This window comes from Rhodococcus sp. NPDC019647, assembly GCF_044389235.1.
Taxonomy (GTDB): domain Bacteria; phylum Actinomycetota; class Actinomycetes; order Mycobacteriales; family Mycobacteriaceae; genus Rhodococcus_F; species Rhodococcus_F oxybenzonivorans.
The window spans coordinates 1-57,671 of sequence record NZ_JBIRXS010000034.1; the positions used below are offsets into that span (position 1 = coordinate 1).

Genomic DNA, 57,671 nt, shown 5'->3' on the forward strand with positions numbered 1-57,671 from the left:
GGGCCGCCGAATGTCAGTCGCACACATGTATGACACAGCGCTTCAGACTTCTGACGTGGCATTGTGCCCCAGAATCTTTCGGGCTGAGCAGTGAACTCGACGAATCGTGGCAATGCACCTACGCCGATCTGGGCGCACTCGGCGCCATGGCCAGGCAGGTGGTCTGTGTGGGCGATCCCGGTCAGATCGATCCGGTGGTGACCGGCGACGTGTCTCGATGGGACGGCAGCGATATGAACCGTCCTGGACGAGGTGGAGGCTCCTGATCTAACAAGGAGAATGCTGGTATGCCTGCACCGAGGAAGTACGACGCGGAGACCCAGGAACGGGCGGTCCGGATGTATCGGGACCGGATCGCCGAGCACGGAGGCTCGAAGGTCGCCGCCCGTCGCCACGTCGGCGAACTGCTCGACATCGCGCCGGCGACGTTGCGGAACTGGATCGAAGCCGCGGAGCGGAACGACGCCCCGACCACCTCGGAAGCGGGGGAACCAATCGACCTCGACGAGGTACGTCGCCTGCGTAAAGAGAACGACGAATTACGCAGGGCCAACGAAATACTGAAGACCGCGAGTGCGTTTTTCGCGGCGGCGGAGGTCGACCGCCGACTGCGGTGATCGTCGACTACATCGACGCCCACCGGGAACGATTCGGGGTCGACCCGATCTGTGCCGTGCTCACCGAGCACGGCATCAGCATCGCCCCGTCCACCTACTACAAGGCGAAGACTCGCGGACGGATCTCCGCCGCCGAACTGGCCGACGCCTACGCCGCGAACGCCGTCCATGCGGTGTATGTGGCCAATCGGCGGGTCTACGGTGTCCGCAAGATGTGGCACGCGATGAAACGCGCTGGTCACCAGATAGGCAGAGACCAGGTGGCCCGGCTGATGTCGATCACCGGCATCACCGGCGCGGTCCGGGGCAGACGACGCACGGTCACCACCGAACGCGATGAGCGAGCGCCCCGGCATCCGGACCTGATCGAGCGGAACTGGGCCGCACCGCAAAGCCCGGATCAATGGTGGGTAGCCGATTTCACCTACTGTTGGACGCTGGCCGGGTTCGTCTATACCGCGTTCTGTGTCGACGTGTTCTCGCGTCGAATATTGGGTTGGCGGGTGATGACGACGAAGTCCACACCGTTGGTCAGCGGTGTTCTCGAGCAAGCTCTCTTCACGAGACGAAGAACTGACTTCCTTTTCACATCAACAGGTTTGGTTCATCATTCCGATGCCGGAAGTCAAGGCGGATTCAACCGGTCGTCGCAACACCGTGCCGTGAGGACGAGTGTACCTGTTCGGCAAACACTTCCGCTGGAGTTCTCCAACCGTGCACTTTTCGGGGGCGGTTGTTGAGCGCATCGGCGACCGCCTGAAGTTCACGGAAGTTGTATCGCGACAGATCAGTTCCCTTCGGAAAATACTGCCGGAGGAGCCCATTCGTGTTCTCGTTCGTTCCGCGCTGCCATGGACTGTACGGATCACAGAAGTAGACACGGATACCCGTAGATGCCGTCAGCTCGGCATGACGCGCGAGTTCCTTTCCGCGATCCCACGTCACGGATCTGCGTAGATGCTCGGGCAGCGGTGACAGCGTCGCGGCCAGAGCATCACGAACGGACTCCGAACCATATCCGGACAGCGCCGGCCCGTTCTTCACCATCGCCGCTGTTCCATAGCCCTTCAGTCGCGGCAGGTGTAGTAGAGTCGTGAATCTACTGGTGCGCTCGACGAGCGTGCCGATCGCGGACCGGGTCAGACCGATGATGAGGTCGCCCTCCCAATGCCCCGGCGTCTTCCGGCTCTCGACCTCCTCCGGACGGGCGCTGATGGTCACCTTCTCGGTGATAAATCCGGTGCGCTGCTTCCGTGCTCGCGCACGAGGCTTTCGCAGCGCCCGGCCGGTGCGCAAGCACGCGACGAGCTCCCGCTCCAGGCCGCCGCGACCCTCGATGTAGAGCGATTGGTAGATCGCCTCAGGTGAAATGCGCATCGTCGGGTCCTCCGGATAGTCGATCGGTAGGCGATTCGAGATCTGCTCCGGACTCCACGCCGTCGCCCACCGACGATCACCGCGCCGAGGCTTGTTTCGGCCAATCCAAGCCGCATCCGGACCGGACACCACGGTTCCATCGTCGGCACGAATCACACCAGACAGTTTGTCCTGCACATATTCTCGTAGCCGATCGTGTTCGGCGAGCTTCGCTGGTTTTGGGCGCCTCGCGGCGAGGTCGGCCTTCCACTGTGCGGTCGACGCTCGGTATGTGAGCTTGCCATTGCGGGTGGCGGCGTTCCGCCGCAACTCCCGCGAGATCGTCGACGGTGACCGTCCGATCCGGTCAGCGATGTCGCGCATACTCATACCCTTGGCTCGCAGCAGCGCGATATCCTCACGCTCGGTGAACGACAGGTACCTCCCCGAGACCGGGGTCAACTCGATCGGTGGCATCCCACCAGCCTGGCGGAACCACCGTGTCCCCACCGGCCCCGACACGCCGCATGTGGTCGCTGCGTCGTCGCTCGTGAGACCCTCGGCGATCCGCGTCCAGAATGCCCGCTCTAGATCTCGGCGTATCGGAGGCCGTCCCGGTGACCGCATCACCGCACGCCCCGTCAACGCTGCTGCCCACCCGGGTGGTCGTCCCATTCCCACACCTCCGTTATCGAGGTGTTGCTTCCACCGGTTGAGCCTGGTCAATACACGTCCCTTGCCTTCACCGAGTCTCTGGTCGAGTCCGGGATCGCCGGTTCCATCGGCAGTGTCGGGGACGCCCTCGATAACGCTCTGATGGAGTCGACGATCGGGCTCTACAAGACCGAGCTGATCGACCGGGCACAGTCCTGGTCCGGTCGGGCCGAGGTCGAGCGGGAGACCGCCGACTGGGTCCGCTGGTTCAACGCGGACCGGTTGCATTCGTCGATCGACTATCTCTCGCCGATCGAGTACGAGACGCGCTACCGTGAGCAGCGCCCCACCGCTACCTCCATCCCCGAGGTGGCCTGAACGAAGTCTCCACTCGATCCAGGGCGGTTCAATACCGCCCCGAACCTGCCGGGACCGATCGCGCTGCAAGCCGCACACGGCGACGCGGTGGGCGTGGTCCGGCTGCGCCACACCTGGCGGCTCGGACCCGGCACCACCGCCCTGATTCAACCGTTGTTCTACCCCGACCTGCCGTTTACCTCCCGACGACCACCGGAGCACCTGACCGACTCGGGCGGAGTCGTGCTGCCCGAATTGGCGCACCACCCCGTCACGGTCTGCGGTGGCCCGTCAGACCCGACGCTGGTGACCGCGTGCGCACAGCGGGCACGGGAGCTACTCGACGCGGAGCTCGTCACCGCCGAGGACCAACGACCTATGAACGCCACCGATATCGCGGTGGTGGTTCCCCACGTGACGCAGGCGGCGGCGATCCGTGCCCTCCTGTCCGAGCACCCAGACGTGCTGGTCGGCACCGCGAACTCACTGCAAGGGCTCGAGCGTGCCGCTGTGGTGGTGCTGCATCCACTGGCCGGATACCGCACCGCCGAACCATTCAGCCTCGATCCGGGCCGCGCCTGCGTGATGCTCTCCCGCCACCGCGCCCACATGAGCGTCGTCATCGATGACGCGAGCGCCGACGTACTCGCCTACACCGAACCCTCGACCGCGCACGCCACCAATACCGCCCTGTTGGCCGCGCTGCACTGCACTCCCGCTGTGTAGCAACACATCACAACGAAAGAAAATTTGGACAATGTCCGATGAAATCATGACCGAGTTCCGCGCAGAACGGCTGCCGGACGTCGACTCGCCAGCCCAGCTGGCGGCCGCATTCGCGGGGCGGACCCGACCGAACTTCACCTACGAGTACGACGAGGGTTCTCAGGTCCACGACAACGGTGTCCGCGCGGTGCGGGCAAGCGATGGGCTGATCACCTACGCCCGCACATGCAATACCGATCAGGAGGAGGCCATCACGGTCTTCGGGGACTTCCTCGGTGATCTGCACCATCTGGCCGACGTGATGGGCGTCGACTGGGACGAAGCACAGCGAAGGGGAGCGGTCCACTACACCGCCGAACTGTACGGCGCGGACTAACGGAACTGACGGCTGGACGGGTCCGGACGGCCCCGTCCAGCCGGCGGTCCCCGGCACCGGGTGCGCCGGGGACCGGGTACTTCCCGATTCCCATGCGGTCACCACGCGTATCCCTGACCGCGAGATTAATGCGGGTCGATGTACGTGAAATGACCCGTGTTGATGTGCGTGACGCGCTGCGTGTTGATATGCGTGAAGCGGTGCGTGTTGGCAGGCGAGTCGAAATGCGTGCTGACGCACGAGTGAAGATGCGTGTGGTTCAGCGAGTACGTCTCTGGCTGGAGGCCGAAAGTCCCGGAACTACGCGACCGAAGCAGGGTTGGCCGGTGGCCGTCTTGGAGTGCGGCAGAGAAGTTCTGATCTATTTCGTCCACATCGACTCCGTCCACATCGACTGGAATCTGACAGTCCTTCACCTCGCCGAGCGCCGGAGCATGTGCACGGCTATCAGTCCGGACGCCGTGTCCTTCGCCTCGTCGTGGCTGTGGCCGACTGGGATGGGCGCTACCCCTGTCCGCCTCATAGAGCGCGAGTGTCGATCTGTCTGAGGGACAGGTGGTGGTGGCTATCCCATCGGGTGCGCTGAGAGTCGTGGTCCCCGTGGGCGCGGCCCGGGGGACACCCCGAGGACTGCGAGGGGGCGCCGCTCGTTGTCCGGCAGTGCGTTGGCTCGCCACTTTTTCACTGCCCGGTAGAGCCACTGGCCCACCTGTTCACCGTCGGCGGTGACATAGTTTGCGGGGACGAGTGCGTCGCCGTGTTCTTCGCGGTAGGCTGCGATTTCGGTGAGCATCCGTCGCCGCTTGCCCTCGGCCGGTGGCACGGCAGGGAGCGGCGCGCTGTCATCGGTCCACACGAAGCCGATCGCATCGAGTTGCGTAATGCGTTGCGGCGGCAGGGTGCCGAGCATGCGGGCAACCCGCTGACGGTCCTGCCAACGTCCCAGTCGGAAGCCGCACTCGGTGACGTAGTCGGCGGGCATCACGAGTGCGGGGTGACGGTGGCGAAACTCGGCGCAGAGCTGCAGAGGTGAGGCCGCCGGCGGCCGTGCTCGCATCGAGATCACATCCTCAGAAAAGCCGTCACGTGTTGCCTGGTAGTCACTAATAGGACTTTGTTAGGTCGGGAAGGTGTGGTGACAGAGCGGGCAGGTACCGATCCAACGGGCAAGTGCACGTTGGAGTTCACGGAGGATTCCGTAGAGGGTCAGTCCTGCCCAGTCGCTTTTGGGTCGGTCAACCGCAAGGTGGTGAGGAACAGATGTTCGTTCACCCTTCGACTGATACTCGGCACCGTTGTTCTTGTACGGTCCGACCAATGAGGTAGGCCGTCGGGCGTGGTGCCAGCGCAGCTGGACCCGACCCGACGACCCCCTCCCGAACCGGACGTGCTCGCTTTCCGAGCATCACGGCTCTCCAGTGACTACTGCGTGGGTGGCGCGGTTGACTACCCGTTGTGGATCGTGGTGTGGCAGTCGGCGCAGACCACGAGGGTTTTCCTGCGCCGTTTGGCCATGAGTTGGTTCCACACGGGTTGCGGTTGTCCCGGTCTGTGGAGCTCGGCCAGCGCGCGGACGTGGTGGACATCCACCGTGCCGGTTTGCGTGCACAGCTCGCAGCGTCCTGCCTGGAGCCGGGTAACCAGCTCTTTTCGGCGGACGGTGACCGGGCGCGGGATGCGATCGGTCAGGACCGCGTGTTTCTTGCGCCGCAGGGGAATCCCACCGAACCGTGCGATCAGTGGTTGACGGCCTTCGCGCTCTACGCGTGCTTCGAAGCACCTGCGTGGCCCCGACGGTGTGGAGATGGTGGTCTTGTAACGGTCCGCCATCGTGGTCACCGTCGAGTTGTGTTTGCAGGCCAGCGTTTTGAGCATGGAGGTCTTCATCACCCATTCCAACCGGTTCAGTCGATAGACATCACCGGCCAGCAGGTAGTACTCCACCAATCCCCGGTACTGCGCACCATAGGTCCTGACGATCGTGTGGTCGTCCTCGTTGACCATCCGGTTGCGTCGCTCGGGTTTGCCGAGCTTCAGGAACGGGGCGCATTTGGCTTTGATCACATCACGGGCCGGTTGTGAGGGTCGGAGGGTATGCCAGGTGTCGAGGGCCTGGCCGAGGATCGGGTCGACCGGCTTGGTGAACGCGGTGCCGGTCTTGTGCGCGGGGACATCGAGCAGGCAGACCGCGTCACGCGCCAGCACCTGATCGGAGTCACCGACGATGGGGGTGTCGTCGTGCTGCCAGCGGATGCAGCCGACCCGCAGGCGGGTGATCTCGTCGCTGCGCAGTCCGGAGAACAACCAGGACAGTGTGATCGCGTGGACGAGTTCGAACGGGTAGAAGTTCCCGGATTGTGTCTCGGGGAGATCGGCGTGCGACAGATTCAGTCCCGCCCAGAGCAGCTTCGCCCAGATGTCGTCGGCGATTACCCGGGGGTTCGGACCGAGCAGCGCGGTGATGCTGCGTGGAGTGGCCAGTGCGCGCCCAGGATCGAAGCGTCGCGGCAGCCATTCCCATTCCTGACAGTCGGTGAAGAACCTCCGGATCGCCGAGAGGTGACCGTCCTTGGTCGAGGCCTGAAGCGGCTTGCCGATGCGCTTATCGAGTCCGGTGGTGCGGTGCACGTAGTCGCCGACGTTCATCCGGTCCAGCGCGGCGACCCAGGTCGCGCAGGTCTGCCGGGTCCACGCCGTCGGATCGGCGGCCTCGGGATGCTCGGCTGCGATCCAGCGGCCGACCTTGAGCAGGCGGGACCGGACGTTGCCGCGTGCCCGCGGCGTCAATGTCGAGGTCGCGTACCAGCGCACAACCCACCGCTGCCAGATCTGCGCACCGCCGGCCGCCCGAGCAGTGCCACGACCGGTCGTCGCGGGCGGCGGGTCACAGAATCCGAGAGCATTCACCGCCCGCTGCACGGCATGCACAGCGTTCAGCCGGGCGCCGCCGAGCAGTCCGTCACGGCGGACCCGATCGAACAGCTCGGTGCCGAGGTCCTCGAGGTGCGGGCTGCGGCTGAGCAGGAACAGCTGGCAGGCCACCATCGGCAGCAGCGTGTCGTCGCCGCGTCCGAGCCGATAACCCCACTCGGCGAGCACCTGACGAAGCCGGGCGATCTCGCCGTCGACTCGGTCGCGCCCGAAGATCCGCCACGACAGGGTCAGGCGTTGGAAGCTGCCGAGCCGGTGGAACTCGGTGAAGGAGCCCAGCAGGTAGGCGTGCGCCGCGAGATAGGGGCGGACCTCGTCGCCGGCCCAGGCGGGTGCGTTCCGGCGGAACTCGGCCTGATCACCGCCGAGCAGATGCAACCATTCCTGCGTGCTCCAGCCCCAGAAGGTCCGCTCCACCTCGGCGCAGCGCACCAGCAGGACCGCGACGGCGTCGGCCATGGCGCGCCGCCGATGCGCGGTGGCCGGCGAATCCAGTCCTGCGTTGAACGTCTCCAGCGGTCGCAGCAGTCGTCCGATCACCTGCCAGCCCGGCGCGTGCGGATCGTGATACTGCAGCCGCCGCAGGTTGCGCACGCCGAGTTCACCGATGGCCCGGACCTCGTCGCCTCGGAGGTCGACAGTCGTGTCGAATTGATGCGCGACGAGCGGTGAGCACCAACGTGATTCGAGGTCCGGTTCGAGGGTCCCCGACAGCGGCGCGGTCAATGTGGTGTTCCTGCGGTCGCGGCATCAACGCCGGTGAGCATTCCGATGCGCCAGGCGTGGATGTGGTCCATGCCGCGGCCGAGCTTGTCGGCCAGATCCCGCCCGGACAGGTGGATATAGCGCAGCGTCGAGTCCGTGTGGCGATGCCCGGCGAAGGTCGCGATCGCATGCAGCTCCCAGCCCATCCGGGCCAGATCCGTCAAACACAGATGCCGGGTGGTGTGCGTGGAGAACCGCGGAACATCGGCGGCCAGCGCGATCCGTCGCACCACCTTCGACCACGTCCACAGGCTCAACGGCTGCGCGTGATTGCGGCGGGACTCCGACAGAAACAGCGATCCGCGTGCCCTGCTGAGTCTCGCCCGATGCGCGAGATAGTCCGACAGCAGCACCCCGGTCGGAGCCGAGTAGGGCACGACCCGCTCGAGCCGGTTCTTCGTCGTCTCCGCCCGAATCCGCAGGGTGCGGTGGGCCGGGTCGAGATCGTCGGTACGCAGCGCGCACAGCTCCTCACGACGCAGCGCGGCATCGTAGGCCAGCGCCAGCATCACCCGGTTGCGGACCGGTTCCTCGGCGGCGACGGTCAGTATGTCCGCCCACTGCCGCTCGGTCGGGACCCAGGGCAGCTTCGTCAACCGGGGCACCAACCCCCGCTGATGCCCGCCACCGCGTCGGCCGGGTGTGAAACGTCCCCGGCCAACGGGATTGGACTCGCGCAGGCCCTCTTCCATGAGGTGGTCGTAGAACAGCCGCACCGGCACCAGCCGCTGCTGAATGGTGGCATTCGCCAGCCCGGATCCGGAATCGAGCGACACCACATTCGCGCCACGGCGGCTGGGCCGGTCGGTCAACTCCCGCACATAGACGCCGACATGCGCCCGGCTCGCCGTGAGCGGGTCGACGCCCTCCCGCTCGCACATCTCCAGGTACTCGGCAAGCCCCCGGGCGTAGGCGTCGATCGTCCGAGGCGCCCTCCCGAGATCGGTCCACACCCGCAACCACCCGGCCGCCTGCACATGCCGGCCCAGCACCGGCCACTTCTCCTCCAACACCACCGTGCCGCTCAAACCATCTCCTCAGTTCGTGGTCAACACCGAGGAGACATGATCGTCCCCACGGCCAGATTCCACGTAACTTTTAAAAAGCTTAAACGTCAGATGTACGGACGCGCGAACCTGGACCTGCTCCGCAAGCGCGTCATCCATACCGTATAGCTAAGGCCGACAACAGAATCACGAAAAGTGCGCCAGATCCATTTTCAGCGAGCGCCGTCACCATCCGGAGTCTCCACGGAACCGCACGGCCACTTCGGATCCCGGCACAACTCCCGCCAAACCCGCCCACATCAGGCTGCCCTCATCAGGCATGGCGGACACCCAACCGACCAAGCCCAGGATCAGGCCGCAGACACGCCGAGAACGATTCTCACTAAAATGTCGGAAGCGACATCGGGGCGACAGATCAATGAGAAAAGCGACATCAATCACGAGAACCTACAAAAACAACAGGATCACTGTGCGCATCAGAACACCCGGCGCGCCTTCATGTCGTCGAACACCGGGCCCACACGGACGACGTCGCCGGTCGTGGGTGCATGGATCATCTGCCCGTTTCCGATGTAGATCGCGACGTGTCCCGGCCCGTTCGGTCCCCAGTTCCCGAACAACAGGTCACCGGGTACAGCCTCCGGCATCGGCCGTTCGACCCCTACATTCCATTGGGTTTCGGAGGTGCGGGGGAGCGTCACCTTGCCGGCGGTCGCGGTGTATACCGCGTACGAGGTCAGGCCGGAGCAGTCGAATCCGCCTTGGGAGGGGCCGTGGATGTTGCCGCCACCCCACACGTAGGGAAGGCCGAGGAAGTTCATGGCGCTCTCGACGGCCCGTGCGCCCAGCTCGGACAGGGCAGGTCCGCCGAAGGGGGAGAGCAGTCGCGCGAAGTAGTCCTGGGTTGCGCGGATCTTCGCGACGTAGGGTTTGGTCTGGTTCTCGTAGTCGGGGCTACCGGAGGGCATGCCTCCGGAGGCGAGGACGGCGCCAACCCCGGCGTTGTATCCGGCGATCGCGAGATCGAGCGTGTCCCCGCGAACTCGTCCTTGGTGCTTCCACTTGTCGATCTGGGTGTACATGTCGCAGAGGAGATGTCCCGACGCCATGACTGAGTCCGCGACACCGAGGATATCGGCGGTGCCGTCGCCGTCGGCGTCCTTGCCGTAGCTGCGCCAGGTGCCTTCCATGAATTGGCCGGGCCCCTTGGCTCCGACGGGTGAGACCGGTGCGGAGGGGCCGTAGCGGAACCCGTTTTCCGCTGAATAGAGTGCCGCCAGTGTCGGTGCCGTGATCCCGTCGCACAGTGTGCCGGCCTTGGTCAACCAGGGCGCAAAGGTGGCGAATGCATTACCGGGGGCGAAGGTGAGGCGGGGCAGCACGCTACTGGTCGGTGCGGCAAACGCGGTGTCGGTGGCGCTTGTGTCTGCCCAGCTCGAGTCGCCGGAACTGTCGGTATTGCCAGGCTCGGGTACGACATCGCTGTCGGCCGGGGGTTCGGGTGCCGCAGGGGAAGATTCCGGGCGTGGCGGCGTGTCCGCCGGAGGGAGCGGGAGCGGCGGCGCGGGAGGGGATTGAGGAGGAATCACCCCGGACAACGCCTGCGCGGCATTGTCGATCCCCTGCTGCGCGAATTGCTGTACGGGGGCGGGAAGCGTCGCCATCACGTCCCCGACCTGCTGATCGAGGGCCGGTGCTGCCTGTTCGACGGCGGCCAGGGTGTCGGTGACCTGCGTTTTCACCTCTGGCGGCAGGTCAGTGTTGTTCGCGGCGCCACCGGCGGCGATCACGATCGCCGCGATGATGGCGGAGGGGTCGGACATCGTTTGCTCGTTTCTCTACATCGGACAGTCGTCTTCGAGGTCCGGTGCCGGGCTAGCTCGTGCCATGAGTTCGGTCACGGGGCGCTCCAATCATGAACGTCGACGACGCCGAGTTCCTCGGTGGCGGAATCGAAGTCGCTGTAGAGCTGGTGTTCCTCGAAACTTTCCTGAATTGCGATCTGGGCGCTCTCGGGCAGGGTGTGCATGATGTGCCGGACGCGTTCCTGGCGGCGGACGACGGCTTGCCGGAACGGCATCCCTGGGGTGGCTTTCATCTGCGGGACGATGCCCTCGACGTCGTCGACACCGCCGGCGTGGTGGCCGGCGTCGACCATCGCCTGTTCGGCGGCCATGGTGGCTTCGTCCTTCTCCTCGGACATTCCGATCGGGCCGATCATGGTGCCGTTGAGGAACTGTTTGACCACCGGCTGGTCCGAGGTGAGCAGCACCTCGCGGGGGCCGAACATCACGAGTTTGCGGCGGAAGAGCATGCCGATGTTGTCGGGCACCGTGCGGGCGAGGTTGATGTTGTGCGAGACGATCAGGATCGTCGCGTCGATCTCGGCGTTGATGTCGATCAGCGTCTGGGAGATGTAGGTGGTGCGCACCGGATCCAGACCGGAGTCCGGCTCGTCGACGAGGATGATCTGCGGGTCCAGCACCAGGGCGCGGGCCAGGCCGGCGCGCTTGCGCATACCGCCGGAGATTTCGCCGGGCAGTTTGTCTTCGGCGCCGAGGAGGCCGACGAGTTCCATCTTCTCCATGACGACCTTGCGGACGTCGGACTCCGATTTCTTGGTGTGCTCGCGTAGTGGGAACGCGACGTTGTCGTAGAGGTTCATCGACCCGAACAGGGCGCCGTCCTGGAACAGCACCCCGAACAGCTTGCGGATTTCGTAGAGCTCCTTTGAGGAGCATTCGAGGATGTTGGTGCCGTCGATCACGATCGAGCCCTGCTCCGGGCGGAGCAGACCGATCAACGACTTCAGGAACACCGACTTACCCGTACCCGATGGGCCGAGCAACGCGCTGACCTCACCGGTGGGAAGGGTCAGCGAGACGTCCTGCCAAATCCTCTGCGAGCCGAACGACTTGGTCAGGTCGCTGACTGAAACTTCGACACCCATCGAGTTTTCCTTACGTCGGTCCGTGAATTTGCGGATAGGGATACATCACACAGGCGGTGCCGTGGTTCACACCGGAGTCATCTCGGTGATCTGCCAGGAATCGCCGTCGCGGTGCAACGACACCTGGACGCGGCTGCCGTCCAGCTTGGGCGCAGGATTGTCGGTGCTGGTGGTGGACTGATTGAGGAACATCAGCACGGTGGCGGCGTCGGTGTCGACCGAGACGACGGAGGACTCCACGACGGTGGCGGAGGTGACCACCTGCCGCTCCTTCGCGGACGGAATGATGACGTCCTTGCTCACACTCTCGAACTGGCTGCGGAACTCGCCCCCGAGGTGCTCGAGCGAACTGGTGAAGTGGTCGTCGACCGTGTTGAAGTCGTAGGACAGGATGTCGGGCACCAGTTGCGCCGCCTGTGTGAGGGCCTGCTGCCGGGTGTCCTCCTGGCTACGCCCTTCGTGGGCGCGGATCGTCAGTGTCGCGCTGCCGACTGTCGCCGCGACGGCCAGCACGCCGAGGCCGGCGACCAACAGTGTGCGTTTACGGCTGCTCCACGTGCCGAAGAACGAGGTGATGCGAGCGATGTAGGTAATCATGCGACGAACTCCACGTTGGATACGAGCCAGCGACCGTCGACGAGGTCGAGGGTCATTTTCATGCGGTAGACCCGCATTTCACCGTCGGGGGCTTCGGTGTTCTTGACCGTCGACGTCACTGCCGCGAGGACGGTGGCGTGATCGTCCGTCGAGTCGACGATGCCGGCGGACTTCACGGCGCCGGTTGACTCGACCTGACCCTGGTTCAGCACATCCCCGAAACCACCCGAGGACGTGGCGAATTGCTCGTGAAAGGGTCCGGTCGTGCCGTCGGCGACCTTCTTGATGTCCTCGTCGATGCTTTGGTGACGGAGGGTGACCAAGTTGGTCGCCATCGCGGTGGCGGTATCGAGGACGGCGACATCACGGGCCGCGGCGGCTTCGGTGGTCCGCCAATCGCTCCACGATCTCAACCCCAACACCGAACCGGCCAGCACGATCGCACCGAGGAACACGACCGCAGCGAGGGTGGCACGGCCTCCCCGCCGGGCGGGGCCACCGGAGTCCTCGGCGGCGTCCGTCGATGTTTCGGGCGGCCGTTCGGGTCGATCGAGGACGTTGTCGTCGTCGATCGTGTCCGGTGCTAGCGCAGCAGCAGACTCTGCCATGTCAGTTCCTCCTCGGACTGGGTTGGGGATGTGGCGTCGATGGAGTACAGGGCGCCGTCCGGGGCGCGGAACGTACCGGTGATCGGGTCGTAGGGTGCGGTGGCGACCGTCGGGGCCTGCCGGCTGGACCAGGTCGCCGGGGCCGCGGAGACCGGAGCCTGCTCAGCGATGTCCGACTGTTCCGGCTCCGGCACCGTGGGCAGTGCGGGTGGTGCGCTCGGTGCCGGGGCGTAGGGCTGCCCGGGCCGGGCCAGCATCTGCGGCCAGGTGGACGGCAGACCGCCGGGGCATTCGCCGACCTCCGCGGTCCGCACGGAGGGGTCGGTGGCGCACGGAAGGTTCCGGGCACCGCGCACCACACGCGGCTCGTTCGGGGGCAACTTGCAGTACGGGTCGGCGGCGGGTTCGGCCGGCGATAGGTCGCCGGGATCGCGGCGCTGTGTCTGCTCGTAGCCCTCGGTGCAGGGCAGCGGGTTGGCGGTGTTGCCGAGTTTAATATCGAGTGGGCCCTGACCGTAGGTGCGGTCCGCGCCTTGTACACCCTGGTGCATGTGATTGATCGCGGCGGACATTGCCGGGTAGATCACCAGGATCTGGCGGATACCGGGAACGTTGACTCGCAATACCTCTCCGACGCTCTGCAGATTCGCCAGCAGCAGCGGCAGCGACGGCTGCAGGTCGGCGAGTGTGCCGCCGAACGCATCGAAGAAGGCGGGACCGTTGTCGAGGGTTCCTCGGATCTGAGCGTCGTTCATGGTCAGCTGCTCGGTGAACGAGGTCAGGTCGGTGGAGAAGCTGGCGATATCGGGACCCGCTGTGTTCACCGCCGTCAGAACCGGTTCCGCGTCGTTGATCAGGGTGGTGGTCGGGCCCAGGTTGGCCTGGGCGAGGGCGATGAGCGGGCGGGACGAGTCGATCAGACGCGAGAGGGTGGGACCGGCACCGTCGAAGGCGGTGTAGGCCTCGTCGACCGTGGCCTTCAAGTCGTCCTTCGGCAGTCCGTCGAGGAGGGTGCTGACCTCGTCGACGACCTGCGCTGCCGGCACCGGCAACGTTGTCCGGGATCGATCGATGACGTCGCCGTCGGCCAGGAACGGACCCTGGGATGTGGTCGGCACCAGATCGACGTACTGTTCGCCGATCGCCGAGACGCTGCGCACGTAGGCGTCGGTCGATGTCGGGATCGGGTGGTCCGAGTCCAGTTGTAGGTGCACGGTCACGTGATCGGGGGTCACGTCGAGCGACCTGACCACACCGACATCGACACCGCGGTAGGTGACGAGGGCGTTCGCGTACAGGCCGCCGGCGCGTTCGAGTTCGACATCGACCGAGTACATTCCGATACCCGAGAGCCGGTTGAAGCCCATGTAGCTGTAGACGGAATTGGCGACGGCGACGACCGCGACGATGGTGAAGATCACGAGTTGGGTGCGGACCAGTTTCGTGCGCATCAGCGCTGACCTCCCTGCGGTTGGAGCGTACCGGCGGCCGGGGTCGCGGCCGGTGGTGCGCTCGCGGGCCGCTGGGTGGGAACGAGTAGCGGGTTCGCCGCCTGCCGCGCCGGGTTCAGTCCCGCCAGTTCGGACACCGGGATGCTTCCGAGGACCTTGCCGCCCACCGTCTCGGCAGTCAGATCGAGGGTGAGGAACAAATTCACGTAGTCGCCTCGGATCGCCCGATCCGTGGTTTCGACCGGGAACGGAATCGTGGCAGCGATCTTGAGGGCCTCGGGGATGGAATCGCCTACCGAGGCGAGTTGGCTCAGGGTCGGCTGCAGGGCAGTGAGATTGGCGTGCAGATCCTCGCGGCTACCATTGAGGACCTTGGTCGCGACGTCGCCGAACTGGCCGACACTGGTCAGCATCGTCGTCAGCTGCTGCTGCTGATCGTTGAGTACCTGTGCCGCTGGGGTGATCGTCTCGATGCCGCGATCGAGGGTGGCGTTCTGCGCCGCGACCTCGGCGCCGAGGCGGTCGAGTCCATCGATCGCCCGGACGATATCCGCGCGTTGTCGGTCGAGGTTTCCCATGACGGTCTCGAGGTTGCCGAACAGCTCGTGCAGGTTCTGTTCCCTACCGTCGAGCACCCGAACGAGTTCGGAGGTGACCGTGCGGATTTGCTGCAGTCCGCTGCCATTCAGCACCAACGACAGTGCCGACAAAACCTCTTCGGTCGACGCGTACTGGCTGGTGCGGGCGATGGGAATGACGGCGCCGTCCGTCAGCGTCCCGACCGGTTGTTCACCGGAGGGAACCGACAGCTCCAGGTACTGGGAACCGAGAACACTGGTTTGCGCCAATTTCGCGCCGACGTTCGCCGGGATCTGTGCGTCCGCGCGCAGTTCGAGTGTCAGGCGCGCGATCCAGTTCTCCCCACCGATGCGGGCGATGTTTCCGACGATCACGTTGTCGGCCTTCACGGGGGAGTTGCCCACCAGATTCTGAATGTCGGCCAGTTCGACCGTGACTTCGTAGGTGTCACCGCTGATGGCGTTGCCGGGCAATGGGATCGAGTTGATTCCGTCGAAGCGGCAGCCGGTAACGGTCACCGCCACACCGAGTGTCAGGGCGGTGCAGGCACTCAGTCGTCTGAGCGAGATCATCGTGTTCCCCCGCTCGGTGCCGGTGCCGGTGCCGGTGCCGGTGCCACCGCCTTCTGGACCAATCCGTTGGCGAGCGCACCGGTGGCTTTGGAACATTCGTCGGCCGGCGCATTGGCGGTGGTGAGCAACGCGCAAATCAGCGATCGGGGGTCGGGGGGAAGGTCGGATACTGCGATCGCGGCCGTCAGCGAGTTCGAGTCGGGATCGTAGATGTTGTAGAAGTTCGACAGTGAGGTCGGCGCGGTGTGCAGGATCGAGGCGAGGGTGTCTTCCCGGTCGACGAGCTGGCGGGTGAGGTCGGTGAGCTTGCCGACGTCGGTGGTCAGTGCCCCACGGTTGTTCTGAAGGAACGCGGTGACCTCGTTGAACGTCGCGAGCATGCTGTTGAGCAGGGCGTCGAGTTCGGTGCGGTTGTCGTTGAGCATCGACGACGTCGTGGCCAGTTCATGGCTGAACGCGGTGATCTGTTGTTCGTTGGCGGCCAGGGCGGAGGTGAAGGTCTGCAGGTTTCGGACCGAGCCAAACAGATCTTCGCCGCCTTTGCTGAGGGTGCTGGTGGCGTCGGAGAGCTGTACCAGCGAGTCGTGCAGGGTTTGCCCGTTACCGCGGAGAGCATCCGCGGTGTTTGTCACGAAGCGGTTGAGCGAACCGTCGGGGTTCTCGGGTGTGCGTCCCACGTCCTGTGTGAGCTTGACGACCTGTTCCTTGACCTCGTCGAATTCGACTGGAACTGCGGTGCGCTCGACGGGGATCGTTTGCCCGTCTGCCATCTTGTCGCCGCCGACGTACGCGGGGGCGAGTTGGATGTACCGACCGGTGACCAGAACCGGGGCGACAATGGCAGCTTTGGCGTCGGCGGGGACGTCGTACTGTCCGTTGTAGCTGAATTCGACGCGGACCTGGTCGCCTTCGGGCACGATGTCGTTGATCTGGCCGACTTCGACGCCGAGGATCATGACACGGTCGCCGATATAGAGTCCGCTCGTGCTGCGGAAGAAGGCGGTGATGTGGTGCGTGGAGTGCCCGGCGACCCAGGCTCCGGTGCCCAGTACCAGGGCGGCGACGATCACGACGAGAAGCAGAATCTTCGCCGGCACACGCGAGGTGGTCCTCGTGGCCATCATCGGGGACCTCCGAGGCTGCCGGGAACCTGACCGGCCAGGTTCGCGGGAAGGATGTTGTGCAGGAGAGCGCTGAAGAACGGTGCGCTGCCCAAGACGTCGCCGATCTGCTGGGAGTAACGCTCGAGCCCGGTCAGGGAGGCGTTGATGTTGTCGTAGTTGCTATTCAAGGTCGTGACCAAGGTGTCCATCTGTTCGAGAGTGGGCGCAAGTGTGGCCTCGTTGTCCCGCTCGAGGGCGGTCAGTTCGTCGGCGATCTGGCGGGTTTGCACGAGGATGCGGTGGATGGAGTCGGCGCGTTGGTTGAGGGCATCGAACAAGGTGTGTCCCTGACCGAACAGGTCTGCCACCCGTTGACTGCGCTCGGCGAGTACGGTGCTGACGCCTGCGGTGTTTGTCAGAAGGTGACGCAGGTCCGCGTCCCGGCTTGCCACCGTCTCGGACAACCGGGACAGGCCGGTCAGCGATGACTTCAGGTCGGGTGGCAGGGCCTGCTCGACCGCCGAGAGTTGGTCGAGGGCACCGGACAAATCGACGGTGTCCGTCTGGGAGAGCTTGTCGGTTACTTCTTCGAGCGAGCGGGTGACGTCGTAACCGGACGTGGTGCGTGAGAACGGGATGGTGTCGCCTCGCCCCATCTCACCCTCTCCCTCCGGGGTCAGTTCGATGTATCGGCGCCCGAGTGCGGTTTCGACCTTGATGGCAGCACGAGTGTCGTTGCCCAGGCGCGCGTTCCCGCTGTCTGCGTCGAATTCGACGTCGACCTTGTCTCCGTTTAGGGAGATCTCCCGCACCTTGCCCACCTTGACGCCGGCGATCTGGGTGGTGTCACCCACCACGAGGCCGCTGGCGTCAAGGAACTCGGCATGGTACGTCTTCGCGCCGAGGCCCGGGATGGTGTCGAAGTTGAGTGCGACGGCGAGGACGCCGACGAGGACGAGGGTTCCGATCACACCGAGTCGGATCGGGTTCCGTTCGAGGAACGACTTGGTTGCCATCACTTGCACCTTTCGGCGGGCGCGGTGAACATCGGCGTGACTCCGCCCGGGCCCTGCGCGTACTTGATTGCCAGTCCGCATACGAACAAGTTGACGAAGCTTCCGTATCCGCCTGCCCGCGCGGTCAGCCGGTAGGTCTCGGGAAGCTTGCTCAAAATGAGATTCACGGTGTCGGTCTGTGTGTTGAGCTGGCCGGCCAGGTCGCCGAGCGCGGACACATCCTGGGCGATGGTGGGCCGGTTCTCCGTGAGAACGGTCGCCATGGCCTTCGAGGCGTCGTCGATCTGGCCCAGTGAGTGGCTGATCAGATCCCGGTCGTCGTTGAGGCCGGCGACCAGTTGTTGTAGTTGGTCGACCAGGGTTGCGAATTGGTCGCGTCGGTTGTTGACGGTCCCGAGCACGGTGTTGAAGTTCGCGATGACCTGGCCGATGGCCTGGTCGCGGTCGGCGAGTGCGTTGGTGAAGGTGTCGATCTGGGAGATCAGTTGGCTGATGCTGGCTTCCTGCCCGTTGAGCACCTGGATCAATGACGTGGATAGTTGGTTGGTCTGGTCCGGATCCAGGCCCTGGAGCAGGGGACGAAAGCCGTTGACGACCTGGTCGAGATCCAAGGCAGCCGTTGTCTGAGCGAGTGGTATCGGATCCTGGAGCGGGCTCGGGTCGAAGGATCCCGGGGACAGGTCGACATAGCGGTCGCCGATCAGATTCTTGTACTTGATCTTCGCCTCGGTCGCCGCGGTCAGCGGGCGCTCGGTCGAGAGGGAGAAGGTGACCAACGCCGTGCCGTCGGAGTTGACCGAGACGTCGGTGACCTTCCCCATGGGCACTCCCGCCACCCGCACGTCTGAACCGCTTCCGAGGCCGGATGCGCTGGTGAAGACCGCACTGTAGGTGTGTGTGCTGCCGAAACGGAGGTTCCCGACTACCGTTGCGACACCGAATCCCGTCAGGGTGGTCACCAGTACGAAGATCAGCAACTTCAGGCTGGGTGACGTCTTCGTCATCGCAGACCTCCTAGGAAGAACTGCGCGAAGGGGTTTCCGATCAGATCCATCGGGGTGCGTGCGGGTCGGTAGGCGGCACTGCCGTCGTCGAAATCGGTGTGTCCCTGCGGTTGGGTCCAGTCGTAGCAGGCGACCGGTCCATTGGCACGCACCACCGGGAGGTTGGCCGGATTCGTGTACGGCGGATCCCCCATCAGCAGGGTGCCGAGGATGTTCAATCCGGGCTGATCACTACCGCCGATTGTGCGCTCGAGGTAGGTGTTGGTCTGCACGAGGCTCTCGACCAGGCAGGGCAGCGTCGGCGCCCGTTGCGCCAGCAGTGCGGTGGTCGGGGCCAGGGAGGACAGCGACTCGGTCAGCGGGGTTCCGCTGGCCTCGAAGAAGGAGCGTCCGCTGTTGCCGAAGTTGGTGAAGCTGAGCAGGAATGCCGTGAACTGGTCTTGGCGGTCGGTGAGGGTCGTCGCCGTCGTGCTCGCGTGGTCGACCGTTTCCATCACGTCCGGTGCCGCGGCCGCGAGGACGTCGGTGGTCTCGGCTCCGCGTACCAGGTCGCGCCGCAGGGTGGGCAGGCTGTTGTTGAAGCTCGCCAGGTAGGTATTGAGTTCGACCAACGTGTCACCGAGCTGGTCGCCGCGGCCGTGTAGCGACGTGGCGAGTGCATTGAGCGTTCCGTTGACCTTCTCCGGTTCCACCGTCCGTAGCACGGTGACCAACGACTCGAGGAGGTCGTTCACCTCCGTGGCCACCCGTCCTGTCGACAGGACCGTGCCGGCAGAGAGGGGCTCCGGCGAAGGAGAGTCCGGTTGGGCGAGGGTGACGAACTTGCGGCCGAACAAGGTGGTGGGGTCGATCGCGGCGGAGACGTTCGCGGCGATCGACTGCGCACGTCCTTTGTCGATGTCCATCGAGATCTCGGCGCGCCCGTCGACCAGTTTCACCTCCGTGACCCGGCCGACGACGACCTCGCGCATCTTCACGTCCGAGCCGGGTTCGAGCATCAGGCCCGCTCGGGTGGAGTAGAGCTTGACGGGGACTGCGGAGGTGAAGCTTCCCCGGTATACGGCGACGGAGGTAGCGGTCGCGAGTGCTCCTACTGCGACCATGACGAGACCGAGTGCAACGTAGGCTTTCCGGCTGCGTTCTGCAAGGTGTCCACTCATGTCAGCCCGACACCCTCACTGCCCCAGCGGAGCCGCCGTAGACCGCGATACCGATGAGCAGGTCGATCACCATGATGGATATCAGCGACGTCCGGACCGCCCGGCCGACCGCGACACCCACCCCCGCCGGACCACCACTGGCGTTGTACCCGTGATAGCAATGCACGCACATCACCACCACGGACATCGCCACCACCTTCACCGCCGACCAGATCACATCGCTGGGAACGAGGAATACGTTGAAGTAGTGCCAAAACGTTCCCTTCGCCTCCCCGACCATGTAGACGGTGACCAGTTGGGTCGCGGCGTAACCGACGAACAATGCCACCGAGTAGAGCGGGATCACCGCGATCACCCCCGCCATCACCCGGGTCGTGACCAGGTAGGGCAGCGACGGAATCGACATCGTCTCCATCGCGTCGATCTCCTCACTGACCCGCATGGCACCGAGTTGTGCGGTGAATCCGGCACCGACAGTCGCGGTCAACGCGATCCCGGCGATCACCGGGATCGCCTCCCGGGTATTGAAGAATGCGGAGATGAAGCCGGACAATGCGCCGATCCCGACGCGACCGAGAGAGGTGGCCCCCTGCTGGCCGACCTCGTAACCGACCGCGGCGGTCAGCAACGAGATGACCATGAGAGTCCCGCCGATCACCGCCAGCGCTCCGGTACCCATGCTCACTTCCGCGAGTAGCCGTACCGTTTCGGCGCGATAACGGCGGAACGTTCGCGGAATCGCCGCGATCGTATGATTGTAGAAGGAGAACTGTCGGCCCATCTCCTCCAGATGGCCGACCGGCGCATCAATCACCGTGAGCGCGACGGCTCGGGCTTTCCGGGTACCCGAAGGCTGGTTCGATTTCGACACGAGATTCCCGTCGTCATTTACGTGCAATTTCTGCAAAGAGTTCATAGGTAGTCAGTGCATTGCCAAGGTGGTGATGATTGAGTTCGCCAGAAACAGCAGCAGGAAGCTGAACACCACCGTCTGATTGACGGCGTCTCCCACGCCTTTCGGCCCGCCCCTTACGTTCAGGCCGAGATGGCATGCAACCAACCCGGCGAGCATGCCGAACACGGCAGCCTTGATCTCGGCGACGAAGAAATCACCGAGACCGGTAATGATGGAGATCGCCGTGACGTACTGCCCGGGTGATGCGCCCTGCATGTACACGGTGGCGATGTACCCGCCGACGAGGCCGACCGCCGAGACCAGACCGTTGAGGAAGATCGCGATGAGAGTCGACGCCAACACCCGCGGAACACAGAGACGGTGAATGGGATCGATGCCGAGAACTTTCATCGCGTCGATCTCCTCGCGAATTGTTCGCGAACCCAGATCCGCGCAGATCGCCGTAGAACCGGCGCCGGCCACCACCAAAACCGTGACGATGGGGCCGATTTCCCGGACGATCGCGACACCGGCGCCGGCCCCGGCGAGATCGACCGCACCGATCTCGGCGAGGAGGATGTTGATCTGGTAGACGAACATCATGCAGAACGGGATTGCCATCAACAGCGCGGGCATGATCGACACACTGGCGATGAACCAAGCCTGCTGGAGGAACTCCCGCAGGTGAAACGGCCGCTTGAACATGCAGCGATACGTCTCGAGTGAGCTCGCGTAGAAGGCGCCCACCGCGCGTGGCGCCACCCGTAGTGCCGCCCTCGCCTTGGCGCTTCTTTCGCCAGGCGTGACCGATCTGTCGAGCAGTTGCACGTTAGTCCTCCGTGCTCATGAATTGGGTGCCCGAATGTGAGCCGCGCCAATTCGATGTGTTCAGCATGAAGCCCGATAGGCGTGGGGAGAGCCATGGGGAGAGCGGGGATACGGCCCCGCGATAACAGCTTTCGCGGGGCCGTATCCGCATGCACATGGGTAGAACCGGTCACCCCACATTCGTGATTGTCAGCCTGCCGTCCGCGTGGTCCGCGCGCAGCAGTTTCTTATCGAACTTTCCCACGCTGGTACGGGGGACCTGCTCGATGAACGTCCATCGTTCGGGTAGCCACCAGCGCGGAACCTTGTCGGCGAGCCACGATTGCAGCTCCTTCGGAGCAATAGCCGACCCCTCCCGCAGCACAATGACCGCGAGCGGACGTTCCTGCCATTTCGGGTCCGGTACGGCGATCACCGCAGCCTCGAAGATATCGGGGTGCCCGATCAGGATGTTCTCCAGTTGCACCGAGGAGATCCACTCGCCACCGGACTTGATCACATCCTTCGCCCGGTCCGTCAAGGTCAGGAAGCCTCCGCGGTCGATGTGACCGACGTCGCCGGTTCGCAGCCAACCATCGTGGAACCTGTCCTCGTCCGCCACCTTGTAATACGAGGCGGCGACCCAGGGTCCGCGAACCTCCAACTCGCCCACAGCCTCGCCATCGTGCGGCAACACCGCGCCGTCATCTGCGACGATTCGCATCTCGACTCCACACACGGCGCGACCCTGTGTCGACCGCACGCGCCAGGCCTGTTCGGGGGAAGCCCCCACCGGCGGCCGTGCGACCGAAGCAAGCGGCGAGGTTTCGGTCATTCCCCATGCCTGCAAGACGGTGACCCCGAGCTGCTCCTCGAATGCCTCCATCAACGAGCGTGGCACCGCCGATCCGCCGCAGGCCACCAGCCGCAGCGACGAGAAGTCCAATGCCCGATTCTTCTCGGCATGCAGGAGCACGTCGTTCCAAATCGTGGGCACCGCACCGGCGACGGTGGGCCGCTCCGTGTGGACCATCTGTGTGAGCGGACCTGCTTGCAGAAACCTGTCCGGCATGAGCAATTCGGCCCCCGCCATCAGCGCCGCGTAGGGCAGGCCCCACGCATTCGCATGAAACATCGGCACGATCGGCAGGACGCGGTCGGACTCGCAAATACCCAAGCCGTTTCCGGTGCATGCCGCCATCGAGTGGAGATACATGGATCGGTGGCTGTACACCACGCCCTTGGGATCACCTGTGGTGCCGCTGGTGTAGCACATGGCGGCTGCGGAGTTCTCGTCCACTGTGGGCCAAGGATATTCATCCGATTCCCCGGCTAGTACCTCTTCGTAGCGAAGCACCTCGGGACCTGTGCCGTCGAGCGCCGAGGTGTCACCCTCGCCGGTGACCAGCACCGTCCGTACCGACTTCAAATCGGGCAGTACGGGCGCGAGCAGGGGCACCAGGGACGAGTCCACAATGATGACTCTGTCCTCCGCGTGGTTGGCGACGTAGCGGATCTGCTCTGCGGAGAGTCTGATGTTCAGCGTGTGCAGTACGGCGCCCATAGCGGGGACGGCGCAGTACGCTTCCAGATGTTCCTGGTTGTTCCACTGGAAGGTGGCCACCCGGTCATCCCCGGTGACTCCGAGACGGTGCAGGGCAGACGCCAGGTTTGCGCACCGCTCACCGATCTGGCGGTAGCTCGAACGGCGGAAACCCTGTTCGGTGGCGCTGATCACCCGCCTGTCGCCGTGCACGCCGGCGGCGTGGTGGAGTATCGACGACACCGACAGGGGAGCACTCTGCATCGTGCCTTGCATCAGTTGGATTCCTTGTGGCCTCGATGAACGGTATCGCTGGTCATTTCTGCTGGAGGTCGCTACGGCCGTCGGCCTCGAGCATCGCCTTGTACGCGGGGAAGAGCAGCTTCGCAGTCGGGACCAGCTTGAGGATCTTCTGCACCGGACCCTTGGCCCGCACCTGCCCCTTTGCCAATGCCACCGACAGGTTCACCTTGCCCTGCCAGAATCCATTGCCCGTGTCCGCGGACATGAACAACTCGATGTCCGGCTTGATGTCGGTCGCGCCCGCGAACACCTTGCCGTTGGGCAGGTCGACCGTCACGATCGCGTCGGGGTCTGTGTAATTGATCTGCAGCACAACGCCCGACCCGGAGAGCTTGGGTCCGATTTCGGGATCTGCCAGGCCCTTCTCGAAGACCCCGCCGATGTACTTGTGGACCTCTGCATCGTTCTTGAATACGCCCATTGGAGTGATTCCTTTCGTGTGTTTGACTGTTCGTACGATTCGATCTCGCCGAGTGACCCTCGGTCAGTCCAGGCCGATCCATACGGATTTGGTCTGCGTGTATCCCAGCAGGGATTCCTCCCCGAGGTCTCGCCCGTACCCCGATGCTTTGTAGCCACCGAATGGCGCCGCGGGATCGAGCATGTTGTACAGATTGACCCAGACGGTGCCGGCGGCGAGCTCCCGCGCCACCCGATGAGCCCGCTTGAGGTCGTCGGTCCACACACCTGCTGCGAGTCCATATGCACTGGAGTTCGCTCGGCGCACCACTTCCGCTTCGTCGTCGAAGGTCAGCACCGACAGCACCGGCCCGAAGATCTCCTCCGTGGCGATCGACATATCGTCACGCACATCGGTGAAAATCGTTGGTGTGAGGAAGTGTCCCTTACCGAGCGCGCCCCCCGGATGCTCACCACCACAGACCAGGGTGGCTCCCTCCCGGGTGCCTGCGCGTACGAAGCCCTCGACACGGTCCAGCTGCATCGCGGAGACCAATGGGCCCATCTCGGTGCTCTCGTCCAACCCATGACCGAGCTGAATCGCTCGGGTGGCCGCCTCCAGCTCGGCTACGAGTTCGTCGTGGACCTCGCGGTGGACGAAGAGCCGGGAACCGGCACAACACACCTGTCCCTGATTGAGGAAGATTGCTGCTAATGCGCCCTGTGCTGCGGCCTTGAGATCGGCATCCGGGAAGACGATGTTTGCGGACTTTCCACCCAGCTCGAGGGTGAGCTTCTTGATGCTCGGCGCGCTGGCGGTGATGATCCTGCGCCCCGTTTCGGTCGATCCGGTGAACGAGACCTTCGCAACCTTAGGGTGATCAATCAGGGCTTGCCCCGCCTCCGGGCCAAACCCAGTGACCAGGTTGAGGACTCCGGGGGGCAGTCCGACCTCGAGTGCGATTTCGGTCAGCCGGAGCGCGCTCAGCGAGGTATGTTCGGACGGCTTGAGGACAACGGTGTTGCCTGCCGCCAGCGCGGGTGCCACCTTCCAGGAAGCGATCAGTAACGGAAAGTTCCACGGCGCGATCGCGCCGATCACCCCCAGCGGTTCTCGCTGTGTGTAGACAAGTGCCTCTCCTACCGCCGGTGAAACCGGCAGAGTCTGGCCGGCGAGTTTCGTTGTCCACCCGCCGAAATATCGCCAGATTTGGCTGGCCAGACTCACGTCGATATACAAAGACTCCGACAGCGGCTTGCCGTTGTCGAGGGTCTCGAGCGTGGCCAGTTCCTCCGCGTGCGCCTCGATCGCGTCCGCGACGTCGAGCAGTATCCGACCTCGAGCGGCGGGACTCAGGCGGCGCCAGGACTGGAAGGCCACACTTGCGGAGTCGACGGCCCGATCCACGTCGATCGCGCCGCCCGCCGAAATGTTCGCCAGGACTGCGCCAGTAGCCGGGTCCGTGGTGGGAACCTCACTGCCGTCCGCCGCTGCCAACTTCTCTGTCCCGATCACGATGCTCGCGGAAGCGCCGCGCAAGAAGGACTGCACCGCCTCGGGTATGTCCACCGACATCATTGTCATCGGGCACTGCCTTTCTGTGTAGAAGATGATTCAAAAGTTCCTTGCGGCACAACGCAGCCCGAACAATTGTGAGTGGCTGTCGAATGGTTGCGGCACATTTCACGACCGACGAGGTGCGGCGCAAGTGCGGAGGCCTCTTTTGTCGAGGAAATACGACCGAGGCGATTCTCAATCGACGATTGTCATTTTTCGTCGAGCGTCTTCACATACTCAGAATCGGCGATCGGAAGGTCGACATTACTCGAACCACCTGGACTGCCGAGATCCTTGGTTACTTCCCTCGACGATTCTTGGAAGGGCTGCCACTGCTCATCGACCTTTTGTGCGGGACGGATGGCACTGACGGGACACACCGGCTCGCATGCACCGCAGTCGATGCACTCGTTCTGATGAATGTAGAGCATCCGGCCGCCCTCGTAGATGCAATCTACCGGGCATTCTTCGATGCACGACTTGTCCATAACGTCCACACACGGTTCACCAATGACGAATGCCATCAGATCTACCTCCTTGCTATTTGCGTGACAAACTTTGCCGACGAGGTCAGGCCTCGGCGAGCACGGGTTGAACCAGATCGCTCGAATGGCCCGGTGCGAGGGATGCGTTCGGGTCGAGCGCTACCACTGCGTTGTTGACAGCGGTAGCCACCTCACCGAAACCGACGGCGATCAGTTTCACTTTCCCGTCGAAGGTGGCGGCGTCCCCCGCGGCAAAGATATTGGGCAGGGTGGTCCGCATTGTGCTGTCCACCTTGATCGACCGGCCTTCGAGTTCGAGGCCCCAGTCCGCGATCGGCCCGAGATTCATCAGGAATCCGAGCGCGGCAACGACAACCTGGGCCTTGACTTCACGTCCGGACGACTCGCCGGCGACCTTGACGATAACGCTCTCAACCTGATCATCGCCACGTATTTCCGCCACATCGGCATCGAGCAGCAGATCGCAGGCAGACTCACGCAGTAAGCGGACCGAGTGCTCGTGCGCCCGGAACTGCTTACGCCGGTGGACGAGCGTGACGGAGCGGGCCCGCGGTAATGCGGCCAACGCCCAGTCCACTGCAGAGTCACCGCCGCCGACGACGACGACATCCTGACCGTCGAGGACGTCTAGCCGGGGAACGAAGTAGCGCAGTCCTCGACCGAGAAAGGCCTCCCCGGTTGCCAGGGGCCGCGGAGTGACAGCTCCGACCCCGGAGGTGATCACCACAGCCCGCGCGTCGATCACCACACGTTTCGAGGTGGTGACCCGCCACCCGGCGGGGAGGCGTTCGAGTGTGTCGGCCTGTTGTGAGAGCAGGTGTTTGGGAGCGAACGCCTCTGCTTGCTGGGTGAGATTCCGGATGAGCTGCTGCCCCTGCACGCCGGGCAGGCCGGCGACATCATAGATGTTCTTTTCGGGGTAGATGGCCTGTACTTGGCCGCCGACCTCGGGCAAGGCGTCAACCAGTGCCGTGCTGAGCCCTCGAAAACCCGCGCAGTACGCGCCGAAGAGGCCAACCGGTCCGGCACCGACGAACAGCAGGTCGACGGCGACGTCGGCTGTCGAGATTTCGGTTGTCGAGATTTCGGTTGTCATGCAGATCGCTCCTCGGTTTCAGGGTTGGCGTAGACGGGGGAACGGATGTGTGCCCGCGACTGCGACACGACACCGGACGGATCAGGAGGTGGCACTCGTCAGAAGTTGGGACAACTGGAGCTCGTCTTCCGCGGCGAACTTGTCCTCGAGCTGCATCGGGGAGTAGTCCTCGTCGATCTCCTCCAGCGGCCTGCCGCGCGCGCTTTCGATCGACTCGAGCCGTCGGTTGAGCTTGTCCATCCCGTAATCGGTCATCTCGTCGATGGTGATACCGAACGGGATTTCGTCGAAGGTGTCGAAGATCCTGACGATCAGTTGCAGCGCTGGCTCCAACAGCTCCTGCATGCGCTCGTCTACGACATCCCAGTTCCGGTCGTCGGCGGCCACATGCCGCCGGCAGGTGAACGTGCCCCAGGCCATGTGCCGACGCTCATCGTCACCGATGTGCTTGATCACTTCCTGCATCCCGGGCAGGATGTTGCGACTCTTGCAGACCTTGGCCCAGGCGTAATAGCCGGTGAGCGCGAGGCATCCCTCGACCACGTGGTTGTAGGTGACGGAGGCGCGGATCTGGGCCGCCGGCGACGGGTCTGTGGTCAGTGCGTACAGCGACTTGGGGAGTTCCTCGGTGAAAATCCGCTGGTAGGGCTCGCTGTAATCCACATATTCGTGGAGATCGCTGCTCAGTCCCACTGCGTCGAACCACAGTCGGAACGCCTGCATGTGCTTGGCTTCTTCGAAGGTGAACTGGGTGAGGTAGGCCTCGTCGGCCAGCCTGCCCTCGACGGCCATCGCCGACATGAACGGCTGCAGATCCTGTGCCACCGACTCCTCACCGGCGATAAAATGTGCGGCAAGGATGCAGGTGAGCCGCTTTTCTTCATCGGACAGTCCGGCGAAGTCCTGGGCGTCCTGGGAGAAGTCGATGGCTTCGGGGTCCCAGAACTTCTTGTTTCCCTTGCGGAACAATTTCATTGCGAATGAATTCATTCGCAGGCCGCCCTCGCTGAGGCTGCCAAATCCGCTTCGTTTGCCATGCTCGATAACGCGGTCGATTGCCATACCATTTCCTTTTCTAGTGCGCCTGATCGGTGGAAGAGAATGCGAACTCAGTAGCGGATCACGCCACGGATGTTCTTTCCGTCGCGCATATCTGCGTAGCCCTGGTTGATGTCCTCGAGGTCGTACTCGGTTGTGACCAGCTCATCGAGCTTCAACTGTCCGAGGGTGTACAGCTCGAGCAACCGGGGAATGTCGTGCTGACCGTTCGAAGATCCGAACAGCGATCCTCGGATTTGCTTTTCGTAGAGGGTCAACTCGAGAAGGTTGGTCGTGATGGTCGTTTCCTCTGGATGGCCGATGGCGGTAACGACGACTCGACCACGCTTGCCGACGAGGCTCAGTGCGGGTGCCACATAAGCGCCCTCGGCGACATCGGTGGTGATGACGCAAACATCCGCCAGCTGGCCGCGGGTGAATTCGCTGACCACATTCCACGCCTCGTCGACAGACGAAGCGGTGTGCGTGGCGCCGAACTCGCGTGACTTGGTGCGCTTGAACTCGACCGGGTCCACGACCATGATCATGCGGGCGCCGGCGATCCGCGCTCCCTGGATCGCGTTCATGCCGATGCCTCCTGCACCGATGACGACGACGGCGTCGCCGGCTCGCACCTCACCCGAACGAACTGCGCTGCCGTACCCGGTCGTTACTCCACAGCCCACCAGCGCAGCCTTGTCCAGGGGAATGCCGTCATCGATCTTCACCACCGATGCTGCTGGGACGACCGTGTATTCGGAAAAGGTTCCGAGCAAACACATTTGACCGACATCCTCGCCGCGCGCATGGAACCGGTAGGTCCCGTCGAGTTGGGGTCCGAGCATCACCGCGGCACCGGAATCGCACAAGTTGCCGATCCCGCGTACGCAGTACGAGCACCGGCCGCATGCGGGCAGGAACATCATGACGACGTGATCACCCTCGGAAATGTCGGCGACGTTCGCCCCTACTGCCTCGACGACACCGGCGCCCTCATGCCCTCCCACGAGCGGGTAGGGGAAAGGCAAGTCGCCTGTGACCAGGTGTTCGTCGGAATGGCACAGTCCGCTGGCGGTCAGCTTGACGAGTACCTCGCCCTCGCCGGGTGGATCCAAGTCGATCTCCTCGACCTGCCACTTCTCGTTCTGACCCCACAGGACTGCTGCTTTTGTCTTCACGGGCTGTTGACTCCCTCACTCGCGGAACGGCGTGTATCCATCATCACAACGGGCAAGGCGTGTTCGCGCGAGCCGTGCGTGCCATTGATGGCCCCAGGGGGCCAGGTGCAGGACTACGCATGCCACGGCTTGACCACGGGTGTGCCGAGTTGTTCCCCGCGGCGCGGTCACGTAGCCGGGCTTTCGCGGCTTCTCCGACTGACCGGGGGAGACTGCACTGGGCGGGCATCGCCTCGATACGCGGTACCACAGGGGACTGGCGCCCGCCACTCACATGATGGGCACTTCGAGATACACCGCGAGGCCACCGCCCGTCCGCGCGCCGAAGTGCAGGCGGCCATTGAGGGAGACCACGATTTGATCGGCGATCCACAAGCCGAGTCCCGCGCTACCACGCTGATCACCGACGGACACGAACTTCCTGGTGACCGCAGAAGCCAGTTCTGGAGGTAGCCCGGGGCCGCGATCGAGGATCTCGAGATGTAATTCGGACGGACTCACACGAACGATGATGTCGACCGGCTCACCCCGTCCGTGCCGGCTGGCGTTCTCGAGCAGATTGGTGATCACGCGTCGGAGCAGCTGGGGATCGAACCGGGATCGGGCATCCGGTGGCGAGATCGTTATCCGAAGCTGAGGAGGGACCAGGCCGACGGCGTCTGCGGTGGCAAGCAGGAAATCGTGCAGAAGAACCAGCTGCCGACGCCCGGTGCTGAACGTGGGTCGACGGCTCGCCGCAACGTCCCCCAGCGCATCCATCATCGCCGACAGGTGACCTGCATGTGCCGCGATCAGGTCCCGGACCCGTTGAGTGTCGTGGTCCGGTAGATCGCGTTGAGCTGCGTGGCTGTCGGCCAGGGCCTTCAACGAAGCGATCGGCGTTCGTAATTCGTGCAAGATGACCTGCAGGCCCGTCTCCTGGGCTTCGTACGACCTCAGCAACCGAGCACGCAGGTCCCGCTCCTCCTCGGCGGCCGCGTGCTCGGCCGCAGCTTCGGCCCGCGCCGCCGCTTGCGCTTGCGCCGCGCGCTCCGTCAGCAAAGTAAAGGCCGCCGTCAATGCGGCGGTGAACAACAGATACAGCGGCCACCACAGCCCGGCCTGTAGTCGAACTTCGAGCGGCGTGCCCGCGGAGTCCACAGTGAGTGCGAGGAGGAAATACGACACACCCAGCGCAAGGGAGAGCAGGACGGTACCCGCAAAAGACAATCGCGTCGCCGCGGCGATGATAACCAGAAACAGCAACGCCACGGTGGGACTTTCCCTACCTCCGGTTGTCGCGATGAACCCGAGCGACAGCCCCGCGTCCAGGGTGGTCACGATTGCGGACGCCCTCATGCTCCCCAGTTCAGCCGACGGATAGTAGAACCCCGTGAGCGCATACACGGTCGAGATACCGAGGAGAAGTAGCGCCCACCCGAGATGCTCGCGTACATTGCCCGCTCCCACCGCCAGCAGCACCCCCACCGACAACACGACACCACAACGGACGCTGACGATGATCCGCTGGATCGTCCGGATATCGGCATCCCTGAATGCCTCCGTGCCCGAGTGCATACTGGATCGCGACGAGCGCCACCACGGAACGGCCGACATGGTTACCTCCCACTTACACTCAACCAGTCGTTTGAGTGATCACTGTGGCATGACACTAATTCGGGTGAGGCAATGCGCGACCAGAAACTGATATTGGCCCTGATCGATGATCATGATTTGTTCACGCAAGGGCTGGCAATGCTCCTCGAGGCGCAGGACGCCGACCGTTTCGAGGTAGGCGGCATCACCAACCGAGCAGATGAGGCCCTGGCCCTGGTCGGCTCGTGCGGCGCCGACATCGCAATCGTCGATCTCACGATGCCCCCGACCGGCGGAATGCTGGCGATTCGTCAAATCAAGTCCCGATACCCCGACACGAAAGTCGTCGTGCTGTCCGGGACGACGGACTACAAGCTCGCCGAGGAAGCGTTACGAGCCGGCGCCGACGGATTTCTACCAAAGTCGGCGGACCCACACGTACTGGTAGCTCCGCTCTTGACCGTGGCCGCCGGTCTACGAGTCATCGCACCTGACTTGTTGACCGTACTTCTCGATTCTGTCCGGCACCCTCCGCAAAGCCTGCTCGACAAACTGGCCGTGGAGGAGATTCGACTCTGGGTTCTGCTCTCCCGCGGCCTGGAGACCACGGAGATCGCCAAGCACATGCTCGTCTCCGAACGCACAACCAAACGAATGGTGGCAGCGCTGCTCAACAAACTGGGGGCGCCGAATCGGGTCGTCGCGGCCGGCTTGGCCGGTCACTACGGGCTCCTCGGCACGAGCACAGTCGACTGAGCGTCGTCGCCAGATCTATGAAGTTTCTAGCCCGGTTGTGCAACCAGAAGTGGACGTAAGGGCCGCGGTCAGCGCCCCGGGTGTGGCCAACACGATGAGATAGTGCCCGATGGCACACGATCGAAGCTCGCTGACGCCAACTGCGTGGGTGGGTCGGCCCGCCTATGCCTGAGCAGCGCAACGGGCCGTGAGGGCATGTCAAGCACCGGCCACCCCCCAAAGGCCCAGTCCAGCCAACGTCGACACCGTCGGGGGCCGGCACACCTACGCCACCCAGGCTAGGGCGAAATCCCTGTCGGAATGGTCTCCAAGCTGCTCGGGCACACATCGTTGACCATCATTACTAACGAGCACCCTGAGCGGCGAGCACGACAAACGCTGGCCGGAGCCGACTGGTTCACCACCACGGCGGTAACGCTACGAGTCCCAGGTATTCCGTGCCGTCCACCCCATCAGGATTCCTCTGCGGCGAGGCGCGTCGGTATGGCACCTGCGCCGCGACGCGGACGTCCTGTGCAGGCGCCCGGCCCACCATGATGGCCCTGCGGTCAGTTCTTCCGCCCATGGCGGTTGGACGATGGGCATTCGTATTCTTTCCAGAAAATGCTAACGCAGGCATCGCCAGGGAGACCAGGATTAGGAGATGGCCGATGCAGAGCCCGCACGGACTGAACGCGACGTAGCGCTCTCAGTCGTCTCCGAGCTCGAAGCCGAAGGCTTCAACGACGCGCTGGAAGTTGGCCGCGGAGGCTTCGGCGTCGTCTACCGTTGTGTTCAGACCGCATTGGATCGAACAGTCGCGATCAAGGTCTTGAATGAAGGCTTCGAACGTGGCGAGCGCGAACGCTTCGTCCGAGAACAACGGGTCATGGGAAGATTGTCCGGGCATCCGAATATCGTCCAGATACTGCAGGTGGGAGTTCTCGCGGCAGGGCGCCCGTATATCGTGATGCCATTCCACGCGCGCGACTCGCTGGAAGCGTGGGTTCGACGCCACGGCCCCTTGCCCTGGCCGGATGTCCTTCAGGTCGGGATCAAGCTCGCTGGCGCTCTATACACCGCACACGACCTCGAGATATTGCACCGCGACGTGAAGCCGGCCAACATCCTGATCACCGACTACGGGGAGCCTCAGTTAGCCGACTTCGGCATCGCGCGGGTCGGCGGCGCCTTCAAGACTTCGACGGGACACATCGCAGGCTCGCCCGCCTACACCGCCCCGGAATTGCTGCAGGGTCAGGCACCCGGACCGGTATCCGATATCTACGGACTCGGCTCGACGCTCTTCACGTTGATGACCGGACACGCAGCGTTCGAACGCCGGGCCGGCGAGGGCGTTGTTGCTCAGTTCGTACGAACCACCCGTGCGTCGATCCCCGACCTCCGTATGCGGAATTTTCCACCCGATGTGGTGGCCGCAATTGAGCATGCGATGGCCAAGTCTCCAACAGACCGCCCCCAATCGGCCGTCGCTCTCGGAGATGAACTCCGGGGGATCCGAAAGAAACACGGATTGTACAGCGCGGATATGGCGCTTGCAGGGCCCACAGGAACCGATACTTTCGCGAACCGTTCCGCGGAGCAACCGGTTGGTAGGGCACATGAGGCTGGGTGGATGCCTGCGGCGACATCCACACCGCCGAGCGCCTCGACCAAGTTCCGTCCGCCCACCTCCACTCGACCATTGGTGGTGCGGCGCAGGCTGATCGACACTCTGCAAAGTGGTGCGCACCGCAGATTGGTCCTGATACATGCGCCCGCCGGCTTCGGCAAAAGCACGCTGGCGTCGCAGTGGCGAGGCGTTCTGGTCGAGGACGGTGCGTCAGTCGCATGGCTGAGCGTCGACCCCGACGACAACAATGTGGTCTGGTTTCTCGCCCATCTGGTAGAAGCAGTCCGCCAGGTTCGCCCCGCCCTGGCGCGTGAGCTCGGACAGATCCTCGAAGACCATCCCCCGGACGCGGCCCGATACGTACTGAGTTCGCTGATCGACGAGATCCATTCCAGTGGCGAGCGTTTGGTGGTCGTCATCGATGATTGGCATCGGGTGAGCGCAGACGAAACGATCGAGGCCATGGACTTCCTCCTCGACCATGGGTGTCACCATCTGCAGCTGGTAGTGACGAGTCGCACTCAGGCCGGTCTACCCCTGAGCAGGATGCGGGTGAGCGACGAACTCGTGGAAATAGACCCGGACGCACTGCGGTTCGATGCCTCGGAAGCGAAGGCTTTCCTCCTCGACGTCAATGGCCTGCGGCTAAGCGAATCGGAGGTCACTGAACTGGCCATCGCGACGGACGGATGGGCGGCCGCGCTGCAGTTGGCATCGCTGTCGCTTCGCGGCCAGGACGATCCGGCAGAGTTCATCAGACATCTGTCTGGACGGCATCATGCCATCGGCGAGTATCTCGTGGCCAACGTGCTTCACACGCTCGAGCCCCACCTACTCGATTTCCTGATGGCCACGGCGATCGCCGAGAAGGTCTGCGGCGACCTAGCCGCAAAACTAGCCGGCCTGCAATCTGGCCAGGCACTGCTCGAGGAAGCCGAAGGTCGGGATCTCTTCTTGACCAGCATCGACGATGACAAGGAATGGTTCCGCTACCACCATCTGTTCGCCGAGTTCCTCCAACGTCGACTCGAACGAGTCGATCCGGCAAGGGCCCGAGAACTGCATCTCACTGCGTCGACCTGGTTCGAGGACCACGGAATGCTCAGCGAGGCAGTCGATCACGTAATGGCGGCGAAGGATTTCGATCGTGCCGCTCATCTGGTCGAATCAGGTGGAATGGAGTTGATCGAGAACTCCAGGATGGCAACATTGCTTGGTCTTGTCGCGAAGCTTCCCCCCGCTGTGGCACAATCGACCGCGTCTTCAGCTCATCGTCGCGTGGGGAAATGTGTTGTTACAGCGGCCGAAGGTCATGCAACTCGCGCTCGACCGTCTCTCTTCCTCCCTCGATTCGGAATCGATGACCGAGTGGGAACAGCGTGCTATCGCCCGCGAAGCAAACTTGGTCCGAGCAGTCGCAAAGGTCCTCGCCGATCAGAGCGAGGGTGTTCAGGACCTGATCGACGACATTCTCCGAGATCCTGACGGTTTGCGTCCTTTCGTCGCGTCGGCCGCGAGCGATGTGGCGTCGTTTCTGGCGATTCACAACTTCGAGTTCGCGGCAGCTCGGCGATGGCAGGACTGGGCGCGCAGGTATCACGAGCAGACCGTCGGGCCGTTCAGTGCGGTCTACGGCCACTGCATGGCTGGAGTAGCAGCATACGAGGTTCTCGACGTCGGGGAGGCCGAGAACATCTTTCATACCGCACTGGCGCTCGCACGACAGACCGGCATGCACAGTCACGCCGCACGCCTCGCTGGCGCACTTCTCGGTTCTGTGCTGTACGACAAGGGCGCCATCGACGGCGCGGAAGAGTTGCTCGATCGCAGCAACGAACTCGGCCCCGAAGGTGGTGTAGTCGACATCATGCTCGCCACCTACGGCGTTGGATCACGGATCAAGGTACTTCGCGGAGACCGTGATTCCGCGACGATCCGTCTGGAGGAAGGGGCGAGGATAGCTGAGAAGCTCCATCTTCCGCCTTTGGCCAAGCGCATTGTGAACGAGCGAATTCGCGCCGGATTGCCAATCGATCCCTCTTTGGAAGCGCGTCTGAAAGATGCCGGCCCTCGAGAGGAGATGGAGAACGGGATCGCGGAGGTCTCATCTCAATTCGACGAAGATTCGACGATAATGCTGCTCCTCGCCGACCGTTCTGACGCATCCATCGAAGCGGCCCTCGCCCGTGGGCGAGCGCTGGTCGAGAGCGTGAGGAAGCAAAAGCGGCCGCGAGCACTGATGGTGTCGACATTGCTGCTGGTGCACTGCCTTGCATCGGCGGGCCGGATGGACGAGGCCAAACGGACGCTGGCTCCAGTCGCGTCGCAGTGTGCCGTTCTCGGACTACCGCGTTTGCTACTCGATGGCGGTGCGGAAATTCCACATGTTCTGTCCCAGCTTCTCGAAGACGTCCGCTCCGGTGATCGATGGTTACGGCGGTGGCCCGATGTGACCGCCTCTTTCCTCACCGATGCCATGGGCCGCGATGTCTGAGTTCCGCCGCTGACCGCTCGTATTCACGGGCAAGCGGTCCGGCGCCAAAGGCGTAAGGACGAACGGGGTCGTTGGGCCACGTGAAGACAACCAGCACGCGCACGCAGCGAAGGTAGAAGGTGCGGAGCGGAGGGAGGCCACGGAATTGGCCCGACACCGGGGCCGCCGCACCACGGCAGCGGATGAGGGAGGGCATGGGCGATGGGTAGGTACCCGAGCTGGGGGATGATCCACTACCCGGACTGGGAAGTGGAGCCCTCGGTCCAGGACGAGATGTGCCCTGCGCCGCACGCTCGATATTCACGATGACGACACCACCCGTCTTGGTGATATTCCGCAGGTATCTGCACCTGCTCGAAAGCGACGGAATGTGAATCAGTGACCGATACAAGCTTCCTGTTGAGCGTCGCTTCGAATGAAGACCACTGGGCCGGCGATCGTCACTCCTGGTGCCGATGGGCGCTGGGTCGAGTGGCCGTTCGTCTGCATCGCCAACGTGCCGACGATGACGGGTGCCCGAGATTGACGACGTTGACACGGGAATGTTGGTCGGCACGGTTACGGTGCGGTCGTTCATCGGCATCAATGGGTGACAACAGCGGTGAAAGCCCCTCCGCCCAACACCATGTGGCCCCTGGCGCGGCCGCGTGTGCTAGTCAAGACTGAACAGCTATGAGTGGAGCCGCCCCCTGTGATCGTGATCCTGTCCGCCGAGGACGCCGCCGAGCACCTGGCCTCGGGTGCGATGGCGTGCCCGGCATGCGGCGGAGGACTGCGCAAATGGGGATACGGCCGTAGCCGCACGGTGCGCGGGCTCGGCGCCGAGAGGGTGACCGTGCGACCCGCCCGTGTCCGTTGCGCCCGCTGTTCGAAGACTCAGGTGCTGTTGCCGACCGCCCTGCAGGTGCGCCGCGCCGACACCACCGAGGTGATCGGAACAGCATTGGTACACAAGGCGAATGGCCTAGGATATCGGCGTATCGCCGATATCCTAGGCCGGCCTGAATCAACAGTGCGCCGTTGGTTGCGCCGGGTCCCACCCGATCATCTGCACTGGGTATACACCCAAGCCAATCAACGGCTCATCTCGATCGCGGTCGAGGTCTTCGGCCGCATCCGCTATGCCGGCAATCTGCTGCACCACACGTTGACAGTGTTGGCCGCCGCCGCGTTCCACGCGAAGCGGCGGTTCGGGTTCGACGACGCGCCGTGGGCGTTGATCGGGATGTACACCCGGGGACGACTGCTCGCACCACCGGGCAGCGGCTGAAAATCGTTCTCCAGCGTATTCGCATGCCCGAATTCGGCCGTCAGTGTGCCGAGTATGCCGTCAACGTGACGACGATGCCGTCACCATGCCGACGAAATCCTCGAAATCCGTCCGAAACCGTTTGCATCCAGAGTGACGCCGTCGTCTGCACATTCAGTGACGGTCAACAGCTTCCGGGCGAGATCTCCGGCGGAATGCGACAACGTGCCGGTCTCGCTCGCGCTCTGGTTCTCGACCCGCAGCTCATTTTGTGCGATGCGCCGGACTCCGGTCTCGACCCGGTCCGCCGGGCCTACCTCAGCCAGCTGTTGATCGATATCAATGCGCAGATCGACGCCACCATCTTGATCGTGACCCACAATATTTCCGTCGCGCGCACCGTGCCTGACAACATCGGAATGCTCTTTCGTAAGCATCTGGTGATGTTCGGCCCCGGGGAGGTCCTCCTCACCAGCGCCTAGTGTCGTACGCCATAAATTCGTGCTTTAACTTGATATCCTGAGGTATGCCTCGAACCGGACGCCCGAAGGTGGAGTTGATGTTGACCGATAACGAACGCGAACAGCTCGTTCGATGGTCGCGGCGGGCGAAAACCCCACAATCGTTGGCACTGAGGGCGCGGATCGTGTTGGCTTGCGCAGAGCCAGGGATGACAAATAAGCAAGTTGCGGTAGATCTAGGGATATCCGCCAACACGGTCAACAAATGGCGCGGGCGCTTCGTCGACCGACGCCTCGACGGCTTGGTCGACGAACCTCGACCGGGTCGTCCGCCCTCGATCTTGCTGGACCGGGTCGAAGACGTGGTTACCGCGACACTGGAAACCTCCCCGGCCAATGCGACGCACTGGTCGCGTACCTCGATGGCCAAGCGCACCGGCCTGTCACCGTCGACGATCGGCCGGATCTGGCGCAAGTTCGAACTCAAACCGCATCTGACCGACGGTTTCAAGCTGTCCACGGATCCGCAGTTCGTGGACAAGGTCGTCGATGTCGTTGGCCTTTACCATAATCCCCCGGAGCGTGCTGTCGTCCTGTGCGTGGACGAGAAGAGCCAGATGCAGGCATTGAACCGTTCCCAGCCGGTGTTGCCGATGATGCCCGGCATGCCGGAACGGCGCAGTCATGACTACGCCCGCAGCGGCGTCACCAGTCTGTTCGCGGCGTTCAACATCGCCGACGGCACGGTGATCTCCGAGCTTCATCGACGTCACCGGGCCGTGGAGTTCAAGAAGTTCCTCACCGCGATCGACAAGGCCGTCCCCGACGAGTTGGACGTGCATCTCGTCTGCGACAACCTGGCCACCCACAAGACGCCTGCAGTGGGCGACTGGTTGGCAAAGCACCCACGTTTTCACGTCCACTTCACCCCGACCGGGTCCTCCTGGATCAATCAGGTCGAGCGATGGTTCGCATTCCTGACCGATCAACTACTCCGCCGTGGAGTACACAAAAGCGTTGTCGCACTGGAGAAAGACGTTCGCAACTGGATCAAGACCTGGAACGACGACCCGAAGCCGTTCGTCTGGCACAAGACCGCCGAGGAGATCCTCGATTCCCTCGCCAAATATATCTCACGAATTTCTGACGCGGGACACTAGCCCGTCGTGGAACAGTTCCTCAATGGTCGCCGAATCGGCCCATCGGTATGAGCGAGGAGAAGGATGAATCGCAGATTGCCCGGGAGCAGGCGTTGGTCGAGGCTGGCCATCATCGTGGCGGCACGGAAGAGAGATGGAAGGCATTGTCGCGCAGATTCAGCCGACTCCAGGGCTGCCGTTTCGCGAGGCCGTGTTCCGTCGTCAGGAGCGGTCAGGGGGATCATGCATACGTTGCCCCCAACGCGCAGGCGGCCATCAGGGAAAGCATCGACGCCGAACAGGACACACAGGTCCTTCCCGTGGTTGGTGCGAAGATTTTGGACGCCGGCATAGTTCGACCGAACCCATCTCGTGTCAGATCCCGCATCACGCCTGGCGGGCGGGTCCGCTCGTCAAGCTCCAAACTCCGGTCAACTGAGATGAGTGATCTGAGGCGTCCAGGTCGACGCATGGAGCTCCGGTCATGTCCTCACAGAATGTCCTCACAGACGAAGGAAACGGAGAACGACATCAGAAATCTGCCGACAGGTCTCCACATTTTCTCGGTGTACGTTGCCACCTGCGGCGGGCAGGACTATGTGGCTGACCGTGAGTCGGATCAGCACGTCGACGGCGTGGTCGATGTCGGCGCGGTCATGGTTGGGTAAGTGTTCATCGAACCAGCTGATCAGCCGTTGCGTGGCAAGTTCGAGCATTGATGTGGACGTGGCGACCAAGCGCAGTACGCTCGATTCCCCCCGGAGGTCATCGAGCGGTGCGGTCAGCGCTGCGCGAAGCAACGGACTCTCGACTGCTTCGTCGAGGGTGTATTGCACCGCTTCGGTGATAGCCCTCGGGACGGAGTCGGTGTTGGTGTCGAGGATGGTCTGTATTCCCGTGAGGAACCGCTCCGTTTCACGTAGTACGAGGGCGTCCCCGAGCTCATTTTTGCTGGCGAACTCTTTGTACAACGTCGGACGCGAGACTCCGATCATGGCAGCCACGTCACTGAAGCGGACCTTGTTCCACCCTTTTTCGGTGATCAACGTCTGCGTCGCACGCAAGGCTTCCTCTCGCATGTGCCGCCGATAAGACATCCGCAGGGATTCCCCGATCACGACCATCACCGTAACGGATGGGTGATAAGTGTTCAGATCGCGACACTGGTCCGATAGTGCCGGTCAGCGAAAACGCGTTTACAAACTATGCGACTATGTATCCGCATATACAATTGATCAAAATATGTATGCAATGAGTTGATACGTACAAGCTCCTTCGAAAGGTGCCGTATGAGTCGCAGGTGTAGCAATCAAGGTGAGGGCGGTGAACAACGACACTCGGCTGATGGTTTGCGCGTACCGCAGAGCGCCGGCAAGGGGGGGTGGGACAGTGGTGGGGGAGATTTCACCAGCACCATCCGACTGTCCGAGACGGCGACGAGCTTCCACCGCATCACAGTTGGTGCCTGGGGTGCGGACCCGATAATCCGCACGGGCACCACCTGCACGCGCGCCGTCGCGGAGAGGGGGTCGTCGCCGAGCACGTCTTCGACGACCGGCACATGGGCGCTCCGGGGATCGCGCACGGCGGCGCCGTCACCACGGTCCTCGACGACATGTTCGGGATGCTGCTCTACACCGTAGGCGAGATGGCGGTCACTAGGCGCCTCGACACCGAATTCCACGCCCCCGTCCTGCTCGGCACTCGGTACGTGATCACCGCGGACCTGCAGCGCCGTCGCGGGCGCAAACTCGACGTGACCGCGCGGATGGAAGTAGCGACCACCGGGGATCTTGCCGCCTCGGCGCGCGCGTTGTTCATTGTCGTCGACCTGGCACATTTCACGACCTCGCTGACACGTGCCCAGTCCACCACGGATATCGACCAGGACCTCCCGTGACCGCCTCGAGCACTGGGGACTGCTCGTCGATGCGTTGCTCACCGATCACGGCCCCGCCGGCCCCTACGCCGCGTTCGCTCGGTTGCGCGGCGCTCACCCGGAACTGTCGACGCGGACCGGAGCGCTGATTCTCTCCCGCTACGACGACTGTGACGCCGCGCTACGAGACCGTAATCTGGGCAAGGTCGACGAATCGCTCGGGTTTCGCCTCAGCGAAGTGCCCGAAGAATTGCAGCGCACCGCGATGCGTCGTTTTCGGCGCACGATGCTCTTTCGCAACCCACGCGACCACGGGCGGTTGCGCCGCATCGTGGCAGATGTGTTCACCCCCGTCATATCGACGAACTGCGCTCGTCGGTGATCGCCCAGATCGAGTTGCTGCTGGACAAGATGAGCGTGCGACCCCATGTCGACATCATTGCCGATCTGGCTTTACCCCTACCGGTCTCGGTGATCGGGACGATGCTCGGTGTCCCGGATGACGACCGTGCGGCGGCGGCGTCGCTGGTTCGCGACCTCGTCGCCCCGCTCGAACCCAGCGCTGACGCCGCCGCCGTCGCGCGCGCGGCCGTCGCCGAGGATCGATTGACCGACTATTTCACCGGGTTACTGTCGGCAAACGCCGAGCGCCGGGCGACGATCTACTCAGCAGGTTGGCCACCGCGCGCGCGGGGACGACGCGTTCGACGACGACGAATGCGTGGTACCGCGCTGCTGCTGTTTGCCGCGGGCTTCGAGACCACGACCAATCTCATCGGTAACGGGGTGGCGGCGCTGCTCGCACACCCCGAGCAAATGCACTTGCTCCGCGAACGACCCGAAATTGTCGGCACCGCAGTCGAGGAACTCCTGCGCTACGACGCCCCCGTGCAAACCAACGGATGCACAGTGCTGCGCCCGACCACCCTCGCCAGCCACGACCTGACCCCAGGCGGGCCGTGCTCACACTCCTTGGTGCCGCCAACCGCGACCCCGACGTCTTCGACGACCCCGACACTCTCGATCTCACCCGGACCGGACGCCCCCCACTTGCCTTCGGAGCCGAAATCCATCTCTGCCTCGGCGCACCGGTGGCCCGACTCGAAGGAGCCGAAGTGTTTTCCACGACTACTGAGCAGATTCCGCCACCTTGCCCTGGCCGGTAACCCGGGCCGGCGCCGCGGATTGTCCTTCCGCGGCTTGACATCGTTGCCGGTGAGTACCCGATGACCGCCGTGCACGTGCCCTAACAGCATCGGATAGGCGGGCACTGCGGATCCGGAGCCCTGCGGGACCTGATGGAGTGGGCCGGACTGGGATGTGGCGGTCCACCCGACGAGGGGCTCGTGTTCACCCTCGGCGGGGCACTCCTTACCTCCGTTCGCCGGAACTGCGACCAGGCGTATCGAGGAGGTGATCTCGAACTCGATCTGCTCGACCGGATCGGGGCCGAGGTCGAGCTGCGGGCAACCGACGACCCCGTTGCCGGATGGAAATGGGTGACCGACGAAATCGACGCGGGCCGGCCAGTGATGGTGTGGGCGGACATCAGCGCGTTGCCATACCGTCGCGTCCGACTGCAGATGAGTCGCCACGACATCGTGATCGTCGGCTACGACGACGAGCAACGGCTGGCCTATGTCGTCGACAACGACCGCGAGCACGTTCAAACGGTGCCGTATGACGATCTCGCCCGCGCCCGCACCTCCACAGGTTTCCCGGTTCCGACCCGACACACCACCTACGTGGTCAAGTGGCCAGAATGCGTCCCGAACCTGCGTGCGATCTCCGCAAGCGCACTCACGCAAGCGGCCTTGTCACTGTCCCGCGGCAATGGGCCAAAAATATCCGACCGTTCCTCAGCCAGCGTGCAGGGGACCGGACTCGATGGGGTGCAAGTGTTCGTCGACGATCTACGGCGATGGCCCGAACATCTCCATGAGGGCGACCTTCACGAATGACTGCTCGGGCTCTCGGCGTTCATCGAGAAAGCTGGCACCGGCGGTGGATTCTTCCGCAGCCTGCAAGCCTCAGGATGCCAAATACTGGCCGACCGCCTCGGCGATCTTGGCGTCCACGCTGCGGCGGAGGCGGCGGATCTCGCATCGCGCGGGTGGAGCGGAGTGGCGACCGCAGCGTCCGACAGAAGCATGCCCGCGATCCTCCGAGCGGCTGTCGCCGCCGACCGTGCCGCATTCTTGCCGGAGATGGAGGCGAGTCTCGCAGAGTCGCTGACCGCCGCGGCCTACTCGCTGCGCGGTCCGCAGGCGCTTACCTCGTACCCGCCGCCGCCGTCGGCATGATCACTGCTCCACCCGCTCGACAGCACCAACCTGCGCTAGTGTCGTACGCCATAAATTCGTGCTTTAACTTGATATCCTGAGGTATGCCTCGAACCGGACGCCCGAAGGTGGAGTTGATGTTGACCGATAACGAACGCGAACAGCTCGTTCGATGGTCGCGGCGGGCGAAAACCCCACAATCGTTGGCACTGAGGGCGCGGATCGTGTTGGCTTGCGCAGAGCCAGGGATGACAAATAAGCAAGTTGCGGTAGATCTAGGGATATCCGCCAACACGGTCAACAAATGGCGCGGGCGCTTCGTCGACCGACGCCTCGACGGCTTGGTCGACGAACCTCGACCGGGTCGTCCGCCCTCGATCTTGCTGGACCGGGTCGAAGACGTGGTTACCGCGACACTGGAAACCTCCCCGGCCAATGCGACGCACTGGTCGCGTACCTCGATGGCCAAGCGCACCGGCCTGTCACCGTCGACGATCGGCCGGATCTGGCGCAAGTTCGAACTCAAACCGCATCTGACCGACGGTTTCAAGCTGTCCACGGATCCGCAGTTCGTGGACAAGGTCGTCGATGTCGTTGGCCTTTACCATAATCCCCCGGAGCGTGCTGTCGTCCTGTGCGTGGACGAGAAGAGCCAGATGCAGGCATTGAACCGTTCCCAGCCGGTGTTGCCGATGATGCCCGGCATGCCGGAACGGCGCAGTCATGACTACGCCCGCAGCGGCGTCACCAGTCTGTTCGCGGCGTTCAACATCGCCGACGGCACGGTGATCTCCGAGCTTCATCGACGTCACCGGGCCGTGGAGTTCAAGAAGTTCCTCACCGCGATCGACAAGGCCGTCCCCGACGAGTTGGACGTGCATCTCGTCTGCGACAACCTGGCCACCCACAAGACGCCTGCAGTGGGCGACTGGTTGGCAAAGCACCCACGTTTTCACGTCCACTTCACCCCGACCGGGTCCTCCTGGATCAATCAGGTCGAGCGATGGTTCGCATTCCTGACCGATCAACTACTCCGCCGTGGAGTACACAAAAGCGTTGTCGCACTGGAGAAAGACGTTCGCAACTGGATCAAGACCTGGAACGACGACCCGAAGCCGTTCGTCTGGCACAAGACCGCCGAGGAGATCCTCGATTCCCTCGCCAAATATATCTCACGAATTTCTGACGCGGGACACTAGCACCTATCGCTCCCAGGACATCAACTCGCTCCCAGTCCCAGGGCGTCAACCGAAAGTTGATGTGGTTGCGTCCAGCAGAGTGGTGTACGAACCGGATCCCAACCTGACCGGCGTGTCGTAGCCCTATGAAGGCGGCCATCGCGTGACTCTTCGAGAGACCGACCAAAGTCACTCGATGAAGGACCACGCGATGGCCACTGCCCACGATATCGACCTGCACCAGTTCCTGAGCGATCAGCTCGCCGACGCCAGCCCCGATCTGCTGCGGAGTTTGCTGTCCACGTTCATCGACGCGCTGATGGGCGCCGAGGCCGATACCCTGTGCGGCGCCGGCTACGGCGAACGCTCCGAGGACCGCACCAACAGCCGCAACGGGTACCGACACCGCGACTTCGACACCCGCGCCGGCACTCTGGACATCGCGATCCCGAAGCTGCGCTCCGGCTCGTACTTCCCGGACAATGAGAATGACGGGTGCGAGTTGGTTGTCCGCGTCTGACCCATTCCCTGACTGACCATTGGTGTCGTCAACTCGACCTGCGGCGGCTGCCGGAGCGCGGGCGTCTTCAGCTCCGGCAGGATCTGCTCGACCAGGTTCGGGTCGTTGCGTCGGCCACTGCGTTGCAGGAGCGCCACAACTTTGCGTCTGGTCAGGGCTCGACCCGATGCCGGGGTGGGCGCCGCGGAGAGCGCCGCGACCGCGGCGCGGTGCTTCAAATTTGGAAATGCCTGCAGTGCAGCAGGATAAAACTCCAGCAACACAGAGCGTAGTCGGCTGATGGTCTGATGCAGCGCCCAGATCGCCTCCTGGTGCTGACGGGCGAGGGCCTTGACCGCCCGGCCGTGTTCGCTGATCGCCGGCATCGGACGGTACATCGCTCGGTCGGTGCGCAGAATATTCGCCAGAATCGCGGTGTCCCCCGGATCGGACTTGCCGCCGGCCTGTCCGTGGCGTTCGCGGTAGCGGGCCACCGCGCGGGGGTTGATCGGGTATACGGTGAATCCTGCTTCCACGAGGGCCACGACGAGCAGATTATTGTAGGTTTCGATCGCGATAGGGGTGGTGCCCGGTGCACCTCCGCTCTCGGCGATTACCTCCAGCAGCGCGGTCAATCCCGCTGTGCCGGTGTCGATGCGCTTCCGGGCGACGACGGTGCCGTTCTCGTCGACGAGGGCGACATCGTGATGCACTTCGGCCCAATCGATCTCGCAGTTGATGCTCATGTACAACCCTCCTGTCCAGCGGCGTATTCTGCTGTGAGCTCGGGGGTTGTGCGGCGACCCGATGGAAAGCGCTCTTCGGCGCGGCATCTCACAAGCCGATCACGTGCCCCAGCGACTGGCAGGGTCACCGTCTACCTTCAGACCTCTCACACAGTCGGATGCCATCACAGCAGTGATCACCTTCCAGCAGCTCACTGCTCAGACTGTGCCCGGATCGGTAATATCTCAGGGACCTCCCGCCAGTCGCCTTGTGCGTGTCGGATCGTTGGTCCGACTCACCCATTACGTGATGTCGCCGACGTACGTACGTGCGGTTCGGTGCGTCGGCGGTGAAGTCCCGTTTGAGCAGGTCGGGTACCTTGTGGTCGGCGGGTTCGGGGACTGTGGTCGTGACGCGTCGTCGACGTCGGTAGCCGACAATATTGTTCTCGCGCATCACCCGGGCGACGCGCTTGTGGTTGACTTTTCGTCCGGAGGGACACCATCGTTGAGCTCGGCAGTGACCCTCGGTGCTCCGTAGGTGTTGTCCTCGGTGTGGATCACCCGAATTCGTGCGGCCAGCTGCGCGTCGGCGTCGGCGCGAGCGGCCCTGGCCGGCTCTACGGACTTCCAGCACCATGATCACCCAGGAGCGGACCGTGGGAGATCCAACGCCTCGAAAAGCTGCTCGAGGACTCGGGGCATCAAACTGTCTTCGGTCGCCACCGATATCACGGGGGTCTCCGGGCGGTTGATGCTCGAGGCGCTCATCGACGGCCGTAACGATCCGGTCCAACTTTCCCAGTTGGCCAAAGGACGACTGCGGTCGAAGATTCTGGTGTTGACCGAGGCCCTGACCGGGCACTTCACCGCCCACCACGCGTTCATGACCCGGCTGTTCCTCGACCGGATCGATGCCCACACCGCCGATATCGACAAGCTGTCGGCCCGGATCGACGAGGCTATGGCACCCTTTCGGCCGGCCCGGGACCTGCTGATCAGTATCCCGGGCTTCTCGACGACCGTCGCCGAGATAGTCATCGCCGAGACCGGCGGTGACATGCGTGTGTTCCCCACCGCCGGGCATCTGGCCTCGTGGGCGGGCACCGCGCCGGGGTGCAGCGAGTCGGCCGGTCGGGTGGAATCCACGAAGACCCGGCCCGGAAACCGGTATCTCAAGGGCGCCCTCTCCCGCCGCCGCCCTCGCCGTCTCCCGCTCCAAAGGAACCTATTTCTCGGCGAAGTTCCGGCGCATCGCCGCGCGCCGCCCTCGGCTACCGCGTCACCGTCGCGCCAGCTGCCTAACCGAATCCAACACCGCCACAATGAAACCCGGATCCGCAAGCTACGCCGGGTCGCCGACGTACGCCCGTGGTCAGGGGGACTTTCGGGTCAGAGGAGCAAGACAACTCCCGCTTGCTCGAAGTTGTCGTGGGCTATCTGCGGCTGAGCCGGATTGGTAGTCCGTCGACGGGAACGGGCAAGGAAGTGTTGTCCCAGCGGACGGTGTAGTCGTCAGGAACAGTCCAGGTGTAGACGCGCAGCATCTCGTGCAGGATCGCTTTGACCTCGAGTGTGCCGAAGTGAAGTCCGATGCATTTGTGCACGCCGCCACCGAAGGGAATCCAGGCGAAGCGGTGCGACTGGTCTTCTTGACGGTCGGGGGCGAAGCGATTCGGGTCGAAGGTGTCGGGATTGGTCCAGCAGTCCTCGACGAAGTGATTTACCGCGGGTGCGACAGCGACGAGGGTGTCGGCAGGGATGTAGTGGCCGAGGACGTCGGTGTCGGCGACGGTCTTGCGCATCACGATCGGTACGGGTGCGACCAGTCGCAGCGTCTCCTTGATGATCAGGTCGAGGGTTTGGAGTCCTTCCAGGGCGTCGATGTCGGGTAGATCGTCGCCGAGGGCGTCTGATTCGTCGCGGGCCTGTTGCTGCCAGGCGGGGTTCTTGGCGAGGTAGTAGGCGCACGCGGCCGTGGTGATCGTTGATGTGTCGTGGGCGGCCATCATCAGGAAGATCATGTGGCTGATGACGTCGTCGTCGGTGAAGCGTTCGCCGTCGGCGGTGGTGGCGTGACAGAGTCCGGCGAACAGATCGTTGCCGTCGCCGGACCGCGTTTCTGGAAGGTGTCGTGCGAAGTAGTCCTCGAGCACTCGCCGTCCCTTGACGCCGGCGCGCCACCGTGTGGCGGGCAACGGTGCCCGCACGATTGAACTCGCGGCACGCACGGTGGCGACGAAGGCCTGGTTGATCGCTGCGGCGTCCTCTCCGCCGCCGCACCCGCCCATGAACACTTCGGTGGCGATGTCGAGCGTGAGGTTCTTCAAACGTGGATAGATGCGTAGCGTGCTGTCGGTCGGCCAGGTCGGCACGTTCTCCCGCACGCAGGGGCCTACCTGGTTGGCGTAGCCGGCGAGCCGGTCGCGGGTGAAGGCCTCCTGCATGATGCGCCGGTGCATGCGGTGCTCATCAAAGCTCATCAGCATCAGGCCGCGATGGAAGAACTTGTCGATGAGATAAGTCCAGCCGTCTTGGGAGAAGGCCTTGTCCTTGTTGGTGAGCACGTGTTGGGTAGCGTCCGGCCCGGAGACGATGACCATTCGGGTGCCGAAGGCTCCCATCCAACAAACCGGTCCGAACTGGTTGTACCGGTCGCGGGTGAAATCCGAGCCGAAGCGGATGTAGTCCAGAGTGTGCCCGAGCATCGGCAGTCCGCGGTCGCCTTCGACCGGCTTGAGTCCGCTGCCCGACGGTGGCTCAGCGAGGTGGCGGGTCGGCCATTTGTGGCTGAAGCTGCGCAGTGCGTTCTCGATCCGTCGTGGCGCGGGGAGCATCACGACGGATGACACGCGTTCGCGCGCCTTGTCCAGCGGAGCGTGAATCAGATTGACCATGGGGTACCGTCCTTGACGTCTGTCGCCTAGTTGTCTAGGGCTTTGCGGGCGCGGTCTCGGTGGGTTGCCGCCGGTTCACCGCTCCGACCTCGGGTGGGCGTGCAATCTGTTCGGCCCGCGTTCATACCACCAGTGGGACGTTGCAGGCGCTGATGACGCCGACTACCGGAAAAGGCCGGTAGCTGATCGACAGCAGCTTGGTCGCGGTGAGCAGTGTTTGCGTGTGGGGATTGCTCTTCGGCGAGGAATTTCGCGGAAGTCGCAGACCAGGGGACTTCGATCGAAGCCTCTTGCCGGGTTCGCCTGTTTCGGACTGTAGCAAGGTGTTCTTCGACAGGCCAGCAAACAGTCTCGGAAACGTAGTATCCAGGTGACCCGCGATCCAAGGCCGTCGCAGTCCCATCTTGGCTGCCCATCCCGAAGCGCTGTCACCTCGTACGTGACAGACGCGCGCGGTTCGGGACGGTGCCGACGTACGCGCCGAAGACCGGGCCGTACACCGCCAGGGTGCCGCCGTGCTCATGTGTTTCCCACGTCGTGGTGCGTCCAGCGTCGGAGGGTGGCCGTTTCGCCAGCTTCGTGTCGAGGGCGGCGTATCGGAGTTACGGGGCGCAGGCGCGCGGCGGACAAGGCTGAGGTCATCGATACTCCCTGCGATGTGGGGTCTAACACACGTCTGGCCAGTCTCGACAGAATAGTGATCTTTGTCAATATTGCGACATTTTCTCATGTTTGTCGGAGGAGGAACTGCTAGATGTCAGTCGGCGCCGTGCAAGAGGACCGGAACACGATCAGGAGCAGGGCAACGCGCCCAAGCGGCAGCAGTAGGCTCGAGTCGGACCGATCTCCTCGACACGCCTCAAAGTAGGAATTATCTTGGGCAAGTGGAATATTCGCAGCAGATCCGAGAAGATTGTCGTGCTGGGCGAGCTGTTCGTGGCCGTCGGCGAGCGCGAATGCGGCGGCGAAATCCTCGGGGTCGCACCCGGTAGACCGAACTCGAGGGGGTGTACGAGTCCGCAGGGCAGGGTCGACGAACCGGGGCTCCCGGATTCGGGCGGGGCGTCGGGCGATTCCCCTTCTCGGTGGTATCGACGGCTTCAGTGACGGGGCTGGATCTGGCGAGAAGCGCCGCCGCAAGTTCATAGGCGGCTGCTCCGGCTGGATTGTGAAGGCTCCGCGGACGAGGTCGGTGTCGACGGAAGCGTGAGTGCTTTCGTTGCCGGGCTTGGACGCAGTGTAGGCACCTACGCGGTGTGGCACCTATCAGTCGCATGTGTCCAGCCGTGGCAAGTGGGGAATGTTGAGCAGATAACCCCTGCGAAGCAGATGGGGCAGGACGGCACGGTCGGGGCGCCAGGCGCCCAAGTTGACTTCTCCCGCTGCAGCTGCGACGCCAGATCAAAGATCCCTGGATGCGCCCCAACTCACCCCTCGCTTCACGGCGGGATGCAAACGACTGCTCGTCACCAACGACTACTACCCAGCGTTGAGTCGGGAGAACTGCACCCTTATTACCTGGTCCATCGCGTGAAACGAACGAGTTGCGTGCGGACGCGAGCAAGATACTCCGCAACGTCAAGGCCGAGGAACCTGTGTCCGGAGGGCATCCGCACCGCCGACGGGCTCGAGCATCACGTGGACGCGATCGTGTTTGCCACGGGCTTCGATGTGGCGAAGTCCGGCACACCCCTTTTCGATTGTCGGGATCGACGGTCGATCCCTCGACGAGGAGTGGTCGTCCGGTGCCTACGCGTACAAGAGCGTCAATGTCGCCGGCTATCCGAACCTCTTCTTCACTTTCGGCCCGAATTCCGGGCCCGGGCAAAACTCGGCGCTGATGTACATGGAGGCACAGATCGACTACGCCGTGCAGGCGATCCGGGCCATGAGACGCTGGAATCTCAAGTACCTCGATGTACGTGAGAACGCGCAACGCAGCTTCAACGATGCCCTGCAGAAACGGTTGGCGAAAACGACCGGGAACTCAGAGTGCCGAACCTGGTATCTGACCGAGGACGGCTTCAACGCCACCATGTACCCCAGGTTCGCCACCCAATACGTCAAACAAATGGCGGACGTGCGGTTTCAGGACTACCACGCCGTCGCCCGGTAGGCGGCCGTGAGGCCAAGGGGCGATCCAGGAGGAATGCGCGCCCGAACTTTCCTAAGCCTGGGTTTACCCAGCTCGGACATGTGTGCCATCTGCCCGTCGATCATCGACGAACACAGTTCGATGATTGCGCATGGTAGTTGGTGGGTAGATCGAGACCGGCGGGGAATCGTTGACCTCTGAAACATGTCGGGCAACAACAAATCAGTGTGTGATCGAGGTTTGCGTCTGTGCGGTGGCGCGGGCGGCGAGGAAGTCGTCGACGAGTTGTTGCCGTTCGATGGGTCCGGTCGGCGGGAGTGCTGCGAGTCGGGTGAAGATGATGGGTCCGACGAGTTGGGTCAGGGCCAGGGTGGTGTCGAAGTGGCCGAGCTCTTGCTGGGCTTCGGGGCTGCCCAGGATCTCGTCGAACGGTTCGCGGTATTGGGTGACCACCCGCGTGCGGAGGGAACTGACCGGGTTCCTGTCATCTTCGGGATGCGATGTCGTCCCGACGGTGTCGGGTTGGGTGGAACCGAGGGCGAGCCAGCCGAGCATTGTCAGTTGGGCGGGGGCTTCCTCGATGAGCTTGGCCTGACGGTCCAGCAGCTCGATCAACTGTTCACGGATCGTTCCGGACGCCGGCGGTGCGGTGACCGGGGGCAGCAGTCGCTCGAACGCCGCGGCCAGGAGCTGGGTGCTGTCGGTGAAGTGCCGGTAGAGGGTGGTCCGCGCAACCTTGGACACCTTGGTGACCGCGTCGATCGTGACGGCCTCGATGCCGCCGGTCGAGAGCAGGGACGTCGCCGCGTCGAGCAGTCGTGCGCGTGAACGGGCCCGCCGGGGATCCACGAGCCGGTCCTCGTCGTCGACCAGGTTTTCGATGATCATCTTCTCGCCCACCTCGTCATTGTGCCGCTCGAATCAGTCGCGGGCACTATCCACTCACCCCACATTGTGCTACTGATAGTAGCGAACCGATACCTACCGTATCGTTATGTGGAGGTGGGCGTATGGCTTCGGGTGATCGGGTGCTGCTGTCGCGGGCGCAGAAGTGGACGTTGGTGGTCTCGTGCCTGTCGGTGGCGTTGGTGGTCGCGTCGATGGCGGCCCTGTACACCGCGCTTCCGGACATTGCGGTGGCCACCGGGGCGACGCAAACCCAGCTCACCTGGGTGGTCGATGGGTACACGTTGGCGTTGGGGTGTCTGGTGTTGCCCGCCGGGGCGCTGGGTGACCGTTACGGCCGGCGGGCGGTGCTGATCGTGGGGTTGGCACTGTTTTCACTGGCCTCGGCGGTGCCACTGTTGGTATCGACCCCGTGGTGGTTGATCGCGGCGCGGGCCGCGGCCGGGGTGGGGGCGGCGTTCGTGATGCCGTCCACGCTGTCGATCCTGACCGCGGGCTTCCCCGAGCAGCAGCGGGGGCGGGCGGTCGGGATCTGGGCGGGGGTCGCCGGGTCCGGGGGTCTGCTGGGGATTCTGGGGTCCGGGGTGCTGCTCGCTTACTGGTCGTGGCAGTCGATCTTCGTCGGCCTGACCGGGGTGGGGGTGTTTCTGCTGTTGTGTGCCTTCACCATTCCCGAATCCCGCCAGGAGAATCCGCCGCTGATGGATGTGATCGGATCGGTCGCGGTGGTGTTCGCGATCGGACTGGTGGTGCTGGCCATCATCGAGGTGCCGGCACGTGGCTGGTCGGATCCCGCGGTGGTCGCCGGATTCGGGCTGGGTGTGGTGGCCACGGCGGTGTTCGTGGTGTGGGAGTTGCGGGTGGATCATCCGCTGCTCGATGTGCGGTTCTTCGCCCGCCGGGGCTTCGGGAGCGGATCGTTCTCCATCACGATTCAGTTCCTGGTGACGTTCGGCGTCTTCCTGGTCCTCGTCCAATACCTGCAGTTGATCTTCGGATACAGCCCGCTGGGTTCGGCGCTGGCGTTGGCGCCGATGATGGTGCCGTTGGTGCTCCTGTCGGCGATCGCACCGTGGATGGCGGCCCGGCTGGGGTTGCGGTTGATGACGGTGACCGGTTTGCTCGCCATCGCCGCGGGGTTCTACTTCATCAGCCGGCTGGATCTGGACTCCACCTACGTCGACGTGTTGTGGCCGACGCTGATGATGAGCGCGGGTCTGGGCCTTACCGCGGCACCGGCGACGGCGGCCATCGTCGCGGACACCCCGGTCGAAAAACACGGGGTCGCCGCGGCGGTCAACGACGCCACCCGCGAGATCGGTGCGGCGATCGGCATCGCGGTCGCCGGCAGTGTCCTGGCCGCCGGGTACAGCCACAACATCGCCCCGGCGATCGAGCGGCTCCCTCCGGAGGCGCGGGGCCCGGTCACCGACTCACTCGCCGGTGCCCTCGAGGTCGCCGACCGGGCCGGACCGGTCGGCCGGCAACTCGCCGACTTCGCCAAGTCCGCGTTTCTGCACGGCACCGAGCAGTCCGCGATCGTCCTCGCACTCATCGCGTCGGCGGGTGCCGCGATTCTGCTGTTCTGGGCGCCCGGCCGCGCTCCCCGCACCCCGGACACGGGCGCATCGGGGAACCCGGCTGAACCGGCCCAGCGCAGTCGATCCCGCGCCCGCCGCTAGCTACTTCGACCTGAAAAAGTCGGGTGTGACGGTGCGTGATCGGCCAGTCCTGGAACGCGAGAATGGCCTCAACCCCTTGGGCTAGACACCCCAGGGCTGTAGTCGTCAAGCGGCTTGGGCGGTGCGTCGATGGTCCCAGGCAATGTGCTCGTCGTAGTGGGTGTGGTGGCGGAGGCAGCCGTGGAGGATGCCGACGAGGCGGTTGCCGAGGGCGCGGAGGGCTTGGTGGTGCAGGTCGCCGGCGTCGCGGCGGTGGTCGTAGAAGTCGCGGGCGCCGGGACTGGACGACAATGCGCAGAACGCCCATTGGTCGATGGCGTCGTAGAGGCGCCGGTTGCGGACGTGGCGGGCGAGTACCGCGCGTTTCTTGCCGGACGCGATCGTTAGCGGGGAGGTGCCGGCGTAGTTTCTGCGAGACTTGGTGGTGGTGTAGCGGTCGGGGTCGTCCCCGAACTCACCGAGCACCCGGGCGCCGAGTACGACACCAAGTCCTGGCAGGGAGCGGTAGATGTCGGCGTCCGGGTGTGACTCAAAATGTGTTGCCAGTTCGGCCTCGAGTTCGGTGATTTGCCGGTTCAGCTCGGTGATGAGGCCGACCGCGGCGCTGGTGGTGGCGGCGAACGCGGCTGCAACCGGCGCCGGTGCGGTGAGGTGCTCGGCCCGCAACCCGTTCTGGATGTCGTGGGCTCGGGTGTCGAGGTTGCGTTGCCGGCCAGCCCTCGACGAGATTCCCGGCGTCGGGCGTGGCGCCGCGCAGATCATCCTCGCCGAGGTCGGGCCGGACATGACAGTGTTTCCCACGGCCGCGCACCTGGTGTCGTGGGAGAAACTGTGCCCGCGCACCATCCAGTCCGGGCCGATCCAGCGCGGCGGTCGAACCGGCAAGGGCAACCCCTATCTCAAGGGAGTGCTCGGCGAGGCCGCCGCCGCAGCCGCCAAGACGAACACCTTCCTCGGCGAACGCTACCGGCGAATCGTCAAACGTCGCGGCAAGCTCAAAGCCCTCGTCGCCGTCGCCCGCTCCATCCTCGTTGTGGTCTGGCATCTGCTGATCGACGCAAACGTCCGGTTCCACGACCTCGGCGCCGACTACCACACCCGCCACATCGACACCGAACGCAAGCTTCGCAACCACATCGCCCAGCTCGCCGCCCTCGGCTACCGGGTCACCGTGGCGCCCGCTGCCTAACCCAAACATCTACCTTCACAAACTGATCCGGCTCCGCAAGCTACGCCGGATGCTATTGCCTGCCACTCACCTTCAGCATTTTCCGGTCAGAAGGGATCGAGGCCATCGTGTTCCGTACCGTAGGCGATCAACCGTCCTTGTTCGAGTCGGTGCTGCCGCAGGAGTTGCTCCGGCTCCCTGACGAGCTGGCTCCTAAGCACCTACTGACCTACCAGGAGTTCACCCATTCCTCACCAGTCACACGCCGATCCCCCGAGTTTTCAGATGCGCTCTCACGCTGAGCTGGGCGGACAGGTAGAACACCCGCAACAGTCGGCGATCGTAGCGCCGTGGTCGTCGGTGGTTGCCGCTGATGCGGCCCGAATCCCGCGGCACCAGGGGTGGCGGGGGCAACGTTGTGGCATGGGATGACCTCGCCACCGATCCCACCCGGGTGGAGATGGTTGTCGACGACCGGGACACCGTGGTGTACCCACGAGCCATCTCTCCGTGTATGTAGCGGCGTTGAGTACCCAAAACGGATCGAGGTAGTCACCGCGCTGGCCAAGTGACCGCCACTGGCAAGATCCGCAAATTCGATCTGCGTCAACAACATCGCGATGGTTGAGCGCACAAGGCGGTGTCGGTGAGATCGCGAGTTTGTCGCTATCCGCGTCGCCGGGTGAGCTGCATTTCATGTCCTTGATTGTCCCCCGGGAGGCGATTGGGCGTTTCGGGCGCAGAGAGGACCACTGCCGGGAGTGGCACTGCGCGCAACGAGTGTGTTTGGTGTGACCCGTGTCGCCGATGGCGAGGTCTACGAGTGCGCGTGCGGCGTTGAGCACGCTGAGGTGGTGACGGTGGGCCATGCGCAGCAAGTCTCGTCGAATGCGGCGGTGTCGCTGCAGCCGCGTAACGCGATCACAATGCCTTTCGCGGTCGACAATAGTTGCCGGCCATCCATCCGACGCTTGTCCGTGGCATCTGCGGGCTCCAGCGCCGGGGTGTCACCGGTATCGGGTACTTCGGTCATCTCCCACGCCTCTGTTGATGCTGTGGTTTGCTGCGGCCACGCCGGTAGAGCGACACGTGTGCGCGGTGTGGGGAGTCGCTGCGTGGCTTCCCCGCGGCGCCCTGAGTGCTCCGCTCGTGAGGAGCGAGGGAGCGACCCGCAGGGCCCCCGCGCCCGCGTATTCGGTATGCCGAGGCGGGCAAGCTCCGTGGAGGCGGGCAAGCTCCGTGTACAAGTGCCGGACACCTGCACCGGGACGCAGGTGCGGCGGCCGGGGGTGCCTGTGCCGACACCGGGGCGTCGACGACTGGTTTCGGTGTGCCCCGGTCTCAGGTCCGGCGCCGAGGTGCCGACATCGAACTCTGGGAGCATCGGCGAGTGATCTGGGTGGCCCGTTGGTCGGGGCCGGTAGTCGTCGCGGTGGTGGGTCGGGGCGGGTAGCCGCTGGCGCTCGAGCCGGCGCGTTTCATCGGCCAGGACCACCCCCCAGGTGAGATACGGGCCGAAGAGGGCGACCGGAAGGCCGATCAAGGACAGGACCACAAGGTGTTCCATCGCGCGCTCCGTAGCGGTGGCTGAATTCTAGCTGAGCCGATCCCTCACGTTGGCATCGCTTACGGTAACGAAATCGTCTTGCGACTGAGTTGCGTGCATGTGAACTGTCGAACACTCCGATGTATCCACCCGATGTCGAAGCCGACCGGCCGCGCGGTCTGGCACCACGCGGCCAAGAACGAGCAGAGGGGTGTGGAACCGCCGAGGGGCGAAACCACGGTCACCCGCGGCATTTCATGCACGACGCTTCTTTGTCGTTGCTGCAGTCCGAAGCGACCGGTCAATGTCGTGCTCTGCTCGCTCGGAGGTTGGTATCCACATTCCGGGGATGATCCACGATGCTGTCGGCGTGTATACCCTGCCTTCGGACGGCACGAGAGTTGATGCTTGCCCATCGGATTGTCGCTGAGCGGTGGGTGAGGCGTAGACAATGTGGGGTAGATGTGCGGGTCCGGATCGGACCCGAGGTCTGAGATCGCCGTTTCGGCGATCAACAGCTCCGCGAGCGGGACGTTCCGAGAACGCTGGTCCTCAGGGCGGTCACTGTGCGATGCTCCGCAGGTACGCCGCGCTTGCCATCACATCCGAGACTGGATCCTCGGCTTCTGATTCACCCGTCACGATGGTGCCCCATTCTAGCATCAACCACCCGGCCGAAAACCCTGGTCGCCCAGGTGCTCGACGTCAGCGTCGCCGAGCGGGGGTACGCGCCCTGGGCGGCGGCGTAGGCCGCGCGGGTGTCGGTGAATGTCGGGTACGGGTCGTGGTCAGCGCGTCGTGCAGCAGCACGCGGGGTGAACGCGCCGACCGCCTTCAGGTCGTAGGAGGTGAGGGTGCCCGCCAACCGTCGGGGTCTGCCGGAAGGTACCCGCCCGGGCTGATCTGGTCGATTCGAGCCCCGGGTTTCGCATCTCGGACGGACGTGCTCGGTCGGCGGCGGGTGGCCTGAGCGCGGACCGCACCCACGCCCCCGAAACCGGCTCTGCTTCAATACGAATCATCGCCATCGCCAACCCTCGTCCATTCTGAATGGTCAGTGCTGTTGTAGGTGGAAGAGCGGAGTCAACGCTCCGCGACAACACCACCTACCAGCCCACACCGACTGCGATCGCCCGGCATAACCAGATTTGGATCACGATCACGTTCGAGGCCGGATCAACGCGAAGAACTAAACCGCTGTGTCAGAGGCGGATCCACAGCAAGACGGAAAGTCCCGGTACTTTTGCTGCGCACGACGCCTGATTCAAGCCTGCGCCTATTGCGGGGTGACTCCGCCGTCCGCCCGACTTTGTCGTAGACGTGGCCGCACACGTGGATGATGATGGGGATCAATGCTGGAGAAAGCATGAAGATCACCAGCGGGACGAACCAGTAGATGAACTCGGTCATTGCGGTACCTCTTTGTTGGTCGGAAGTATTCGATGCGCCTCGGCGATCCAGTCGACCTCAAGGGGCCTCCCGTGCCGTGTGTGGGAAGGGTGTGGTCAGGGCGATCACGTCGAAGGAGGGCGGCCGAACCCTGCGCGGTACGCGGCGTAGAAGCCGTCCATGAAGAACCGGTGCGCCGGGCCGTCGGGGAAGGGGGAGAGCCCGGATCGAGATTGTGCAGCGGGTGCTCGCGGTCCAGCTGGCGACGACCGTCGGATCTCCCTGGTTGGAGGGTAGCGACAAGCTGGTTCCGAGATGGCTGAGCCCGATCCGACCTTGTGGATGACCCCGGCACCCTCGTGGCCCCCGACTACGGGGAAGTGAATCGGGAGGTCGCCTGTGACCAGGTGCTCGTCCGAGTGGCACAGTCCGCAGGCGGTGAGCTTGACCATCGCCTCGCCGGGCTTGGGGTCGTCTAGGTCGAGTTCTTCGACCTGCCAACTCCTCTCCGAGCCCCCACAAACTGCAGCCTTTGTCTTCATCCCACTCTCTCCATTCCACGAGCCGATCACGGACTCTCCTCACTATGCGCGTGTGGTCTACGTCACCGCGCGGTCCGCACGTGCCAGGCTTGGCCCGTACGCGCCAACCGGGAGCCCCGCGGGGGCGTGGGAGTCGTGGTACTCCGCAGGTGAGTTTTTCGCCGAACAATCTCCTGTGACCACCCGGTGCGCGGTCGACCGGCAGTCGGTTCCGGTAGGCGCTGTCGGACGGGCCACCACTGCAAGGGATGAAGCCGCGACCCTCACCTCGGATCATCGCTGTCTCCGAGAGGCCGTTCGTGGTTGAGCATGCGGCTGGTTCCGTGCGGCTGCGAGCTTCCTTCCTGGCGTTGGCATCGAGCGAGAAGCGCCCTGGACGCCGGGGTGCGGACTTGCGGTGGCCATCTGGCGCGATCAGCCGGGGATATACAAAAGAGCATCGGTG

Annotated in this window: 40 protein-coding genes, 15 pseudogenes and 1 other annotated feature; of the genes and pseudogenes, 21 read left to right on the top strand and 34 right to left on the bottom strand. The window is 63.9% G+C overall.

The features are described from left to right. Positions 1-95: 95 nt before the first annotated feature. Positions 96-233, top strand: a pseudogene (locus ACH49N_RS33755) (helicase); the annotation flags it as partial. Positions 234-287: 54 nt separating this feature from the next. Continuing rightward, positions 288-1,246 (top strand): annotated as a pseudogene (locus ACH49N_RS33760) (IS3 family transposase); the annotation flags it as partial. Beyond that, positions 575-706, top strand: a sequence feature (AL1L pseudoknot). Its footprint overlaps the pseudogene before it by 132 nt. A 7-nt stretch (positions 1,247-1,253) precedes the next feature. On the opposite strand, the gene ACH49N_RS33765 reads toward ACH49N_RS33760, so the two are convergent. Next, the gene (locus tag ACH49N_RS33765; RefSeq protein ID WP_317747702.1) at positions 1,254-2,648 is read right to left on the bottom strand and encodes an IS30 family transposase; all 1,395 of its coding nucleotides are present in this window, start codon (positions 2,646-2,648) and stop codon (positions 1,254-1,256) included. A gap of 48 nt (positions 2,649-2,696) precedes the next feature. Between ACH49N_RS33765 and ACH49N_RS33770 the strand changes: the two are divergent. The 3 genes and pseudogenes from ACH49N_RS33770 to ACH49N_RS33780 all read left to right on the top strand — a co-directional run. After that, a pseudogene (locus tag ACH49N_RS33770) lies at positions 2,697-3,005 on the top strand (transposase); the annotation flags it as partial. Positions 3,006-3,035: 30 nt separating this feature from the next. Beyond that, a pseudogene (locus tag ACH49N_RS33775) lies at positions 3,036-3,710 on the top strand (AAA domain-containing protein); the annotation flags it as partial. Between the two features lie 31 nt (positions 3,711-3,741). After that, positions 3,742-4,086, top strand: coding sequence for a hypothetical protein (locus ACH49N_RS33780; RefSeq protein WP_317747701.1), 345 nt, complete (start codon positions 3,742-3,744; stop codon positions 4,084-4,086). A 565-nt stretch (positions 4,087-4,651) separates the two neighbouring features. Here ACH49N_RS33780 and ACH49N_RS33785 read toward each other — a convergent pair. The 23 genes from ACH49N_RS33785 to ACH49N_RS33895 all read right to left on the bottom strand — a co-directional run bounded on the left by ACH49N_RS33785 (position 4,652) and on the right by ACH49N_RS33895 (position 30,709). Next, the gene (locus tag ACH49N_RS33785) at positions 4,652-5,143 is read right to left on the bottom strand and encodes a helicase associated domain-containing protein (RefSeq protein ID WP_317747700.1); all 492 of its coding nucleotides are present in this window, start codon (positions 5,141-5,143) and stop codon (positions 4,652-4,654) included. Between the two features lie 389 nt (positions 5,144-5,532). Beyond that, complete coding sequence (locus ACH49N_RS33790) at positions 5,533-7,743, bottom strand: group II intron reverse transcriptase/maturase (protein WP_317747699.1); 2,211 nt, start codon at positions 7,741-7,743, stop codon at positions 5,533-5,535. Then, positions 7,740-8,810, bottom strand: coding sequence for a site-specific integrase (locus ACH49N_RS33795; RefSeq protein WP_317747698.1), 1,071 nt, complete (start codon positions 8,808-8,810; stop codon positions 7,740-7,742). Before ACH49N_RS33795 ends, ACH49N_RS33790 begins: the two co-directional genes overlap by 4 nt. 455 nt (positions 8,811-9,265) lie before the next feature. Beyond that, positions 9,266-10,612 carry an NlpC/P60 family protein gene (locus ACH49N_RS33800; protein WP_317747697.1) on the bottom strand — a complete coding sequence of 449 codons (1,347 nt, stop codon included), beginning with the start codon at positions 10,610-10,612 and terminating at the stop codon, positions 9,266-9,268. Positions 10,613-10,686: 74 nt separating this feature from the next. Beyond that, on the bottom strand, positions 10,687-11,739 hold the full coding sequence (locus tag ACH49N_RS33805) for an ABC transporter ATP-binding protein (protein WP_317747696.1): 1,053 nt from the start codon (positions 11,737-11,739) through the stop codon (positions 10,687-10,689). A 66-nt stretch (positions 11,740-11,805) separates the two neighbouring features. Beyond that, entirely contained in the window at positions 11,806-12,336 is a 531-nt protein-coding gene (locus ACH49N_RS33810; protein WP_317747695.1) for a hypothetical protein, read from the bottom strand. Then, the gene (locus ACH49N_RS33815; protein WP_317747694.1) at positions 12,333-12,944 is read right to left on the bottom strand and encodes a hypothetical protein; all 612 of its coding nucleotides are present in this window, start codon (positions 12,942-12,944) and stop codon (positions 12,333-12,335) included. Before ACH49N_RS33815 ends, ACH49N_RS33810 begins: the two co-directional genes overlap by 4 nt. Beyond that, complete coding sequence (locus tag ACH49N_RS33820) at positions 12,920-14,395, bottom strand: MlaD family protein (RefSeq protein WP_317747693.1); 1,476 nt, start codon at positions 14,393-14,395, stop codon at positions 12,920-12,922. Before ACH49N_RS33820 ends, ACH49N_RS33815 begins: the two co-directional genes overlap by 25 nt. Next, entirely contained in the window at positions 14,395-15,546 is a 1,152-nt protein-coding gene (locus tag ACH49N_RS33825; protein WP_317747692.1) for an MCE family protein, read from the bottom strand. Before ACH49N_RS33825 ends, ACH49N_RS33820 begins: the two co-directional genes overlap by 1 nt. Further along, on the bottom strand, positions 15,543-16,670 hold the full coding sequence (locus ACH49N_RS33830) for an MCE family protein (protein ID WP_358277031.1): 1,128 nt from the start codon (positions 16,668-16,670) through the stop codon (positions 15,543-15,545). The genes ACH49N_RS33825 and ACH49N_RS33830 overlap by 4 nt, the downstream gene beginning before the upstream one ends. Continuing rightward, complete coding sequence (locus ACH49N_RS33835; RefSeq protein WP_317747690.1) at positions 16,667-17,665, bottom strand: MCE family protein; 999 nt, start codon at positions 17,663-17,665, stop codon at positions 16,667-16,669. Before ACH49N_RS33835 ends, ACH49N_RS33830 begins: the two co-directional genes overlap by 4 nt. Then, positions 17,665-18,669, bottom strand: coding sequence for an MCE family protein (locus ACH49N_RS33840; RefSeq protein WP_317747689.1), 1,005 nt, complete (start codon positions 18,667-18,669; stop codon positions 17,665-17,667). Before ACH49N_RS33840 ends, ACH49N_RS33835 begins: the two co-directional genes overlap by 1 nt. After that, on the bottom strand, positions 18,666-19,829 hold the full coding sequence (locus ACH49N_RS33845) for an MCE family protein (RefSeq protein WP_317747688.1): 1,164 nt from the start codon (positions 19,827-19,829) through the stop codon (positions 18,666-18,668). Before ACH49N_RS33845 ends, ACH49N_RS33840 begins: the two co-directional genes overlap by 4 nt. A gap of 1 nt (position 19,830) precedes the next feature. Then, positions 19,831-20,745: an ABC transporter permease gene (locus ACH49N_RS33850; RefSeq protein WP_317747687.1), complete on the bottom strand. Its 915-nt coding sequence runs from the start codon at positions 20,743-20,745 to the stop codon at positions 19,831-19,833. A gap of 6 nt (positions 20,746-20,751) precedes the next feature. Then, positions 20,752-21,552 carry an MlaE family ABC transporter permease gene (locus tag ACH49N_RS33855; protein ID WP_397504945.1) on the bottom strand — a complete coding sequence of 267 codons (801 nt, stop codon included), beginning with the start codon at positions 21,550-21,552 and terminating at the stop codon, positions 20,752-20,754. Between the two features lie 169 nt (positions 21,553-21,721). Beyond that, complete coding sequence (locus tag ACH49N_RS33860) at positions 21,722-23,350, bottom strand: fatty acid--CoA ligase (RefSeq protein WP_317747686.1); 1,629 nt, start codon at positions 23,348-23,350, stop codon at positions 21,722-21,724. 40 nt (positions 23,351-23,390) lie between these two features. Next, entirely contained in the window at positions 23,391-23,798 is a 408-nt protein-coding gene (locus ACH49N_RS33865; RefSeq protein ID WP_317747685.1) for an SCP2 sterol-binding domain-containing protein, read from the bottom strand. A 63-nt stretch (positions 23,799-23,861) separates the two neighbouring features. Next, entirely contained in the window at positions 23,862-25,361 is a 1,500-nt protein-coding gene (locus ACH49N_RS33870; RefSeq protein WP_317747684.1) for an aldehyde dehydrogenase family protein, read from the bottom strand. Between the two features lie 182 nt (positions 25,362-25,543). Next, on the bottom strand, positions 25,544-25,858 hold the full coding sequence (gene fdxA, locus ACH49N_RS33875) for a ferredoxin (protein WP_007297940.1): 315 nt from the start codon (positions 25,856-25,858) through the stop codon (positions 25,544-25,546). Between the two features lie 46 nt (positions 25,859-25,904). After that, the gene (locus ACH49N_RS33880) at positions 25,905-26,936 is read right to left on the bottom strand and encodes an NAD(P)/FAD-dependent oxidoreductase (protein WP_317747683.1); all 1,032 of its coding nucleotides are present in this window, start codon (positions 26,934-26,936) and stop codon (positions 25,905-25,907) included. A gap of 81 nt (positions 26,937-27,017) precedes the next feature. Continuing rightward, the gene (locus ACH49N_RS33885) at positions 27,018-27,998 is read right to left on the bottom strand and encodes a R2-like ligand-binding oxidase (RefSeq protein ID WP_317747682.1); all 981 of its coding nucleotides are present in this window, start codon (positions 27,996-27,998) and stop codon (positions 27,018-27,020) included. A 47-nt stretch (positions 27,999-28,045) separates the two neighbouring features. Further along, positions 28,046-29,152, bottom strand: coding sequence for an NDMA-dependent alcohol dehydrogenase (locus tag ACH49N_RS33890; RefSeq protein ID WP_317747681.1), 1,107 nt, complete (start codon positions 29,150-29,152; stop codon positions 28,046-28,048). Positions 29,153-29,422: 270 nt separating this feature from the next. Beyond that, on the bottom strand, positions 29,423-30,709 hold the full coding sequence (locus tag ACH49N_RS33895; protein WP_358277030.1) for a HAMP domain-containing sensor histidine kinase: 1,287 nt from the start codon (positions 30,707-30,709) through the stop codon (positions 29,423-29,425). 111 nt (positions 30,710-30,820) lie between these two features. On the opposite strand from ACH49N_RS33895, the gene ACH49N_RS33900 reads away from it, so the two are divergent. The 6 genes and pseudogenes from ACH49N_RS33900 to ACH49N_RS33925 form a co-directional block, all read left to right on the top strand. Further along, positions 30,821-31,483, top strand: a complete 663-nt coding sequence (locus tag ACH49N_RS33900) for a response regulator transcription factor (protein ID WP_007297945.1) — start codon at positions 30,821-30,823, stop codon at positions 31,481-31,483. Between the two features lie 643 nt (positions 31,484-32,126). Continuing rightward, positions 32,127-35,589 (top strand): annotated as a pseudogene (locus ACH49N_RS33905) (protein kinase). A gap of 691 nt (positions 35,590-36,280) precedes the next feature. Continuing rightward, positions 36,281-36,859 carry a helix-turn-helix domain-containing protein gene (locus tag ACH49N_RS33910; protein ID WP_317747679.1) on the top strand — a complete coding sequence of 193 codons (579 nt, stop codon included), beginning with the start codon at positions 36,281-36,283 and terminating at the stop codon, positions 36,857-36,859. A gap of 155 nt (positions 36,860-37,014) precedes the next feature. Beyond that, a pseudogene (locus ACH49N_RS33915) lies at positions 37,015-37,314 on the top strand (ATP-binding cassette domain-containing protein); the annotation flags it as partial. A 50-nt stretch (positions 37,315-37,364) separates the two neighbouring features. Continuing rightward, positions 37,365-38,459 carry an IS630 family transposase gene (locus ACH49N_RS33920; RefSeq protein ID WP_317747675.1) on the top strand — a complete coding sequence of 365 codons (1,095 nt, stop codon included), beginning with the start codon at positions 37,365-37,367 and terminating at the stop codon, positions 38,457-38,459. Next, a pseudogene (locus ACH49N_RS33925) lies at positions 38,460-38,758 on the top strand (ABC transporter ATP-binding protein); the annotation flags it as partial. It lies immediately after the preceding gene. Between the two features lie 183 nt (positions 38,759-38,941). Here ACH49N_RS33925 and ACH49N_RS33930 read toward each other — a convergent pair. Then, complete coding sequence (locus ACH49N_RS33930) at positions 38,942-39,562, bottom strand: TetR family transcriptional regulator (protein WP_397504948.1); 621 nt, start codon at positions 39,560-39,562, stop codon at positions 38,942-38,944. A gap of 257 nt (positions 39,563-39,819) precedes the next feature. Here ACH49N_RS33930 and ACH49N_RS33935 point away from each other — a divergent pair, with 257 nt between their 5' ends. The 6 genes and pseudogenes from ACH49N_RS33935 to ACH49N_RS33960 form a co-directional block, all read left to right on the top strand. Continuing rightward, positions 39,820-40,338, top strand: a complete 519-nt coding sequence (locus ACH49N_RS33935; RefSeq protein WP_012686937.1) for a PaaI family thioesterase — start codon at positions 39,820-39,822, stop codon at positions 40,336-40,338. Next, complete coding sequence (locus ACH49N_RS33940) at positions 40,298-40,699, top strand: hypothetical protein (protein ID WP_317747677.1); 402 nt, start codon at positions 40,298-40,300, stop codon at positions 40,697-40,699. Before ACH49N_RS33935 ends, ACH49N_RS33940 begins: the two co-directional genes overlap by 41 nt. After that, positions 40,696-41,547 (top strand): hypothetical protein, encoded by an 852-nt coding sequence (locus tag ACH49N_RS33945; protein WP_358277029.1) that lies wholly within the window; start codon positions 40,696-40,698, stop codon positions 41,545-41,547. The genes ACH49N_RS33940 and ACH49N_RS33945 overlap by 4 nt, the downstream gene beginning before the upstream one ends. A 29-nt stretch (positions 41,548-41,576) precedes the next feature. After that, positions 41,577-42,620: pseudogene (locus ACH49N_RS33950) on the top strand (BtrH N-terminal domain-containing protein). A gap of 83 nt (positions 42,621-42,703) precedes the next feature. Beyond that, the gene (locus ACH49N_RS33955) at positions 42,704-43,798 is read left to right on the top strand and encodes an IS630 family transposase (RefSeq protein WP_317747675.1); all 1,095 of its coding nucleotides are present in this window, start codon (positions 42,704-42,706) and stop codon (positions 43,796-43,798) included. Positions 43,799-43,988: 190 nt separating this feature from the next. Further along, a pseudogene (locus ACH49N_RS33960) lies at positions 43,989-44,258 on the top strand (transposase); the annotation flags it as partial. Between the two features lie 293 nt (positions 44,259-44,551). On the opposite strand, the pseudogene ACH49N_RS33965 reads toward ACH49N_RS33960, so the two are convergent. Continuing rightward, positions 44,552-45,109, bottom strand: a pseudogene (locus tag ACH49N_RS33965) (IS110 family transposase); the annotation flags it as partial. Between the two features lie 214 nt (positions 45,110-45,323). Further along, positions 45,324-45,625, bottom strand: a pseudogene (locus ACH49N_RS33970) (IS3 family transposase); the annotation flags it as partial. Between ACH49N_RS33970 and ACH49N_RS33975 the strand changes: the two are divergent. Then, positions 45,571-46,269, top strand: a pseudogene (locus ACH49N_RS33975) (transposase); the annotation flags it as partial. The pseudogenes ACH49N_RS33970 and ACH49N_RS33975 overlap by 55 nt on opposite strands. A 168-nt stretch (positions 46,270-46,437) precedes the next feature. On the opposite strand, the gene ACH49N_RS33980 reads toward ACH49N_RS33975, so the two are convergent. Next, entirely contained in the window at positions 46,438-47,898 is a 1,461-nt protein-coding gene (locus tag ACH49N_RS33980; RefSeq protein ID WP_317747674.1) for a cytochrome P450, read from the bottom strand. A gap of 1,388 nt (positions 47,899-49,286) precedes the next feature. On the opposite strand from ACH49N_RS33980, the pseudogene ACH49N_RS33985 reads away from it, so the two are divergent. Further along, positions 49,287-50,014: pseudogene (locus ACH49N_RS33985) on the top strand (4-hydroxyacetophenone monooxygenase); the annotation flags it as partial. A 201-nt stretch (positions 50,015-50,215) separates the two neighbouring features. On the opposite strand, the gene ACH49N_RS33990 reads toward ACH49N_RS33985, so the two are convergent. After that, complete coding sequence (locus tag ACH49N_RS33990; RefSeq protein ID WP_317747712.1) at positions 50,216-50,881, bottom strand: helix-turn-helix domain-containing protein; 666 nt, start codon at positions 50,879-50,881, stop codon at positions 50,216-50,218. Positions 50,882-51,003: 122 nt separating this feature from the next. Between ACH49N_RS33990 and ACH49N_RS33995 the strand changes: the two genes are divergently transcribed. After that, on the top strand, positions 51,004-52,581 hold the full coding sequence (locus tag ACH49N_RS33995; protein WP_317747673.1) for an MFS transporter: 1,578 nt from the start codon (positions 51,004-51,006) through the stop codon (positions 52,579-52,581). Between the two features lie 105 nt (positions 52,582-52,686). Here the strand turns inward: ACH49N_RS33995 and ACH49N_RS34000 are convergent. Then, positions 52,687-53,298, bottom strand: a pseudogene (locus ACH49N_RS34000) (transposase); the annotation flags it as partial. Between ACH49N_RS34000 and ACH49N_RS34005 the strand changes: the two are divergent. Continuing rightward, positions 53,258-53,770, top strand: coding sequence for a transposase (locus ACH49N_RS34005; RefSeq protein ID WP_317747672.1), 513 nt, complete (start codon positions 53,258-53,260; stop codon positions 53,768-53,770). The pseudogene ACH49N_RS34000 and the gene ACH49N_RS34005 sit on opposite strands and share 41 nt — an antisense overlap. A gap of 796 nt (positions 53,771-54,566) precedes the next feature. Here the strand turns inward: ACH49N_RS34005 and ACH49N_RS34010 are convergent. The 4 genes and pseudogenes from ACH49N_RS34010 to ACH49N_RS34025 all read right to left on the bottom strand — a co-directional run. Continuing rightward, positions 54,567-54,782: an ANTAR domain-containing protein gene (locus tag ACH49N_RS34010; protein ID WP_358277027.1), complete on the bottom strand. Its 216-nt coding sequence runs from the start codon at positions 54,780-54,782 to the stop codon at positions 54,567-54,569. Positions 54,783-55,926: 1,144 nt separating this feature from the next. Then, positions 55,927-56,160 carry a hypothetical protein gene (locus tag ACH49N_RS34015; protein WP_317747670.1) on the bottom strand — a complete coding sequence of 78 codons (234 nt, stop codon included), beginning with the start codon at positions 56,158-56,160 and terminating at the stop codon, positions 55,927-55,929. Between the two features lie 311 nt (positions 56,161-56,471). Continuing rightward, the gene (locus ACH49N_RS34020; RefSeq protein ID WP_317747669.1) at positions 56,472-56,705 is read right to left on the bottom strand and encodes a hypothetical protein; all 234 of its coding nucleotides are present in this window, start codon (positions 56,703-56,705) and stop codon (positions 56,472-56,474) included. A gap of 302 nt (positions 56,706-57,007) precedes the next feature. Then, a pseudogene (locus ACH49N_RS34025) lies at positions 57,008-57,226 on the bottom strand (alcohol dehydrogenase catalytic domain-containing protein); the annotation flags it as partial. Positions 57,227-57,671: the final 445 nt, after the last annotated feature.

Coding starts and splice junctions, on each gene's coding strand:
- ACH49N_RS33800 (WP_317747697.1), bottom strand. CDS start 10,612: ATGTCCGACCCCTCCGCCATCATCGCGGCGATCGTGATCGCCGCCGGT.
- ACH49N_RS33885 (WP_317747682.1), bottom strand. CDS start 27,998: ATGGCAATCGACCGCGTTATCGAGCATGGCAAACGAAGCGGATTTGGC.
- ACH49N_RS33825 (WP_317747692.1), bottom strand. CDS start 15,546: ATGATCTCGCTCAGACGACTGAGTGCCTGCACCGCCCTGACACTCGGT.
- ACH49N_RS33830 (WP_358277031.1), bottom strand. CDS start 16,670: ATGATGGCCACGAGGACCACCTCGCGTGTGCCGGCGAAGATTCTGCTT.
- ACH49N_RS33780 (WP_317747701.1), top strand. CDS start 3,742: ATGTCCGATGAAATCATGACCGAGTTCCGCGCAGAACGGCTGCCGGAC.
- ACH49N_RS33805 (WP_317747696.1), bottom strand. CDS start 11,739: ATGGGTGTCGAAGTTTCAGTCAGCGACCTGACCAAGTCGTTCGGCTCG.
- ACH49N_RS33785 (WP_317747700.1), bottom strand. CDS start 5,143: ATGCGAGCACGGCCGCCGGCGGCCTCACCTCTGCAGCTCTGCGCCGAG.
- ACH49N_RS33815 (WP_317747694.1), bottom strand. CDS start 12,944: ATGGCAGAGTCTGCTGCTGCGCTAGCACCGGACACGATCGACGACGAC.
- ACH49N_RS34010 (WP_358277027.1), bottom strand. CDS start 54,782: ATGACCGAAGTACCCGATACCGGTGACACCCCGGCGCTGGAGCCCGCA.
- ACH49N_RS33810 (WP_317747695.1), bottom strand. CDS start 12,336: ATGATTACCTACATCGCTCGCATCACCTCGTTCTTCGGCACGTGGAGC.
- ACH49N_RS34020 (WP_317747669.1), bottom strand. CDS start 56,705: ATGACCGAGTTCATCTACTGGTTCGTCCCGCTGGTGATCTTCATGCTT.
- ACH49N_RS33900 (WP_007297945.1), top strand. CDS start 30,821: ATGCGCGACCAGAAACTGATATTGGCCCTGATCGATGATCATGATTTG.
- ACH49N_RS33980 (WP_317747674.1), bottom strand. CDS start 47,898: ATGGTCAATCTGATTCACGCTCCGCTGGACAAGGCGCGCGAACGCGTG.
- ACH49N_RS33850 (WP_317747687.1), bottom strand. CDS start 20,745: ATGAACTCTTTGCAGAAATTGCACGTAAATGACGACGGGAATCTCGTG.
- ACH49N_RS33995 (WP_317747673.1), top strand. CDS start 51,004: ATGGCTTCGGGTGATCGGGTGCTGCTGTCGCGGGCGCAGAAGTGGACG.
- ACH49N_RS33865 (WP_317747685.1), bottom strand. CDS start 23,798: ATGGGCGTATTCAAGAACGATGCAGAGGTCCACAAGTACATCGGCGGG.
- ACH49N_RS33920 (WP_317747675.1), top strand. CDS start 37,365: ATGCCTCGAACCGGACGCCCGAAGGTGGAGTTGATGTTGACCGATAAC.
- ACH49N_RS33880 (WP_317747683.1), bottom strand. CDS start 26,936: ATGACAACCGAAATCTCGACAACCGAAATCTCGACAGCCGACGTCGCC.
- ACH49N_RS33860 (WP_317747686.1), bottom strand. CDS start 23,350: ATGCAAGGCACGATGCAGAGTGCTCCCCTGTCGGTGTCGTCGATACTC.
- ACH49N_RS33990 (WP_317747712.1), bottom strand. CDS start 50,881: ATGATCATCGAAAACCTGGTCGACGACGAGGACCGGCTCGTGGATCCC.
- ACH49N_RS33845 (WP_317747688.1), bottom strand. CDS start 19,829: ATGAGTGGACACCTTGCAGAACGCAGCCGGAAAGCCTACGTTGCACTC.
- fdxA (WP_007297940.1), bottom strand. CDS start 25,858: ATGGCATTCGTCATTGGTGAACCGTGTGTGGACGTTATGGACAAGTCG.
- ACH49N_RS33870 (WP_317747684.1), bottom strand. CDS start 25,361: ATGACAATGATGTCGGTGGACATACCCGAGGCGGTGCAGTCCTTCTTG.
- ACH49N_RS33930 (WP_397504948.1), bottom strand. CDS start 39,562: ATGGTCGTGATCGGGGAATCCCTGCGGATGTCTTATCGGCGGCACATG.
- ACH49N_RS34005 (WP_317747672.1), top strand. CDS start 53,258: ATGTCGTGGGCTCGGGTGTCGAGGTTGCGTTGCCGGCCAGCCCTCGAC.
- ACH49N_RS33765 (WP_317747702.1), bottom strand. CDS start 2,648: ATGGGACGACCACCCGGGTGGGCAGCAGCGTTGACGGGGCGTGCGGTG.
- ACH49N_RS33955 (WP_317747675.1), top strand. CDS start 42,704: ATGCCTCGAACCGGACGCCCGAAGGTGGAGTTGATGTTGACCGATAAC.
- ACH49N_RS33895 (WP_358277030.1), bottom strand. CDS start 30,709: ATGCACTCGGGCACGGAGGCATTCAGGGATGCCGATATCCGGACGATC.
- ACH49N_RS33835 (WP_317747690.1), bottom strand. CDS start 17,665: ATGGCAACCAAGTCGTTCCTCGAACGGAACCCGATCCGACTCGGTGTG.
- ACH49N_RS33840 (WP_317747689.1), bottom strand. CDS start 18,669: ATGACGAAGACGTCACCCAGCCTGAAGTTGCTGATCTTCGTACTGGTG.
- ACH49N_RS33820 (WP_317747693.1), bottom strand. CDS start 14,395: ATGCGCACGAAACTGGTCCGCACCCAACTCGTGATCTTCACCATCGTC.